This is a genomic window from Ectobacillus sp. (genome assembly GCF_056992975.1).
This window is the reverse complement of sequence record NZ_JBXKMX010000080.1, coordinates 1-46,833: the sequence shown is the minus strand read 5'-3', so window position 1 is coordinate 46,833 and position 46,833 is coordinate 1. Positions and strand designations below refer to the sequence as shown.

General features: G+C 39.4%; 47 protein-coding genes. 1 reads left to right on the top strand and 46 read right to left on the bottom strand.

Going from position 1 to position 46,833, the window contains the following annotated elements; genetic code table 11:
* From AC11ZT_RS04170 to AC11ZT_RS03980, 39 genes are all read right to left on the bottom strand, one after another.
* On the bottom strand, window positions 1-815 hold an 815-nt coding region (locus AC11ZT_RS04170), incomplete at its 3' end, for an AAA family ATPase (RefSeq protein WP_484058394.1).
* Window positions 816-831: 16 nt separating this feature from the next.
* Entirely contained in the window at window positions 832-1,374 is a 543-nt protein-coding gene (gene hslV, locus AC11ZT_RS04165; RefSeq protein ID WP_484058393.1) for an ATP-dependent protease subunit HslV, read from the bottom strand.
* Between the two features lie 150 nt (window positions 1,375-1,524).
* Window positions 1,525-2,421 (bottom strand): tyrosine recombinase XerC, encoded by an 897-nt coding sequence (gene xerC, locus AC11ZT_RS04160; protein ID WP_484058392.1) that lies wholly within the window; start codon window positions 2,419-2,421, stop codon window positions 1,525-1,527.
* Window positions 2,422-2,489: 68 nt separating this feature from the next.
* Window positions 2,490-3,791, bottom strand: a complete 1,302-nt coding sequence (gene trmFO, locus AC11ZT_RS04155; protein WP_484058391.1) for an FADH(2)-oxidizing methylenetetrahydrofolate--tRNA-(uracil(54)-C(5))-methyltransferase TrmFO — start codon at window positions 3,789-3,791, stop codon at window positions 2,490-2,492.
* 55 nt (window positions 3,792-3,846) lie between these two features.
* Window positions 3,847-5,925, bottom strand: coding sequence for a type I DNA topoisomerase (topA, locus tag AC11ZT_RS04150; RefSeq protein ID WP_484058390.1), 2,079 nt, complete (start codon window positions 5,923-5,925; stop codon window positions 3,847-3,849).
* Between the two features lie 152 nt (window positions 5,926-6,077).
* A complete protein-coding gene (gene dprA / locus AC11ZT_RS04145; protein WP_484058389.1) occupies window positions 6,078-6,950 on the bottom strand; it encodes a DNA-processing protein DprA in 873 nt (290 codons plus the stop codon).
* A gap of 60 nt (window positions 6,951-7,010) precedes the next feature.
* The gene (gene sucD, locus AC11ZT_RS04140; protein WP_484058388.1) at window positions 7,011-7,913 is read right to left on the bottom strand and encodes a succinate--CoA ligase subunit alpha; all 903 of its coding nucleotides are present in this window, start codon (window positions 7,911-7,913) and stop codon (window positions 7,011-7,013) included.
* 19 nt (window positions 7,914-7,932) lie between these two features.
* Window positions 7,933-9,093 (bottom strand): ADP-forming succinate--CoA ligase subunit beta, encoded by a 1,161-nt coding sequence (gene sucC / locus AC11ZT_RS04135; RefSeq protein WP_484058387.1) that lies wholly within the window; start codon window positions 9,091-9,093, stop codon window positions 7,933-7,935.
* Between the two features lie 177 nt (window positions 9,094-9,270).
* Window positions 9,271-10,065, bottom strand: a complete 795-nt coding sequence (locus AC11ZT_RS04130; protein ID WP_484058386.1) for an SDR family oxidoreductase — start codon at window positions 10,063-10,065, stop codon at window positions 9,271-9,273.
* A gap of 120 nt (window positions 10,066-10,185) precedes the next feature.
* Window positions 10,186-11,064 (bottom strand): 3-hydroxyacyl-CoA dehydrogenase family protein, encoded by an 879-nt coding sequence (locus tag AC11ZT_RS04125; RefSeq protein ID WP_484058385.1) that lies wholly within the window; start codon window positions 11,062-11,064, stop codon window positions 10,186-10,188.
* A 54-nt stretch (window positions 11,065-11,118) separates the two neighbouring features.
* Complete coding sequence (locus AC11ZT_RS04120) at window positions 11,119-11,319, bottom strand: AMP-binding enzyme (protein ID WP_484058396.1); 201 nt, start codon at window positions 11,317-11,319, stop codon at window positions 11,119-11,121.
* Between the two features lie 55 nt (window positions 11,320-11,374).
* Window positions 11,375-12,385: a phosphotriesterase family protein gene (locus AC11ZT_RS04115; RefSeq protein ID WP_484058384.1), complete on the bottom strand. Its 1,011-nt coding sequence runs from the start codon at window positions 12,383-12,385 to the stop codon at window positions 11,375-11,377.
* Window positions 12,382-14,052, bottom strand: coding sequence for a long-chain-fatty-acid--CoA ligase (locus tag AC11ZT_RS04110; protein ID WP_484058383.1), 1,671 nt, complete (start codon window positions 14,050-14,052; stop codon window positions 12,382-12,384). The genes AC11ZT_RS04115 and AC11ZT_RS04110 overlap by 4 nt, the downstream gene beginning before the upstream one ends.
* Before the next feature lie 282 nt (window positions 14,053-14,334).
* Entirely contained in the window at window positions 14,335-15,072 is a 738-nt protein-coding gene (locus tag AC11ZT_RS04105; protein ID WP_484058382.1) for a 2-phosphosulfolactate phosphatase, read from the bottom strand.
* A 5-nt stretch (window positions 15,073-15,077) separates the two neighbouring features.
* Window positions 15,078-16,142 (bottom strand): phosphotransferase family protein, encoded by a 1,065-nt coding sequence (locus AC11ZT_RS04100; RefSeq protein ID WP_484058381.1) that lies wholly within the window; start codon window positions 16,140-16,142, stop codon window positions 15,078-15,080.
* Window positions 16,143-16,144: 2 nt separating this feature from the next.
* Window positions 16,145-16,717, bottom strand: coding sequence for a TetR-type transcription factor C-terminal domain-containing protein (locus tag AC11ZT_RS04095; RefSeq protein ID WP_484058380.1), 573 nt, complete (start codon window positions 16,715-16,717; stop codon window positions 16,145-16,147).
* A gap of 25 nt (window positions 16,718-16,742) precedes the next feature.
* Entirely contained in the window at window positions 16,743-17,966 is a 1,224-nt protein-coding gene (locus AC11ZT_RS04090; protein WP_484058379.1) for an acyl-CoA dehydrogenase family protein, read from the bottom strand.
* A 120-nt stretch (window positions 17,967-18,086) separates the two neighbouring features.
* A complete protein-coding gene (locus AC11ZT_RS04085; RefSeq protein WP_484058378.1) occupies window positions 18,087-18,848 on the bottom strand; it encodes a ribonuclease HII in 762 nt (253 codons plus the stop codon).
* 54 nt (window positions 18,849-18,902) lie between these two features.
* Window positions 18,903-19,757: a ribosome biogenesis GTPase YlqF gene (gene ylqF / locus AC11ZT_RS04080; RefSeq protein WP_484058377.1), complete on the bottom strand. Its 855-nt coding sequence runs from the start codon at window positions 19,755-19,757 to the stop codon at window positions 18,903-18,905.
* Between the two features lie 13 nt (window positions 19,758-19,770).
* The gene (lepB, locus tag AC11ZT_RS04075; RefSeq protein WP_484058376.1) at window positions 19,771-20,328 is read right to left on the bottom strand and encodes a signal peptidase I; all 558 of its coding nucleotides are present in this window, start codon (window positions 20,326-20,328) and stop codon (window positions 19,771-19,773) included.
* A gap of 68 nt (window positions 20,329-20,396) precedes the next feature.
* Complete coding sequence (gene rplS, locus AC11ZT_RS04070; protein ID WP_379967224.1) at window positions 20,397-20,741, bottom strand: 50S ribosomal protein L19; 345 nt, start codon at window positions 20,739-20,741, stop codon at window positions 20,397-20,399.
* A gap of 161 nt (window positions 20,742-20,902) precedes the next feature.
* Window positions 20,903-21,634, bottom strand: coding sequence for a tRNA (guanosine(37)-N1)-methyltransferase TrmD (gene trmD, locus AC11ZT_RS04065; protein ID WP_484058375.1), 732 nt, complete (start codon window positions 21,632-21,634; stop codon window positions 20,903-20,905).
* The gene (gene rimM / locus AC11ZT_RS04060) at window positions 21,631-22,149 is read right to left on the bottom strand and encodes a ribosome maturation factor RimM (protein WP_484058374.1); all 519 of its coding nucleotides are present in this window, start codon (window positions 22,147-22,149) and stop codon (window positions 21,631-21,633) included. Before rimM ends, trmD begins: the two co-directional genes overlap by 4 nt.
* 263 nt (window positions 22,150-22,412) lie before the next feature.
* Window positions 22,413-22,685, bottom strand: coding sequence for a 30S ribosomal protein S16 (gene rpsP / locus AC11ZT_RS04055; protein ID WP_379967215.1), 273 nt, complete (start codon window positions 22,683-22,685; stop codon window positions 22,413-22,415).
* A 126-nt stretch (window positions 22,686-22,811) separates the two neighbouring features.
* Window positions 22,812-24,155: a signal recognition particle protein gene (gene ffh / locus AC11ZT_RS04050; protein ID WP_484058373.1), complete on the bottom strand. Its 1,344-nt coding sequence runs from the start codon at window positions 24,153-24,155 to the stop codon at window positions 22,812-22,814.
* A gap of 12 nt (window positions 24,156-24,167) precedes the next feature.
* Window positions 24,168-24,500: a putative DNA-binding protein gene (locus AC11ZT_RS04045; RefSeq protein ID WP_484058372.1), complete on the bottom strand. Its 333-nt coding sequence runs from the start codon at window positions 24,498-24,500 to the stop codon at window positions 24,168-24,170.
* A gap of 143 nt (window positions 24,501-24,643) precedes the next feature.
* Window positions 24,644-25,621, bottom strand: coding sequence for a signal recognition particle-docking protein FtsY (gene ftsY / locus AC11ZT_RS04040; RefSeq protein WP_484058371.1), 978 nt, complete (start codon window positions 25,619-25,621; stop codon window positions 24,644-24,646).
* 15 nt (window positions 25,622-25,636) lie between these two features.
* Complete coding sequence (smc, locus tag AC11ZT_RS04035; protein WP_484058370.1) at window positions 25,637-29,200, bottom strand: chromosome segregation protein SMC; 3,564 nt, start codon at window positions 29,198-29,200, stop codon at window positions 25,637-25,639.
* A 52-nt stretch (window positions 29,201-29,252) separates the two neighbouring features.
* Window positions 29,253-29,990 carry a ribonuclease III gene (gene rnc, locus AC11ZT_RS04030; protein WP_484058369.1) on the bottom strand — a complete coding sequence of 246 codons (738 nt, stop codon included), beginning with the start codon at window positions 29,988-29,990 and terminating at the stop codon, window positions 29,253-29,255.
* A 75-nt stretch (window positions 29,991-30,065) separates the two neighbouring features.
* Window positions 30,066-30,299, bottom strand: a complete 234-nt coding sequence (locus AC11ZT_RS04025) for an acyl carrier protein (RefSeq protein WP_379967197.1) — start codon at window positions 30,297-30,299, stop codon at window positions 30,066-30,068.
* A gap of 346 nt (window positions 30,300-30,645) precedes the next feature.
* Window positions 30,646-31,386 carry a 3-oxoacyl-[acyl-carrier-protein] reductase gene (fabG, locus tag AC11ZT_RS04020; RefSeq protein ID WP_484058368.1) on the bottom strand — a complete coding sequence of 247 codons (741 nt, stop codon included), beginning with the start codon at window positions 31,384-31,386 and terminating at the stop codon, window positions 30,646-30,648.
* Window positions 31,387-31,388: 2 nt separating this feature from the next.
* Complete coding sequence (gene fabD / locus AC11ZT_RS04015) at window positions 31,389-32,330, bottom strand: ACP S-malonyltransferase (RefSeq protein WP_484058367.1); 942 nt, start codon at window positions 32,328-32,330, stop codon at window positions 31,389-31,391.
* Window positions 32,327-33,337, bottom strand: a complete 1,011-nt coding sequence (plsX, locus tag AC11ZT_RS04010; RefSeq protein WP_484058366.1) for a phosphate acyltransferase PlsX — start codon at window positions 33,335-33,337, stop codon at window positions 32,327-32,329. The genes fabD and plsX overlap by 4 nt, the downstream gene beginning before the upstream one ends.
* Window positions 33,334-33,918 carry a transcription factor FapR gene (fapR, locus tag AC11ZT_RS04005; protein WP_379967185.1) on the bottom strand — a complete coding sequence of 195 codons (585 nt, stop codon included), beginning with the start codon at window positions 33,916-33,918 and terminating at the stop codon, window positions 33,334-33,336. The genes plsX and fapR overlap by 4 nt, the downstream gene beginning before the upstream one ends.
* Window positions 33,919-34,017: 99 nt before the next feature.
* Window positions 34,018-36,039, bottom strand: coding sequence for an ATP-dependent DNA helicase RecG (gene recG, locus AC11ZT_RS04000; protein ID WP_484058395.1), 2,022 nt, complete (start codon window positions 36,037-36,039; stop codon window positions 34,018-34,020).
* Between the two features lie 2 nt (window positions 36,040-36,041).
* A complete protein-coding gene (gene sdaAA, locus AC11ZT_RS03995; protein ID WP_484058365.1) occupies window positions 36,042-36,923 on the bottom strand; it encodes an L-serine ammonia-lyase, iron-sulfur-dependent, subunit alpha in 882 nt (293 codons plus the stop codon).
* 18 nt (window positions 36,924-36,941) lie between these two features.
* Window positions 36,942-37,604: an L-serine ammonia-lyase, iron-sulfur-dependent subunit beta gene (gene sdaAB, locus AC11ZT_RS03990; protein ID WP_484058364.1), complete on the bottom strand. Its 663-nt coding sequence runs from the start codon at window positions 37,602-37,604 to the stop codon at window positions 36,942-36,944.
* 188 nt (window positions 37,605-37,792) lie between these two features.
* Entirely contained in the window at window positions 37,793-39,454 is a 1,662-nt protein-coding gene (locus AC11ZT_RS03985) for a DAK2 domain-containing protein (protein WP_484058363.1), read from the bottom strand.
* A gap of 23 nt (window positions 39,455-39,477) precedes the next feature.
* Window positions 39,478-39,840: an Asp23/Gls24 family envelope stress response protein gene (locus tag AC11ZT_RS03980; RefSeq protein ID WP_484058362.1), complete on the bottom strand. Its 363-nt coding sequence runs from the start codon at window positions 39,838-39,840 to the stop codon at window positions 39,478-39,480.
* A 295-nt stretch (window positions 39,841-40,135) separates the two neighbouring features.
* Here AC11ZT_RS03980 and rpmB point away from each other — a divergent pair, with 295 nt between their 5' ends.
* Entirely contained in the window at window positions 40,136-40,324 is a 189-nt protein-coding gene (rpmB, locus tag AC11ZT_RS03975) for a 50S ribosomal protein L28 (protein WP_379967176.1), read from the top strand.
* Window positions 40,325-40,392: 68 nt separating this feature from the next.
* Here the strand turns inward: rpmB and spoVM are convergent, their stop codons facing one another.
* The 7 genes from spoVM to rlmN all read right to left on the bottom strand — a co-directional run bounded on the left by spoVM (window position 40,393) and on the right by rlmN (window position 46,722).
* On the bottom strand, window positions 40,393-40,473 hold the full coding sequence (gene spoVM, locus AC11ZT_RS03970) for a stage V sporulation protein SpoVM (protein WP_379970248.1): 81 nt from the start codon (window positions 40,471-40,473) through the stop codon (window positions 40,393-40,395).
* A 50-nt stretch (window positions 40,474-40,523) separates the two neighbouring features.
* Entirely contained in the window at window positions 40,524-41,165 is a 642-nt protein-coding gene (locus tag AC11ZT_RS03965) for a thiamine diphosphokinase (protein WP_484058361.1), read from the bottom strand.
* A gap of 156 nt (window positions 41,166-41,321) precedes the next feature.
* The gene (gene rpe, locus AC11ZT_RS03960) at window positions 41,322-41,966 is read right to left on the bottom strand and encodes a ribulose-phosphate 3-epimerase (protein ID WP_484058360.1); all 645 of its coding nucleotides are present in this window, start codon (window positions 41,964-41,966) and stop codon (window positions 41,322-41,324) included.
* A 3-nt stretch (window positions 41,967-41,969) separates the two neighbouring features.
* Complete coding sequence (gene rsgA, locus AC11ZT_RS03955; protein ID WP_484058359.1) at window positions 41,970-42,851, bottom strand: ribosome small subunit-dependent GTPase A; 882 nt, start codon at window positions 42,849-42,851, stop codon at window positions 41,970-41,972.
* A 19-nt stretch (window positions 42,852-42,870) separates the two neighbouring features.
* Window positions 42,871-44,871: a Stk1 family PASTA domain-containing Ser/Thr kinase gene (pknB, locus tag AC11ZT_RS03950; protein ID WP_484058358.1), complete on the bottom strand. Its 2,001-nt coding sequence runs from the start codon at window positions 44,869-44,871 to the stop codon at window positions 42,871-42,873.
* Window positions 44,872-44,879: 8 nt separating this feature from the next.
* Window positions 44,880-45,632, bottom strand: a complete 753-nt coding sequence (locus AC11ZT_RS03945; protein ID WP_484058357.1) for a Stp1/IreP family PP2C-type Ser/Thr phosphatase — start codon at window positions 45,630-45,632, stop codon at window positions 44,880-44,882.
* 4 nt (window positions 45,633-45,636) lie between these two features.
* A complete protein-coding gene (gene rlmN / locus AC11ZT_RS03940) occupies window positions 45,637-46,722 on the bottom strand; it encodes a dual-specificity RNA methyltransferase RlmN (RefSeq protein ID WP_484058356.1) in 1,086 nt (361 codons plus the stop codon).
* Between the last annotated feature and the right edge of the window lie 111 nt (window positions 46,723-46,833).

Below are 46,833 nucleotides of genomic sequence, written 5' to 3'. Positions count from 1 at the left end.
AGCTGTTCTGTACGGTAAACAGCTTCTTGTGCAACTTCGTCCATATCAATTAAGCGCTGTGCCTCTTCATTTGTCAATACCTTTCTAGCTTCTTTCACAGAAAGTTTTCTTTTCTTCTTACGCTTTGGCATAAAGCTTCCTAGCGCATCTTGAAAATTCATACCCATCTGTTCCATGCCTGTTCCTTGAAGCATATCAAACATAGAGGATTGTTGTTCCTCAACTTCAATCGTAATGATTTCATCCTCCAATAAACCGGCTGCCAGCTTGCGCTCAACTTCTGTACGGCGTTGTTCATTTACCGGTTCTTCTGGTTGACTATCGCTTTTCGATTCTGTATTTTGATACCCTCCAAACAACATTTCAAGCGGATTCTTAAAGTTTTGCTGTTTTTTTGAAGTTGGAACTAAAATGTCAATAATTCTTTGATTTGCTTGTTCCTCTGCTTTTCCTTGGACACTACCTACTTTTTCTTCTTTCACAATTCGAACAGATGTTTCCGTTAAATCACGTACCATGGATTCTACATCCCGACCTACATAGCCCACCTCTGTGAATTTCGTCGCTTCCACTTTAATAAAAGGTGCACCTACAAGTTTTGCTAGACGTCTGGCTACTTCTGTTTTTCCTACACCCGTCGGTCCGATCATCAAAATATTTTTGGGTGAAATTTCATCACGAATGTTCTCATCAAGTAAGCTGCGGCGGTAACGGTTACGAAGAGCGACAGCAACAGCCTTTTTTGCATCCTTTTGTCCAATAATGTATTGATCTAACTTCTCTACAATTTGACGCGGCGTATAATGTAACTGCATCACTGTATACCTCCCTTTACAATTCCTCAACGATAATATTTCCGTTTGTAAACACACAAATTTCACTTGCAATTTCTAGACTAGCCTTTGCTATCTCACTAGCCGTTAGATGATCTCCCGCATGCCTTTTAAGAGCGCGCCCAGCCGATAGAGCATAATTTCCTCCGGAACCAATTGCTAAAATACCATCATCTGGTTCAATAACTTCTCCTGTACCCGATATAAGAAGCATACTATCCACATCCATTACTATAAGAAGGGCTTCAAGTTGACGAAGCATTTTATCACCGCGCCACTTCTTCGCCATTTCAACGGCTGCTCGCTGTAAATTACCATTATATTCTTCAAGCTTTCCCTCAAACATTTCAAAAAGAGTAAAGGCATCTGCTACAGAACCAGCGAAACCAGCTAAAATTTTACCTCGAAACAAACGGCGAACCTTGCGCGCTGTATGCTTCATTACAACCGAATTCCCCATTGTAACTTGCCCATCACCTGCCATTGCACACTTGCCATTATGATGGATTGCAAAGATCGTAGTAGCATGAAAGGTTACCATACATAAAAACTCCTTTATCATTATGATTACACTGATGCATATACACTCTACATGCAAAACTGCTAAAAATTAACAAATATCTATTTGCAGTGATTGGTTTTTCAACCAATCTCTATACATTATATGATTATTTATTTTTTCTAGCATTCATTACGCTCTTGGATGATGTTCCATATATACAGACCGCAATCTTTCCTTCGAAACATGCGTATAAATTTGAGTAGTAGATAAATGCGCATGTCCTAGCAATTCTTGAACAGTTCGTAAATCGGCTCCTTCATTTAGCATATGAGTAGCAAATGTATGACGAAGCATATGAGGACTAATATGTAGATTAATAGAAGTTTTTCCAATCATGTCATTTAAAATATAACGAACGCCTCTATCCGTTAAAGCGTGCCCTTTATTATTCAAAAACAGTACATTTGTTTCCTTTTGATTACGTAATAACTTTTTTCTTCCATCCTGCATGTAAAGGTGTAATATTTCCGCAGCATAGCTCCCGAATGGAACAAATCGTTGTTTGTTTCCTTTTCCTGTAACAAGAATCGTTTCCGTATGAAAATCAATATCCTGTAAAGATAAATGACAACACTCGCTTACCCGAATTCCCGTGGCGTAAAGAAGCTCCAAAATCGCTTGATTTCGCTGTCCTAACGGTGTTTGAATATCTGCTACTTCAAAAAGCGTTGCTAGCTCTTCTTCGTATAAAAAGTGTGGAATAGATAATTCTTTTTTAGGAAGCGCGGCAAGAACAAAAGGATTTTCAGTACAATAATTTTCTCTCATAAAGAAACGATACATACTACGCAAACATGAAATTTTCCTTGAAACAGATTTTCGTGCTAGCTTTGCATCATGTAATTCTGTTAAATACAACCGAACATCACTGTAGGAAACATTTTCAAAGGATGAGATACACTGAACATTCATGAAAGAAACAAATTGTTCAATGTCTTTTCTGTAACTTACAATCGTGTGTATGGAATAATTACGTTCAATTTGCAAATACTCAATGAACTGACTTACCTTTTCTTTATTATCCATAATATCGCCACCTAAAGCAAAAGCCACTAAATGTTAACACAGTTTAGTAGCTCTTGCAAGAAATTTGACTAAATATTTACAAAATTTTGAATTGTTTCTAAAGCACGATTGCTATAAGCTTCATACCGTTCTAATTTCTTCTTCACCTTTATTTCCAACGGAGGGAATAAACCAAAGTTTGCATTCATCGGCTGAAAATGCTTTACATTTGTATTCGTGATATAGTGTGCCATACTTCCAATCGCTGTTACTGGAGGAATAACGACCGGATCCTCTCCTAGCACAAGTCTAGCAGCGTTAATTCCTGCTAGCAAGCCCGATGCAGCAGATTCTACATATCCTTCTACCCCTGTCATTTGACCCGCAAAAAATAAATCGTCCCTCTCTTTAAATTGGTATGTTGGACGAAGTAGCTTTGGAGAATTCAAAAATGTATTACGATGCATCACACCATAGCGTACGATTTCTGCTTGCTCCAATCCAGGAATAAGGCCGAACACTTCTTTTTGTGCTCCCCATTTCATATGCGTTTGGAATCCTACAATATTATAAAGTGTCCCTGCTGCATCATCTTGTCGCAGTTGAACGACTGCAAACGGCGTTTTACCCGTGCTAGGATCTTCTAATCCAACCGGTTTCATAGGACCAAATAAAAGTGTTTGTTTTCCGCGCTTAGCCATGACTTCAACGGGCATACAGCCTTCAAAATAAACTTCCTTTTCAAACTCTTTCAAAACAGCAACTTCAGCTGTTACAAGTGCGTCGTAGAAGCGATCAAACTCTTCTTCCGTCATAGGACAATTTAAGTAAGCTGCTTCCCCTTTATCATATCTTGATTTTAAATATACTTTATTCATATCAATACTTTCTTTCTCCAATATTGGAGCTGCTGCATCGTAGAAATAAAAATAGTCTTCCCCTGTAAGTGCTTTTAATTGTTCAGAAAGTGCCTGAGAAGTTAATGGACCTGTAGCGATCACCGTTGGTCCTTTCGGAATTTCTGTAATTTCTTCATTAATTACCGTTATATTCGGATGATTTTTTACGTATTCCGTTACCTTTCCTGCAAATTCGTGACGATCTACTGCAAGCGCACCACCTGCAGGCACAGCGCATTCATCTGCAGCACGGATAATAACTGAATCTAAACGACGCATTTCTTCCTTGATAACCCCAACTGCATTTGTTAATGAATTCGCACGAAGAGAATTACTACAAACAAGCTCTGCAAATTTGTCTGTATGATGAGCTGGCGTTTGTTTTACTGGTCTCATTTCATATAAATTAACTTGAACACCACGCTTTGCAATTTGATAGGCCGCCTCACTCCCTGCTAGTCCAGCCCCTATTACATTGACTACTTGTTCCATAACTATCGATCACCCTTCTTCTAATATGTCCGAAAAAAATGTGAGCAAGACCTGCTCACATTTGTTGTACTTCTTCGTAATCACATGAAACGCATTGTACTTGAACACCTTTTTTCAGTTTTTTCTCCACGAGCATTCCATCACATTTTGGACAGGTACGCGGAAGCGGCTTATCCCACGATACAAAATCACAGGTTGGATACTCGCTACAACCGTAGAAAATACGTTTTTTCTTGTTGCTGCGACGTTCAATAATTTGCCCTTTCCCACATTTATGACAAGTAACTCCAATTTCTTTCACAATCGGTTTCGTATTACGACAATCAGGAAAATTCGAACATGCCATGAACTTCCCATAACGTCCCATTTTAAATACCATAGGGCTTCCGCAAATATCGCAATCTTCCCCTGCAGGCTCATCTTTTATTTCGACTTCTCGCATCTCTTTTTCTGCTATAACTAAATGCTGTTCAAAGCTTTTATAAAATTCATCAATAACTTGAACCCAGTTAGCTTTCCCATCCTCGATTTCATCTAAGCTATGTTCCATATTAGCCGTAAATTCAATATTAATCACTTCTGGGAAAAACTCTAGAATAAGCTCAATGACAATCCCACCAAGCTCTGTCGGAACAAATCTCTTATTATCTAATCCCACATACCCTCGTCGTTGAATGGTCTCAAGTGTGGGAACGTAAGTTGATGGTCGACCAATACCTAGTTCCTCCAACGTTTTAACCAATCTGGCTTCTGTATAGCGCGGAGGCGGCTGTGTAAAATGCTGTTTCGGTTCAATATCTACAGCATCTACGTTCTCCCCTACTTCAAGAGGAGGAAGTAACCGATCCTTTTCTTCTCTTTCATCATCACTTGATTCCACATATACTTTCATAAAACCTGGAAATTTCACTACCGATCCGTTTGCACGAAACTGTACATTATTATGTGTTAGCGTAACCGTTACCGTATCCATTATAGCAGATGCCATCTGGCTAGCAATAAAACGCTCCCAAATTAATTTATATAATCGTAACTGGTCACGACTTAACACGGCCTTTAATTCTTCTGGTGTGCGAATTGTGGAAGTAGGGCGAATCGCTTCATGAGCATCTTGGGTATTGTTCTTCTTCACTTCTTTCCGCTTTTCAACATTTACATAGCCTTCTCCAAATCTTTCCGTAATGTAAGAACGAGCCTCCGCTTGTGCTGTTTCGGAAATACGAGTTGAATCCGTTCTCATATATGTAATTAACCCAACTGTTCCTTCCTTACCTAAATCAATACCTTCATATAGCTGCTGTGCAAGCATCATTGTCTTCTTCGCACGCATATTTAATTTTCGTGCCGCATCTTGTTGCAAAGAAGAAGTTGTAAATGGCAGCGCTGCGTTACGCTTTCGTTCCTTTCGCGATACGGTTTCTATTGTAAATTGCTTTGTATCCAAGTTATTCAGTACATTTTGTACGTCCTGTTCACTGTGCAATTCTGTCTTTTCACCATTCATACCGTAAAAAGAAGCTTCAAATACTTCATTTTCCTTTTCAAATTTCGTTTTTATCGTCCAAAATTCTTCTGGTACGAAAGCTTGGATTTCTCGTTCACGCTCCATAATAAGACGAACGGCAACGGATTGTACACGTCCTGCACTTAACCCTTTTTTCACTTTCTTCCACAATAAGGGACTCATATTATATCCTACTAAACGATCTAGTACTCTGCGAGCTTGCTGCGCATCAACCAAATCCATATTTATCGCACGTGGATGCTTGAATGATTCCTTAATTGCATCTTTTGTTATTTCATTAAAGACCACCCGACAATCAGATGACGTATCAACATGCAGAGTATTAGCTAAATGCCAGGCAATGGCTTCTCCTTCGCGATCCGGGTCAGCTGCAAGATATACTTTCTTTGCTTTTTTTGCAGCTAGCTTTAAATCTCTTAATACAGGACCTTTTCCGCGTATCGTAATATATTTTGGCGCATAATTATTTTCTATTTCAATGCCCATCTGACTTTTTGGCAGGTCACGAACATGTCCCATGGACGCAATCACTTTATACTTTTTTCCTAAATATTTCTCTATTGTTTTCGCCTTTGATGGCGACTCTACAATTACGAGGTAATCTGACATTCTAGTGCCTCCTTAAGAGGTGAATTCAAGCCTTCATTAATATGATGGATTCGCCTTCTTTTTGTAAATCAAGAATGAATATAAAATAACATAGATGAGGAGGGACTTGTCAACCATTCTTTTTATAAAAGTTAAAAAATGTTCAATATCGACTAATTTCGTGTCAATTCTTCGACAATATCCGCAGAATTCACTACAAGCTTCGCTCCTTGCTGTATAAGTCGGTTACTCCCAACCGTGGATGACAGATGGATTGGTCCGGGCAATGCAAACACTTCGCGATTTTGATCCAGTGCACAGTCTGCCGTAATCAGTGACCCACTTCTCTCCTGTGCCTCAACAATTAAAACACCTTGTGATAATCCACTGATAATCCGGTTTCTCTTCGGAAAATACCATTTTTGAGGTACGTATGAGGGGGGATACTCAGATATGAGTAATAGATTCTGATTCCATTTTTGTAATGCTTTATAGTTTGCTAGTGGATAAATATGCGATAATCCTCCTCCTAACACTGCAATTGTACTTCGCCCTTGCTCCAGCGTTGTTATATGCGCATTTATATCAATTCCATAGGCTAACCCACTTACAATAATCCAATCTTCACGAAGAAGATCGCGAAGAATATAGTGAAGGCTGTTTATCCCATTTGTTGAGGGTCGTCTTGTTCCTACAATAGCTAACATATGCGTATGATGTAACAGAAAAGCATTCCCCTTTCCGTATAATACAAAAGGAGGATCTGTGATTTCTTTCAGCAACACGGGATAATCTTCATCCCAAATTGTTATGTAAAATATTTCTTGTTCGTGAAGTTCTTTTTCAATTGAAATACTTGACGTAGAATGAAGATAATGATACATACGTTGTGCTTTTTGAGGTGAAAGCTTGAGAAGAGACTCCATTTCTGAGGCAGTGATCGTATATATGCACTCCAATTGTGGATCTAGAGAAATCAGTTTTGCAATCAAACCCCAATTATCGGCTAATAACGTATGAATATGAAGAAGTCGTTTACGTTTCATAAAATAATCCCTTCTATTAAAATAAAAGGGTGTCCAAATAGGAACACCCTTCTTTTCACATTACGGAGCTTTACACGTCTCTAGTAACCCTTTTTCCTTTAAAATTGTAATAAGAGTTTCTCCCATTACGGAAGGTGTCTGCGCAACCGCAATGCCGCATTCTGTCAAAACCTTCATCTTTTCAGATGCCGTTCCTTTACCTCCTGAAACAATTGCTCCAGCATGACCCATACGCTTTCCAGGCGGGGCTGTTTGACCCCCAATAAAACCTACTACAGGTTTATTCATATTAGCGCGTATCCACTCAGCTGCTTCTTCTTCTGCTGTTCCGCCTATTTCACCAATCATGATAATAGCATGCGTTTCATCATCTTCATTAAATGCTTGCAGTACATCAATAAAATTCGTTCCATTTACCGGATCTCCCCCAATACCTACTGCGGTAGATTGACCAATTCCAGCTTCTGAAAGTTGATGGACAGCTTCATATGTTAATGTACCAGAACGGGATACAATACCGATATGACCTTTTTTATGAATATAGCCTGGCATTATGCCAATTTTACATTCTTCTGGCGTAATAATACCTGGACAATTTGGACCTAATAATCGTGTTTTTTTGCCTTGCAAGTATTTTTTTACTTTGATCATGTCTTGCACAGGAATGCCTTCTGTTATCGCAATAACTAAATCTAAATTTGCGTCAGCTGCTTCCATAATTGCATCTGCTGCAAAGGCTGGTGGAACATAAATAACCGAGGCACTAGCTCCCGTCTCATTTACCGCCTGGCTGACAGTATTAAAAACAGGAACATCCGCTATTAATGTTCCGCCTTTTCCTGGCGTAGTGCCTCCTACTATTTTCGTTCCATATTCAATCATTTGTGTTGCATGAAACAAACCTTGCGAACCCGTTATGCCTTGGACAATTACGGTTGTATCTTTGTTTACGAAAATACTCATTGTTTCCCCCCTCTTTTTGTTAACTTACTAGTGCAACAATTTTTTGTGCCCCATCTGCCATCGATTCAGCCGCAGCAATATTTAATCCGGATTCATTTAATAATTTTTTTCCAAGTTCAACATTAGTTCCTTCCAGCCGAACAACAAGCGGAAGTTGAAGGCCAACTTGTTTTGTCGCTTCAATAATTCCTTTTGCAATGACATCACATTTCATAATTCCTCCAAAGATGTTAACAAAAATCCCCTTTACCTTTTCATCTGATAAGATAATTTTAAAGGCTTCCGTTACTTTTTCAGCTGTAGCACCGCCGCCTACGTCGAGAAAATTCGCTGGATTACCGCCGTAATGATTGATAATATCTAGTGTTGCCATCGCAAGTCCTGCCCCGTTCACCATACAACCAATGTTTCCATGAAGTGAAATATAGCTTAAATCAAATTTCGAAGCCTCAATTTCCTTTGCATCCTCCTCATCCAAGTCACGATATGCTACAATATCCTTATGGCGATATAACGCATTGGAATCGAAATTCAACTTAGCATCTAACGCTAACACGTTCCCGTCTCCTGTAACAACAAGCGGATTTATCTCTGCAATCATACAATCTTTTTCTACGAAAACTGTATATAAACCTATCATAAATTTTACAGCTTTATTTATAAGAGAATTTGGTATATTAATATTATATGCAATGCGCCGAGCTTGAAATTCTTGAAGGCCGACAGCAGGATCAATCAGTTCTTTGAATATTTTTTCCGGTGTATGTTCTGCCACCTCTTCAATTTCTGTACCCCCTTCTTCAGAAGCCATTAAAACAATTTGAGATGTAGATCGATCCAAAACAAAGCCGACATAATATTCTTTTTGAATATTACATCCTTCTTCAATAAGTAAGCGCTTCACTTTCTTTCCTGATGCATCTGTTTGATGCGTTATTAACGTCATTCCTAACAATTGCTCTGCATATGTACGAACCTCATCTATAGTTTTCGCAATTTTCACACCGCCTGCTTTACCGCGTCCCCCTGCATGAATTTGCGCTTTCACGACAATTACTTCAGATCCTAGTTGTTTCGCTGCTTCCACGGCCTCTTCCACCGTAAAAGCAACCTGGCCATTTGGGACTGCAACGCCGTATTCTCTAAGCAGTTCTTTTCCTTGATATTCATGAATATTCATTTTCCCAGCCTCCTTTGCGGTCATGTTATAAATTTACTCTACTTTATTTTATTGGAAATGAAGTATAATGTCTAGTTTAAAATGGTATAAATTATAATTTGATACAAAATTTTACAATTAATTTAGATCTCGTTTTTACATAATTAAAATGAGGGGGAATTCTCCCCTCATTTTTCGTTACATTGCAGTAGCCCCGCCATCCACAGCTAGTACTTGACCCGTTACGTATTTAGCAGCATCTGATGCGAAAAATAGTGCCGCCCCCTTTAAATCATCCTCCCCCCCTAGTCTTCCCATGGGAATACCTTGTATAATGGTATCCTTTGCCCGATCAATAATCTTCGTTGCCATTTTCGAAGGGAAAAATCCAGGTGCAATCGCGTTTACCGTAATGCCGTGTGGTGCCCATTTAACTGCTAGATCTCTCGTGAGCGACACAACAGCTCCTTTACTTGCACTATATCCAATTGCATCTAATACACGCGGATCCTGTCCAACCAGACCCGCCACAGAAGCAATGTTAATAACGCGTCCGTATTTTCGTTTTTTCATAACACGCCCTACAGCTTGTGAAATCATAAATAACCCTGTAACATTCACCTGAAGCACTTGATTGAATCGATCAATGGGATACTCCTCCACCGGTGCCCCCCATGATATACCCGAATTATTAATTAAAATATCAATTTGACCAAATTGCCTCATCGTTTTCTCCACAACATGATCCACATCTTCTTGTTTAGTAATGTCACATGGAATAGCTAACGTTTGTATGCCATATTCTTGGAGCTGCATCGCAGTTTCTTCACACGCTTCCAACTTCCGTGAACAGATAACAACATTTGCTTTGCTTTCAGCAAGACCGCGTGCAAGTTGTTCTCCTAAACCTCTTCCACCACCTGTTACGATGGCTACTCTCCCTGCTAACTGAAACAAGTTCGTCACATCTTTGCTTTTTTCTGCAGCTCGCATCTCATTTCCCCCTTTATCGTCTAGGCAATTTGTAGTTCATGCATGACTGCGTTGTTCATTACATTTATATGTGTGCAACAATAGCAAAGTTTTCACGCTTTTCTACCGATATATATATGATTATTTCACTTCCTCTACTCGTTTATAGTTGTACCAGCCTTCCCCTGACTTTCGTCCAAGTTTACCTTCTTTCAATTTTTCAGCAATAATCGCACGCGGTTTATCTCTTGGGTCTCTTGTTTCTGCATAGCGCTGGGTTTGTACATAGTACGCCACATCTAGTCCCGATAAGTCCATTAAAGCGAAGGGACCAATGGGATGGTTTAACGCACGTTTGCAAATCAAATCAATATCTTGAAAATCCGCTATGCCTGCTTCATATAAATTCATGGCTTCATCCATTAATACACCCAAAATTCGATTTGCAACAAAACCAGAAATTTCTTTGCGAAGCAATATGCCAGTTCGATTCATTTTTTTACAAATATCCATTGCTACTTGCGCCGTTTCTTCTGAAGTTTCCTCACTCATTACGACCTCTACACAATCCATAACAAGGGGCGGATAAAAAAAGTGCATGTTACATACCTTGTCCAGACGAGATGTAGCGGATGCAAGAAGTGAATTAACAATCGTAGAGCTATTTGTCGCTAAAATCGCATGAGGCGGTGCGAATATATCTAATTTTGCAAATACCTCCCGTTTCACATCTAATTTCTCTACTACCGCCTCAATAATAAAATCTGCCTTGGATGCTGTTTTTTCGAGGTTTGTAGAAAACGATAATCTAGCAAATGCAGCATCCTTTTCTTCTTCTGAAATTTTCTGTTTTCGTACCCATTTATCCATCAATTCATGCAGCGTCTTCTCTGCCTTCTGAAGTGCTCCCTCATGAATATCTTGTAACACCGTTTGAAATCCTCCTATCGCACAAAGCATCGCAATTTGATGTCCCATGCTTCCTGCGCCAATAACTGAAATGTGTTTTACTTGTACCATGCCTATTCCCCCTTATTAATTGATTTCACGCAAGGCTCTTCGTAATATTTTTCCCTACGTCCGTTTCGGTAACGAATCGCAAAATTCTATGATTCTCGAAACCTTATAGACTGCGAGATGAGACCGGCAATATTGTAGGAGTTCTTGCTCACTTACCCGGGCTCTATGTTTTCTCACAATATATACTTTCACCGTTTCTCCCCTATACGAATACTGCTTCCTGTACGGAAGGAATTTGCACTTCTGTCTGGATATGAGTGGTATAATGAACGAACCATTTCTTCATTAGTAGTGTCTCTTCTCTACTATTTCAGCCTGCAAATCCTTCCGAACTAGAACGTTTGCTCATTTCTTTCGTAAATAGACGCGCTGGATTAGCAATAAAGAGCCTATCAATCTGTTTTGCACGGACACCAGCTTCATACAGAACAGGAACCACGTTATCAAACAAATTTGTTATATGATAATTAGCCAGAACAGATTGAACTTCTGCCGAGAAAACAAGTGGGCGTCCTAACCAATAATTCACTGTATCTTGTGACAAAATCAATTTATCTGCGTAACCTAGTCCAAGGAGGGCTAGAAGAATTCCCGTTCTTAATTGGTCAGTAGGCGTTCCTGCTACTCCTTGTAAACCAAAACGGTCTAAGGCAATGGAAACGCCTGTTTCTAATGTTCGGATATGATACGAAAGATCCGTACTTCCGCACATATGCCCAATACTAATTTGATTTTGATTTGCTCCATGTTCTAAAAGAAGTTCTGCCTGCTCGGGTCCCATCGTTCCTTCTTGTGTATGGGTTATAATTGGAACACCCGTTTCACGCTGTGCTCTTGCAGCTGCGACAAAAAACATCTTTTCATAGTCTGTAATTACATCTTTACTTGATGCTACTTTAATAGCACCTGCCTTAATCCCTGTATCACCAATTCCAATCTGGATCTCCCTCATAAACATTTCATAAATTTCTTCCACAGCATCTCCAAAAGCTGACCTAAATTTAAAGTAACCAGGTGCCCCCTCATCCTCATAGTAATACCCTGTCGTACAAATGATTTGTAATCCTGTACGTTCAGAAATTTCCTTTAGTAATACAGGATTTCTGCCACAATCATTAGGAGTTGGATCCACAACCGTAGCTACACCTTGCATCATGGCGCGTTTTGCAACTTCAATGCCCGCTTGTAGCGCATCTTCAATTTGAAAACCCCCTAACGATACATCTCCCTGAAAACCTGCATAGCCAAATACAAAATGTTCATGCATCAACGTCTTCCCTAACTGATTGGTAGTTATGGGTCCCGTGACAGTTTGTATCATGCGAGTTCCTCCTTTTTCTTCTTTTCCTGTTCTTGCAGAAGACGCCATAGTATTTTTCCTGTCCCAGACAACGGCAACTCTTCTACAAATGCAACGGTGCGAGGAATCTTATAATTGGCCATAACCTTGCGCGACCATGCAATGATTTCTTCTTCTGTAATGGTTTCGTTTGGTTTACGAATGACAAATGCCTTTACTGCTTCCACTGATCGTTCATCCTGAACTCCAATGACACAAGCTTGCAGAATGGATGGATGCTTATATAAAATAGCTTCGATTTCCGTAGGCCATACTTTAAAGCCAGAAACATTAATCATTCGTTTCAACCTGTCAACAATGAAGTAATACCCTTCTTCATCCACTTTTGCAATATCTCCCGTTCGAAAGTAGGTCGTTCCATTTAAGGTAATAAAGGCTTCTTCCGTTGCTTCTTGACGCTTCCAATATCCCTTGCACACTTGAGGTCCAGCTACAATCACTTCCCCCTCTTCGCCTACACCTAATAGTTGCTGCGTATTCGGATTCCACACGCGAGCATCTACCCCAAAGGAAGGTACACCCATACATTGTAGCTTCGGTCTGTGCACAGGATTAAAATGTGTTTGTGCCATCGTTTCAGACAAACCATACCCTTCGATATAGGAAACTCCCAGCACCTGTAACAATGTTTCTCCTATTGTCTTAGGAAGTGGTGCCCCTCCGCCTCCTACAATAGATAAAGAAGAGAAATCATAGGATATAAGATTAGGTACCTGTAAAAAATCCACTACCATTGTACTGATGTTAATCCAATGAGTAACTTTATATGTCTCTATGAGTTTTGCTGCAATATCGCGATCCCAGCGCGTTACAATCACGATGGTTGCTCCCGCATACAACGGGGCATTCATCCCATGTTGCATACCTGTCACATGAAAAAACGGCAAAGTAGCTAAAACAACGGCATCATCTGTCAAATGAGTCCAGTAAGCGGCGCCTAATACATTTGCAAGCGTTGTTTCATGTGTATGAATGCACCCTTTTGGATTTCCCGTTGTTCCTGACGTATAAGGCAGCACCGCAACCGTACCCGGCTCGAATGACAAATACGAAGGTTTATAAGTGGTGCAGATGACTTCATTCCAATGAATAATATGTTCTTGTGATATGGTCTGTCTTGGGGATGTAATGATTTCAGAAAGAGTATAAGGAGTGTTCTCAGGAAGATAGTCGGAATAGGTAGCTACAATGATATGTTGTAAAGATGTCGTTTGTAAGAAAGGTACAATGTTTGAAACTAACTCTTGACCAACAACTGCAACAGATGCCTCGCTATCTTCTACAAAAAAAGCAAGTTCTTCAGGCACATTCATTGGATTTAATGGTACCACAATGGCCTGAATTCGTAGAATCGCATAATAGGCGATGACAAACTGCGGTGAGTTTTGCATATAAAGTAAAACTCGATCTCCTTTATGCACGCCTAACACCTGCTCGAAGTAACCAGATACTTTTATAACCTCGGTCTCTAGTTGTTTGTAGGTAATCACAGAATCATAGTATACGATTGCTGCTTTATTCGGATTTTTCTGAGCAGACACCCGTAAATTTTCGAAAAGATTATGCTCAGGAATAGCAATCGTTTTCGGCAACCCTTTTGGCCAATGCGGAAAGTGAAGCTCTTTCATCTATATCTCCCCTTCACATACATATTTTTCGGGTAAAGATTTCTACTTCTATTTACGTATCATTTAAGTAAGCGTTTGCAAAGAGGTGTTAGAGAGTGCCCCCAGCTTTTTGCGCACGAAGTACCGCAGTTCGGCCCCGTAAAGCAAGATTACAATCTGTGCAATCTTTGGTACGATTTCCTGCTTTTTTACTGTCATTTCAATTAATCTATATTCCTCTTGAAAATCCTATGGAATAAAAAGAATGTGATGCTTCTCTTGTAATAAAACTACCACCAGCCATTACAGTTTGTGGCATATGCTTTCCTCCATTCGAATCTCATCTTTGTACAGTTTGGCGACAAGTGGATATAATCCTTGCTTTGCCACATACAAGATCTCTTTCTCATAGCCAGCTTTTCTAAGTGAGCGACCGACCCTAGAAGACAAGAGAAGCTGCTCTGCACAATCTATATTTCCTTTATAAAAGAGGTATGCAATCCTAGCGGAATCGGTAAGATCCCACTGTCCTTGCTGCATGAGATGATGGATGACAAAACCCGCACCGTAAAAGTCTTCAAGAGATACATTGCCGCCAGAACCAGAACAGATGATGACAATTGTTTCGTCTTCATGTTCAGCCTGAACCGTTTTTGCTACCGCGTGACCATTAAAGAGAGAAGCTACATATACTTCCTTTGCTACCGATGCGCCCGAAATTGCAACCGTACCGTTCGTAGTGGAGAGAATCATCGTCTTATCCTGCAATATACCTTTTAATTCACTCGGATACGGAAGCAGAAAATTCTCAATAGAACGGCCTTGATGCTCTCCTACTACAATACAATCACGTTTATCTTGCTGTTTTCTTACCAGTGCCTCTTCCTTCGAGCGAACGGGAATGACTGCCCTTGCACCGTACTGCAAGGCGACTGTAATCATCGATGTCGCAATTAATACGTCAAGTACAACCGCTATATTCCCCTCTAGTTCGTTGCTACGAATTTCTTCCTTTGTCATAACGACATGAAGTTTCCCCACTTCCCTTACCCCCTATATTTCTGAGACTGCTCCCCTGCATGCAATAGGAGTCCTCGTACAAACTGATCCATCTTTGCAAACCGAGGATCTTTCGTTTGTCCCTGTTTATATCGATAAAAAATCTGTTGAATAATCACAGCCAATTTAAAATATGCAAAGGTAATATAAAAATGGATGTTGGATACATCACGCCCGCTTTTTTTTGCATAGGCTTCCACAAATTCATCTCTCGTCATAAAACCATCTTGTACCGTAATAGGAGGTCGACCTAATCCGTATTGCAAAAAGTTCGGATCCTCTGCTTGCACCCAGTAGCTCATGGCTGCCCCAACATCTGCTAAGGGATCTCCAATCGTAGACATTTCCCAGTCGAACAAGCCAACAACCTTCGTCACATCATCATTGGCAAACAACATATTGTTACATTTAAAATCATAATGGATAATAGAAGGCTTTGGTGACTGTGGAATATTTGTCGTAAGCCATTTCGTAATATGCTCGACTTCAGAAAATGTATCTGTTTTCGCTTTCTCATATCTTTGAATCCAGCCTCTTACTTGTCTTTCCATGAATCCATCTGGATACCCAATTTTCGCAAGCGGCGTTTGTTCATACTGCACATCATGAAGAGACACAAGTGTATCAACAATTGATTCCGAAATCTCATGACACAACTGCTTCGTAGGCTTAATTTCATCCGGAAACGCAGTGTCTAGCACAATGCCACGGCGACGTTCCATGATAAAAAAAGGACATCCAAGAATCTCTGTACCCTCATGAAACAAATACGGCTTTGGAGCTAAGGGAAATACATCATGTAATAGACCAAGGAGCATCGATTCACGCTGCATATCATGAGCCTTTGGAGGTACTTTTCCTAATGGAGGGCGACGAAGTACAGCCTCCCACGTACCAATTTTCAGTTCATACGTTAAATTGGAAGCACCGCTAGGAAATTGCTGTACAAGCAAATGCTCATCTGGAATATCCTGCAAATTTCGTTTTAGAAACTGTTCCAATTGTGCGATTGGCAATTCTTCTCCCTTTCGAACCGGAATAGTATCTAGCATCCTCATCCCTCCTTTTTTTCAATTCCATTTAAAACCATATCCATACATATATTTGCAAACGCTTCAGCTTTTATAGGACCACTTGGATTAAACCACATGTAACTCCAATTACACATTCCTAAAATGCCGAGTGCAATCATGCTTGGATTTAATTCCTGTTTAAACTCCCCGATTTCGATTCCTCTCTGTATTACATCTTCCAATCCACGTCGAAACTGATCTCGCTTTTCAAGTAATTCTTCTAAATTGCTATCTTTTAAATTTTGTAATTCCCGAAAAAACACGCGTGCATTTTTTCCATTCTGCTCAATATTTTGTATGAGCATTGTGATAATTTGATGTAGCTTCTCACGAAAAGATGTATCTATCCTCTTCATGATTTGATTCTGCTGACGTAAAATGAAATCGATAAAGCGGTGATGAATGGCAACAAGCAGCTCCTCTTTACTTACAAAATGGTAATAAAAAGCGCCTTTTGTCACCCCAACGGTATCAACAATATGTTGAATAGATGTTTCTGCAAATCCTTGTTTTTCAAATAGTTCAATGCTTGCTTGTATGATTTTCTCTTTCACATTCTCACCTTCTCCTGATACCTTCTTATACCATTTTCATTGCGGAACGTTCCGCTTGATAGGGCTTTAATTCCAGCTTGGCAATGGCCGCTTTGTGTACTTCATCTGGTCCATCGGCTAAGCGAAGTGTTCTTGCATTAGCCCAGTGTGCTGCTAACGGAAAATCATCGCTCACACCTGCTCCGCCCAACGTTTGAATGGCTCGATCAAGTACGCGCAATGCGACATTTGGTGCAACAGCTTTGATCATAGCAATTTCTTTTTTCGCTACTTTATTTCCCGCAGTATCCATCATATAGGCAGCTTTTAACGTAAGAAGGCGTGCTTGTTCAATTTCAATGCGTGCTGTTGCAATCCAGTCCTGCACGACTCCTTGCTCGGAAATTGTCTTTCCAAAGGCAACCCTACTTAAGGAACGCCGACACATAATTTCAAGCGCCCGTTCTGCCGCACCGAGTAACCGCATACAATGGTGGATTCGACCAGGTCCTAACCTTCCTTGCGCAATCGCAAAACCCTTCCCTTCTTCCCAAATCATATTTGAAGCAGGGACAACAACATTTTCAAATAACACCTCTGCATGACCGTGCGGAGCATGATCATATCCGAATACTGGCAATGTCCGAAGTATCTTCACCCCTTTCGTATCCATCGGAACAAGAATCATCGACTGTTGCACATGACGTGGCGCAGATTCATCTGACTTTCCCATGAAAATAGCAATTGTACAACGCGGATCCCCCGCACCAGATGTCCACCACTTTCTTCCGTTAATGACATATGTATCGCCTACCCGCGTAATGGAAGATTGAATGTTTGTTGCATCCGAGGACGCAACTTCAGGCTCCGTCATAGCAAAACAAGAACGAATATCGCCGTTTAACAGAGGTTTCAGCCATCTTTCCTTTTGTTCCTCTGTTCCATAACGAGCCAATACCTCCATATTCCCCGTATCCGGAGCAGCACAGTTAAATACCTCTGGCGCTATAAAGGAACGTCCCATCACCTCACAAAGCGGTGCATATTCTACATTTGCCAAACCAGCCCCGTATTGATCCGGTAAGAATAAATTCCAAAGACCCGCTTCTTTCGCTTTTTGTTTCATCTCTTCCATGATAGGCGGAATACACCAGCGATCTTTCAGAAGCTGCTGTTCATAAACACTTTCATTTGGATACACAACTGCTTCCATAAAATCTTCTAGCTGTGTGAGTAAGTGTCGTACCTTTTCACTGTAAGAAAAATTCATATACGGTCCTCCTTGTTAACTAACCAGTCGGTATGTTTTTTACAATATATACTAATTCTTCTCTATTAATCCAAATTCCTTCTATTTTTCAAAAAAAAAAGAAACTGCATAGGCAGTTCCTTACATGTCTTTAATCGGTGCAAATGATTTACGGTGAAATGGTAACACACCATATATTTGTAGTGCTTCTAGATGCTCTTTTGTTCCATACCCCATATTTCTTTCAAATCCATACCCCGGATATTGTTCTCCTAATTGCTTCATCATACGATCTCGTGTTACTTTCGCGACAACCGAAGCCGCAGCAATCGAAATGCTTTTAGCATCCCCCTTAATAATGGATGTTTGCATCGTATCGATTGGTAATTTCATAGCATCAATTAACAAATGTTCCGCTGTAACGGACAACTGAGAAATCGCTAGCAGCATAGCTTTCTTGGTAGCTTGGTAGATATTGATTTCATCTATAATTTCTGAAGACACAATGCCAATTCCAATTGCAATTGCTTCGTCTTGTATAGATTCGAAAAACTGTTCTCGCCGCGCCTCGCTTAATTGTTTCGAATCATTTAAACCAGGAAGAAAAAAAGACTCTGGCAAAATAACAGCAGCAGCAACAACAGGACCAGCCAAAGGGCCTCTTCCTACTTCATCAATCCCTGCAATCCACTTCACACCTTGCGCACGAAGTGCAGTTTCGAATTGTGTCATCTGGAAAAAATGTTCTCGCTGAACCATTTCATGTTTTCTTTTTTTACGCCACCGCGTAACGAGACTTTGCACACCTTTACGTTCATCTTGCAATACTTCTAAAAAACGTTCATCCATTTCTGAAGTGATTGTATCTAGAAGCAGCCCGATTTCACGAATCGTTTTCCCCATAAAATTCCTCCTACATGTTTCCATACAAAAAGAAAGGCACGCCTCTGCGCACCTTTATGCTATTATTTCTGGTTCTTCTAGTGTAAGACGACCTAGCTTTCCTGCACGAAGTTCTCGCAGAACTAGCTCCGCTGTTTTATCATAATCGATAATCCCGCCGCTCATGATGCAGCCTCTATTCTTCCCAATTGCATCAAAAAGTTCAACAATTTCATCTGGTATATCAGATAATTGATAGCGTCCCATTAAATTATCAGGGTAATGCGCAGACAAAAAACGAAGAGCATACACTGCTATATCTTGTAAATTCAAAATAGAGTCTTTAATAGCACCAGTCGTTGCTAAGCGATAACCAACTTGCTCATCCTCAAATTTCGGCCATAATACACCTGGAGTATCTAGCAGCTCTAACTCCTTGCCCACTTTAATCCATTGCTGTGCAGTCGTAACACCTGGACGATCTCCCGTCTTTGCAATATTCTTTTTGGCAAGTTTATTGATTAAGGTTGATTTCCCTACGTTAGGGATACCAACAATTAAAGCGCGGATGGCCCGAGGCTTTACACCCTTGGCAATTAGTTTATCCGTTTTTTCTTTTACAAGTTCCTTTGATGCCGCTGTTATTTCCTTCATTCCCTGGCCAGCTTGTACATTTAAAGCAATTGCTTTATAGCCACTGCTTTGAAAATGTTTAATCCATTTATTAGTCATTCGTTCATCAGCTAAATCTGCTTTTGTCATAACAATGAGACGCGGCTTATTTGCAACAATTTCATCCATCATCGGATTGCGTGAAGATGAAGGCAAGCGTGCATCAACAAGTTCAATGACAAGATCAATAAGCTTCAGTTTCTCGGTTATTTGTCGTCTTGCTTTCGCCATATGGCCTGGAAACCATTGTATAGTCAAACAATCATCCTCCTTAAGGATGCGGAATCATACGGGCATCTGAAAACGGCCAATATACAATATTTGTTTTCCCGATTACTTGATCAATTGCTACTGTTCCAATCGTACGACTATCTTTACTAAGCCTACGATTATCCCCCATAACAAAAATCTGCCCTTGTGGCACTGTTTTCTGCCCGGTAATGTCCTCTAATTTAAAATCATACGTAAGTGGTCCGTCTTTAACTTGCTTTTTATATGCATCAAGATAAGGTTCTTCATATCGTTTCCCGTTCACATATAGAACATCATCTTTAAATTCGATTGTGTCACCCGGTAAACCAATAATACGTTTGATATAATCTTTGTCCACGGTTGCTTTAAATACAATAATATCAAAGCGCTTTGGCTCACTAATTTTGTAACTGATTTTATTTACAATCATGCGATCATGGTCATGTAATGTCGGCATCATCGATACGCCATCTACTAAAATAGGAGCAAAGAAAAAAAAGCGGATGATAGCCGCTAATGCGATTGCTACAACAAATGCTTTCATCCATTCCCACGTTTGGTTTTTTCCTTTCGCCATGAACGAACCTCCGCTACTTGCTATTATTGGAAAAAGGGAGCTTGCTATCACAAGCTCCCACATGTTCATTATCTAATTTCTTTAATACGAGCTTTTTTACCGCGAAGCTCACGCAAGTAGTACAACTTAGCACGACGTACTTTACCACGACGTAGTACTTCTAACTTTGCAATACGTGGTGTATGAACTGGGAATGTACGTTCAACTCCAACGCCGTAAGATACTTTACGAACGATGAATGTTTCACTAATTCCGCCTCCGCGACGCTTAATAACAACGCCTTCGAAGATTTGAATTCTTTCACGAGTACCTTCTACTACTTTAGCATGTACACGTACTGTGTCACCAGGACGGAAAGATGGTAAATCCGTTCTTAATTGATCCTTTGTAATTTCATTAATTACATTTTGCATATATGTTTTCTCCTTCCAAACGGATGCTCTTACAAGCCTTTTTTGCAATTGCAGCGGAACATCGTGGTTAGACTTATATAAGTCACAAGTGATATCATAGCATACAATAGTATTGGTTGCAATAGCATAAAACTAAGATTTTTTAAAACTGTTAAGGCTTTTTACTTGTCTTGTTTAAACTCTTGAATCCATTCTTTTTCTACCTGTGAAAGTTCACGTTTTTCTATCAAATCTGGTCTGCGATTATAGGTTCTTCGTAGAGATTCTTTGTGGCGCCATTGTTCGATTTTTTGATGATTTCCTGATAAAAGTATATCAGGTACGCTCATACCTCGGAACTCTGCTGGACGTGTGTAATGAGGATGTTCAAGCAATCCTGTACTGAATGAATCTTCTGCACAAGACTGTTCATTACCAAGTACTTCAGGCAATAACCTGACAACGCTATCGGTAACTGTCATCGCTGCTAGCTCACCGCCTGTTAATACATAATCACCAATTGATATTTCATCTGTAACAAGATTCGTTCGAATGCGCTCATCATATCCCTCATAATGACCACATATGAAAATCAAATGTTCTTCTTGCGCTAGCTCTTCCGCCTTGCTCTGTGAGAACCGTTCTCCCTGTGGACACATTAAAATAACGCGGGGCTTCTTAGAAGACAATGATAGATGCTCGACCGCATCAAAAATTGGCTGAGGGGCAAGCACCATTCCCGCTCCTCCGCCATATGGATAATCGTCAACATTATGATGTTTATCCGAAGAATAGTCACGAAAATTAATTACGTTAAGCGAAACAGCTCGCTTCTCTTGGGCTTTTTTTAAAATAGAGGAACCAAATACCCCGGTGAACATTTCAGGAAACAAGGTTAATATATCTATTTTCATTCTAATAACCCTTCCATTAATGCAATTATCACAATTTTTTCCTTTGGATTCACTTGTAATACAACTTGATCAATATAAGGTATATATGATTCTTTTCCATTCTTTCGTTTTACAACCCAAACGTCATTAGCACCGGGTGAAAGAATTTCAGTAATCGTACCGATTTCTTCTTCGTCCTCAGTTACAACGCGGCACCCAATAATTTGATGGTAATAGTATTCTCCTTCTTCGAGTCCTATAAGGTTCTCATCTGATACCTTTAATATGGCACCTTTAAATTGTTCAACATCATTTACATCTTCATAGCCCGCAAATGTAAGTAGATCAAATGATTTATGAACTCTGTGAGAAGATACTGTAACATGTATTGGTTCCTTACTGCCCTCTTTCCAAATAGAAAGCTTATTTCCAACTTTATAACGTTCCTCACGAAAATCCGTACTGGAAATAACACGCAATTCTCCTTTGATACCATGTGTATTAACAATTTTCCCAACATTCAACCACTTTGCCATCGTTATTCACTCCTGTTATGGTTTATGGCTTGACTTTATTTACTATCTTATGAAAAAAGGGAGAGGAATACTCCCTCACCCTTTTTAGATAAAATTTCTATTGTAGCTTTCATATTTTGTTGAAGTCCTGCTGACGTAACATAGTCCGAATCATGTTTGCGATTCGTCCATATTTTCCAATGACTTCTCCAACATCTTCTGAATCACTTCCAAATGATCTTACAATCATTTGGATCAATCCATCATCATTGGGAGAGCCCCAATTATTTATTTAGCTTAGACAAATGAAATTTTTCAAGAATTCCTTGATTTGAGAAAAGGTTACGAACTGTATCAGATGGTTTTGCACCATTTTGTAACCATTGTAATGCGCGTTCTTCGTTGATTTTCACTTCTGCAGGTTGTGCAACTGGATTATAGTATCCGATTTCTTCAATGAAGCGTCCATCACGAGGAGAACGAGAATCTGCTACTACTACACGATAGAAAGGAGACTTTGTTGCTCCCATACGTTTTAAACGAATTTTAACTGCCATTTATAAAGCACCTCCGAAATTGTTTCACACAGATAATTATATTATCAAATATGTTGTTCCTTTGTAAAGTATAAATTCTTAACAGAGCAAAATTTTCTTAGAATTTATAAAAATACTGTAACTATATTACATAAAAGGGAATTTAGGCATACCTTTTTTCTTACCTTTTTGCATGCTTGTCATCGATTTCATCATTTTTTTCATATCTTCAAATTGCTTTAACAAGCGGTTTACTTCTTGGATAGAAGTCCCACTTCCTTTTGAAATTCTTTTTTTGCGACTCGCATTCATTAGTTCAGGCTGCTCCCGTTCTTTCTTCGTCATGGAACGAATAATAGCCTCTACGTGTCCAATTTGCTTATCATCGACTTGAACATTCTTCAAGCCCTTCATCTTGTTGGCACCTGGAATCATATTTAAAATTTCATCAAGTGGTCCAAGCTGACGCACTTGTCCAAGCTGCTCGAGAAAATCATCGAATGTAAACGATTGCGACCGCATTTTTTGTTCAAGTTCTTTCGCTTTATCCTGATCAACAGCGAATTGTGCTTTTTCAATCAAGGTAAGCACATCACCCATCCCTAAAATACGAGAAGCCATACGTTCGGGATGAAAGGCCTCTAATGCATCTAGCTTTTCACCTAGTCCAACGAATTTAATTGGTGTATTTGTAACAGCTTTAATAGACAGAGCCGCCCCGCCGCGTGTATCACCGTCGAGTTTCGTTAGAACAACGCCTGTTAACCCTAACTGTTCATGGAAGCTCTGTGCTACATTGACTGCATCTTGACCAGTCATGGAATCAACTACAAGGAAAATTTCGTCTGGATTCGCTACTTCTTTCACTTGCTGCAATTCGTTCATAAGTTCTTCATCAATGTGCAAGCGACCAGCTGTATCAATGAGAACGTAATCATTATGATCTTGCTTTGCTTTTTCAATCGCTTGCTTTGCAATTTCAACTGGGCTAACTTTATCGCCTAAGGAAAATACAGGCATATCCAGTTGTTTTCCAAGTGTTTCTAACTGCTTGATAGCTGCTGGTCGGTAAATGTCAGCTGCCACTAGAAGCGGGCTACGATTATGCTTTTTACGAAGTAAGTTTGCAAGCTTGCCAGTTGTCGTTGTTTTCCCTGCACCTTGCAGCCCCACCATCATAATGACAGTTGGAGGACGACTGGAAACCGCAATTTTACTCTGCTCCCCGCCCATAAGTTCTGTAAGCTCTTCTTGAACAACCTTAATAACCTGTTGCCCAGGTGTTAAGCTTTTCATTACCTCTTGCCCAACAGCACGCTCGGAAACTTGTTTGATAAAGTTTTTTACCACTTTAAAATTAACGTCTGCTTCTAAAAGGGCTAGACGAACTTCACGCATCATTTCTTTTACGTCGGCTTCAGATACTTTCCCTTTGCCGCGAATTTTGTGCAATGTCTGTTGAAGTCGGTCGGCCAATCCTTCAAATGCCATAATGCCGCCCTCCTATTCTAATTTTTCAATAGCCTCAACAATTTGTAATGCTTCTTCATTTGTCTGGTTGCCCTCGCTAATGAATGATTTCAGCTGTTCGATAAGATGTTGCCGCGCTTGAAACTTTTGAAACAATACGAGTTTTTCTTCGTATTCTTCTAGCATTGCCTCCGTACGCTTAATATTATCATATACAGCTTGACGGCTTACATCAAACTCTTCTGCAATCTCGCCAAGTGAGTAATCATCTAAATAGTAAAGAGACATGTAGCTTCTTTGCTTCGGGGTTAACAACGATTGATAAAAATCAAATAAATAGTTAATTCTCGTTGTTTTTTCGAGCATGCTTCATCATCCTTTGTTAAGTAAATTACCTTTACAAAAACAAGTGTACAAAATCTCATTTACACTGTCAAGTATTTTCCCTTTTCTAGCTACTAAATAACGCGCTTAGCAAAGGGTAATCTTCGATCAAATAGGATTGTTTTTTATTCAGCTTCAATTAAATCGGCAAACAATCCATACACATATTGCTGCGGATCAAATTCTTGTAAATCATCCATCTTCTCACCTAAGCCAACAAGCTTAACCGGTACATCTATTTCGTTACGAATCGCCAATACGATGCCACCTTTAGCTGTTCCATCAAGCTTTGTTAGAACGATTCCCGTTACATCCGTCGCCTCGCGGAACGTTTTGGCCTGACTTAACCCATTCTGACCTGTCGTTGCATCCATAACGAGCAGTACTTCATGAGGTGCAGATGGTACTTCACGTTCAATGACGCGCTTCACTTTTTCTAATTCCTTCATTAAATTTACTTTATTTTGTAAGCGACCTGCGGTATCACAGAGCAATACATCCACTTTACGGGCTTTTGCAGCTTGAATCGCATCAAACATGACAGCTGCCGGATCTGAGCCAGCTGTATGTTTAACGACCTCCGCGCCAACACGTTCTCCCCATACTTCTAACTGTTCAATTGCTCCTGCACGGAACGTATCGCCAGCTGCTAATAAAACAGACTTACCTTCCTGCTTTAACTTATGGGCAAGCTTTCCAATCGTCGTTGTTTTTCCTACACCATTTACACCTACAAATAAAATAACCGTCAACCCTTGTTGTATATTTAATTTATTCTGGAATGATCCACCTTCATATATTTCAACTAGCTTTTCGGAGATAACACTTTGCATATCACGCGGGTCTTGAATATTGCGACGTTTCACTTCTTCTTTTAACTCATCAATTAGCTCCATTACAGTCGAAACCCCAACGTCAGCACCAATTAAAATTTCCTCTAACTCTTCAAAGAAGTCTTCGTCGATTTTACGGTAGCGATAAACCAGATCATTCACTTTTCCTGCAAAAGAATCTCTCGTTTTTTCCATGCCTTGCTTAAATTTTTCTGTTACGGAGCTGGCCTGTTGTGAAAGTTTCTCTTTCAGTTTGTTAAAAAAGCTCATATTCATCGATCCTTTCTATTCCGTAAGAACATTTTCTTTTTCATCGAGTCTAACCGAAACGAGTTTCGATACGCCCGATTCTTGCATAGTAACACCGTAGAGAACATCGCATTCTTCCATCGTTCCTTTGCGGTGAGTAATTACAATAAACTGAGTATTTGCGGTAAAATTCTTTAAATACTGTGCAAATCGTAACACATTTGCTTCGTCAAGTGCAGCCTCTGCTTCATCCAAAATGCAAAATGGCACCGGACGAACTCGTAAAATGGCAAACAGTAAGGCAATGGCTGTTAGCGCACGTTCCCCGCCAGAAAGTAACCCTAAATTTTGAAGCTTCTTTCCTGGAGGCTGTGCCACAATATCAATACCTGTAGCAAGTAAATCGGCACCATCTGTCATCACAAGATCTGCACGTCCCCCACCAAAAAGTTCTCGGAAGGTTTCTTGAAACTCAGATTTAATGGCAGTAAAAGTATGAGAAAATCGTTTCTTCATTTCTTCATCCATTTCACCGATTATTTGATACAACGTTTCCTTCGCCTCGACTAAATCGCCTTGCTGCTCTAATAGAAATGTGTAACGCTGTGAGATTCGATCGTATTCATCGATTGCACCTAAGTTTACCGTTCCAAGCTCATCGATGCTAGCTTTTGTTAATTTCACTTGCCTTTTGGCATCTTCTACTGGCATTTCCATCGGATATTTATCCTTCGCTGCTTCAAAAGAAATAGAATAAGCCTCCCGTAGCTGCTGCAAACGATTGTCGAGCTCTACATCTAATCGGTTCACTTGTATCTCTTGCTCTTTTACGAGTTGTATTAAGTATTTTTGCTGGCGCTTTGCTTCCTTAACCTCTTGCTCAAGCTTCTCATAGGTTTCTTGCAGTGTAAATCGTTGTTCGCGCCGTAAACGTATTAATTCAGTCGACCGATTACGCTCAGTATCCTTCATCTGAATCATAGCAGAAAGCTGCTCTTCGCCGCTAGAATTTGAAGTCATTTCTTGCTTTAAAAACGTTAAATCTTCTTTCGTTTGTATAATTTGTTGTTGCGCACTATGATAATCGTTTTCTAAACGCGTTACCTTTTCTTGTTGATTACTTTGCCGTTGTTGATGCTTTGCTACTGCTACTTTCAATTCTGTAATTTCATCTTGTAATTTTTCCTTTGAAGAAGTCTGCTCATTCTTTTTCTTTGATAGAGCGCCAATTTCTTCATCATACTTAATAAGCGTTTGCGAAAGAAGCTGTAGCTTTTCTTCTAATTCCTCTATACGCTCTTCTCTTTTCGATTGGTCTTGCACAATTCCTTCTATTTCAAGATCATACATAGCTAACCGGTCATTCACACGGTTTTCTTCGGCCTCTACTTGTGTGAGCTTCTTTGTGCGTTCTTGATCTTGCATGAGCATTGCATCCCAATCATTTCGATACCGAATTACTTGGTTTTCTTCATCATGAATGCGTTGCTTTAAGTTCCGAACACGTTCTTCTAGACTGTTCGTCTTCTCCTCCATCTCCGCCAATTTAGCAGTCACCGTCTCTATTTCACGTTGACGACTTAAGAGAGATGTTTTTGCCTGTTTTACTGCTCCACCGGTCATAGCCCCACCAGGATTTACGATATCGCCTTCTAATGTCACAATTCGATACCTATACTTTAGCAATCGTGCTAACTCATTCGCACCCTTTAAATCTCTCGTAACGAACACTGTACCGAGCAGGCTTTGGATAATGGTTTCATAACGTTTGTCATATTGAATAAGATTAGCAGCAATACCAAGAAATGCTGGATGCTGTTTCGCTCCGTATAGTGCTTCCGGCGTAACATTTTTCCCTTTAATAACAGAAAGCGGTAAAAAAGTTGCACGTCCATATTGATTACGCTTTAAATATGAAATCGCTTCTCGTCCATTTTCTTCGGTTTTTACTACAATATGCTGCATTGCGGCTCCAAGAGTCGTCTCAATTGCTACTTCATATTCTGCTGGTGCTGAAATCAGTTCAGCCACCGCACCTTCTATTCCTTGTAACTGATTGCGAGCCTTCAATACTTCCCGAACGCCTTGATAGAACCCAGCATAATCTTCTTGCATTTCTTCCAGCATTTCTTTTCGCGAACGCGTTTTTTGTAAAAATTGATAGGCTTGATAGAGTTTACCTTCACTATCGTTTCGTTCCTGCTTGATATGAGAAATATTCGCTTCTGTTTCACGTAGCAGAGCTTTATGATTTTCTAGCATTGATTTAAATTCAGCATACTCTTGTATTAAAATTTGCTTACGTTCTTTAATTTCAACACGCATTTTTACATATTTTTCATTTTCTTCATCAAGTTGCTTATTTTTAGACTGACGTTGTTTTGTTTGTTCTTTAATAAGAGAAATTTCATTTCGAATACTTGCTTGTTTATTAAGCAGTTCAATGTAATCTCCCTTTAACGTTTCAATGCGCTCATCTAAATTTTGTTCAAACGATTGCAATGCAGTGAGCTTTGTATGTAATTGTGTTTGTAAGTTTGCTACATATGTAGAGATTTCTTGTAGAAGGGAATGATCACTGGCAATATTCTGTTCATATTGAGAAAGCTTTTCTGTTAGCTGCACAACCATTTGTTCAAGCTTTAAGCAGTTTTCATCCGCATTTTTCTTACGTTCTTTCAGCAATTCTCGCTGTCCCTCTAGCTTTTCTAATTCTTTACTAGAAAGCAGCAGCACTTCCTGCAAGGATTGGATAGATTCATCAATGGTTTGTGTATCTGCTCGCATTTTTTCGATATTTGCTTCATCACTTTGTAAAGAAGAAGTTACGGTTAGTTCTTTATCTTTATTTTCCTCTAGTTGTTTTAATAATGCTTCCCATTTTTCATGAAGTTCTTCAATTTCATATACAATGAGTGCTGCTTCGACCCGTTCTAATTCTTCCTTTTTTTCCAAGTAGTCTTTTGCAGCCGATGCTTGCATACCTAACGGTTCAATTTGCTTACTAAGTTCATGAATAATATCTTCTACACGATTTAAATTTTCCTGTGTTTCTTCTAACTTTGCTTCTGCTTTCTTTTTCCGTGTTTTATATTTCAGTACCCCTGCTGCTTCTTCAAAAATGCTACGGCGGTCTTCTGGCTTACTACTTAATATTTCTTCAACTTTTCCTTGGCTTATAATCGTGAAGGCTTCACGTCCCATACCTGAATCCATAAATAAGTCAACAATATCCTTTAAACGGCACGCTTGTTTGTTAATAAAAAAATCGCTATCCCCTGACCGATATACACGTCTCGTCACACTGATTTCATTAAACTCAATTGGAAGACGCTGATCTTCATTATCCAGTGTAAGGGTGACTTCTGCCACATTTAAAGGTTTTCGCGTATCGCTTCCAGCAAAAATAATATCTTCCAACTTTGCTCCTCGAAGCGATTTTACTGACTGTTCACCGAGCACCCAACGAATACCGTCCGTAATATTACTTTTCCCGCTGCCATTAGGTCCGACAACAGCCGTCACGCCTTGGACAAAATCAATGGATATTCGGTCTGCAAATGATTTGAATCCCATGATTTCTAATCTTTTGAGGAACATCACTACTCCCCCTTTATGCATAATGAATCCCCCTACCTCTAGGGGGATTCTGTTATTGATGTTCTTTTAATTTTTTTAATGCTTCTGATGCTGCATGTTGCTCTGCTTCTTTTTTCGATCGACCCATTCCCACACCTAATATTTCACCATTTAACATGACATGTGAAACAAATTCACGACTGTGAGCAGGACCTTTTTCATGCAGTATTTCGTATTCAATATTTCCACTACCATCTCGTTGAATTAATTCTTGTAGCTGACTTTTAAAATCCATCACATGAGAAAAAGCACCTTCATTGATTTTTGGATAGACAACTGTTTTTAGAAAATCCCATACAACTTCTAACCCTTGATCTAAGTATAGGGCTCCAATAAACGCTTCAAACACATCCGCTAACAAAGCAGGTCGTTCTCTTCCGCCTGTCATTTCTTCGCCTTTTCCTAATAGAACAAATTCGCCAAATGAAAGTTCATTTGCAAATTGAACAAGTGAAGGTTCACAAACAATTGATGCACGTAGCTTTGTTAATTCTCCCTCGCTCATTGTCGGATATTTTTGAAACAAATATTGTGAAACAGTAAGTTCTAGAACTGCATCTCCTAAAAACTCCAAACGTTCATTATCTTCATGAGGTTTTTTGCGATGCTCATTCACATAAGATGAATGTGTAAAAGCTTGAATTAACAGTTTTTCATTCGTAAATTCAATTCCAATTTGACTTTGAAATTTTTGAAATGCTTCGCGATGTTTCATATTATACCTATTATCTCTATGTCTTCTGTATGGCATAGGCCCCTCCTGGATATCTATCCGCATATATATGCTGAGAAAGCCCCGCTAGAGTGCGGGACTTACCTCAAAATATTATAGGTGGCTCTCTATGTAAGAAACAGCATCGCCAACAGTAGCGATTTTTTCTGCATCCTCATCAGAAATTTCCAATTCGAATTCATCTTCAAATTGCATTACAAGTTCTACTACATCTAAGGAATCAGCACCTAAATCTTCCTTAAAACTTGCAGAAGGGATTACCTTTGATTCATCTGCATCCAGACGATCAACGATGATTTTTGTTACACGTTCTAAAACAGTTGCCATTGTCATTCACCTCCCCTCAAATCATTATATTAAATAATCTACAAAAAAACTAGGACAAATACACGAGATTTACAACTACTTAAAATAGAGGAACTTCCGTCCTGAGACTGAACGAGCCGGGTTCCACTTTTCTTTGTTGTCCAGCTCTACTTGGCTAGCTCCTCCGGTCAGAGAACCCTCTCCCCTATGGGGCTGAACAGCCAGGTTCCGCTTTTCTTTGTTGTCCAGTTCTACCCGGCTTGCTCCTTCCGTCCGGAAAACCTCACCTCATAAAGGCAAAAAGCGCCTTTTTGAGGTGAGAACTTCCGTCCTACGGAGCAGGACGAGCCGCTGAAGCTTTTCTTTCTTACATTACCATTCCGCCGTCTATTTGAATAGTTTGGCCGGTGATGTAGCTACTTTGTTCTGATGCAAGGAAGGATACAGCGTTTGCTATGTCTTTTGCTTGACCGAATCTTGCTAGCGGGATAAGTTTTAACATTTCTTGTTTCGTTTCTTCTGCTAACACATTTGTCATATCTGTTTCGATAAACCCTGGTGCGAGAGCATTTACAGTAATGTTACGAGCAGCGAGTTCTTTCGCCGCTGTTTTTGTTAAGCCAATGACACCTGCTTTTGCAGCTACATAATTTGCTTGACCTGGATTACCTATCACGCCGACAACCGAAGCTATATTAATAATACGTCCGTAGCGTTGTCTCACCATTTGGCGTGTTACCGCTTTGGTACAGACAAAAACGCCTTTTAAATTTGTTCGAATGACAGCATCCCATTCATCCTCTTTCATACGCATAAGGAGATTGTCTTTTGTTATACCTGCATTATTCACAAGAATATCAATTTTTCCAAATGTATCTACCGCAATTTTCATCATATTCGTTACTTCTTCTGTATTTGATACATCAGCACGTACAGAAATAGCTTCGCTTCCAAGTGCTTGAATTTCTTCCACTACTTCATTCGCTCTTTCTTCATTGCCAGCGAAATTCACGATGATTTTTGCGCCTTGCTTTGCTAAATCGAGAGCAATTGCACGACCTATTCCGCGCGATGCGCCTGTAACTACCGCAACTTGATCCGTTAACATGTTTATTCTCCCTTCAACTTAGAAATCGTATCATTCAAGCTCTCTTCATCATACACAGCATACGTCTTAGCCGAAGGAGCAATGGACTTCATTAAACCTGCAAGTACTTTCCCTGGTCCAACTTCAATAAATGTATCCACACCAAGTTCTACCAAACGTTCGATAGTAGGATACCACTGCACAGGTGAATAAAGTTGCTCAATTAATTTATCATGGATATCACTACTATTTGTAATAATATCTCCTGTTACATTAGCGACAACTGGTATACGAGCATCTTGTATTTGTATGTTATCTAAAACAGTTCGGAATTTTTCTGCTGCTGGCTTCATGAGAGAAGAGTGAAACGGTCCACTAACGCGAAGTGGAATCGCGCGCTTTGCACCATTTTCCTTTGCTTTTTTACAAGCAATTTCTACACCATGCTTCGTTCCTGAAATAACAATTTGCTGTCTGCTATTCATATTCGCAACTTGTACAGCATGTCCTTCATTTGTTACTTCCTCTGTCACCGCTTGCAATGCATTTGGATCCATACCAAGAATAGCAGCCATTGCACCTTCTCCGTTAGGAACCGCTTCTTCCATAAATTCGCCGCGTTTACGCACCGCATAGACAGCATCTTGAAATGAAATGGCATTCGCTGCAACGAGAGCACTATATTCACCTAGACTATGACCTGCTACATAATCAGGTGTTATATCAAATTTTTTCATCACCGTTAGAATGGCATAACTTGTTGTTAATAATGCAGGCTGAGCGTTTGTTGTTTTTGTAAGCTCTGCTTGCGGTCCTTCAAACATAATTTGTGAAAGTGGTGCTTGCAGAACTTCATCTGCTTGTTTAAATATTTGTGCAGCCTCTTCGAAACGTTCTCCTATTTGCATTCCCATACCAACCGTTTGTGATCCTTGACCTGGGAACAAAAATGCTACTTTACTCATTTTTCTTCCTCCTTTATTTGAAGTGGCGTTGCTTCTATCATGGATGTAATAGTAGGGATTACTTGCTTTGACACCATATCTCTCGTTTGACGAATGGCATTAAATATTGCAGTTTCATCCGATGATCCATGTGCTTTCACAACAGGAGCCTTAAGTCCTATTAGTGCAGCGCCCCCATATTCAGAGTAATCCATTTTTTCCTTTAGCTTCATAAGCTTTGGTTTTAACATTAAAGTAGCCAACTTACTTGTAAAAGAGCTTGTTAGTTGCTCCTTTAACATGGAAAATACGGATAATGCTGTGCCTTCAAGTGTTTTTAAAGCCACATTACCCGTAAAACCGTCACACACGATGACGTCAGCAACTCCCTGTAGTAAATCACGTGCTTCTACATTTCCAACAAAATTCAAGTTAGAATCCTTTAATAGATAAAATACATGTTTGGATAGGTCGTTTCCTTTGCCGTCCTCTGTTCCAACATTTAGTAATCCAACTCTCGGATTAGCTATCCCTCTTACCTTCTCAGCGTAAAGAGAGCCCATTACCGCATACTGATAAAGATGGATAGGCTTTGCATCCACATTTGCGCCTACATCGAGCATAACAAAACCTCTTCCATCTACAGTAGGAAGAGTCGGAGATAATGCAGGACGTTCAATTCCTTCTATTCGACCAACAACGAATAGGCCAGCCGCCATCAGCGCTCCTGTATTTCCCGCTGAAATACAAGCATCGGCTCTTCCTTCATTCACTTCTTTTGCCATTAACACCAAAGAAGATCTTTTCTTACGTCTAACTGCACGAACAGGTTCGTCGTCTCCTTCAATTACTTCTTCACTATGTATGATGGAAATACGATCTTGCTTTGTTACATACTTACGGATTTCATCTTCTTTTCCTACTAATGTAATGTGTACATCTGGGAATGTTTCGACTGCCTTCATCGCGCCGAGAACTACTGTTCTTGGTGCATGGTCACCACCCATTGCGTCGATTGCAATCTTCATATGTTTGTACCATCCTCACTATTTTTACTATATCTATACATTTCAAACGTACCAATAAAAACAATTTCGTTTCCAACAAAGCTGCTCACTTCAACAACAGATCTTCTTTTACTATTTCCAGAATCCAATACTTTCGCCTTTGCTATGACCCGTTCGTTCAATTTTACAGAACGGCGATATTGAATATTAGCCTTTGTCGTTAAAGCAACTTCATCATTTATAACAGCTACCGCTAACGAATTTGCTTGCGCAAACAAATGATGGCCTCGTGCGATGCCATTTCTCTTAAATACATGCTCTTGCTTGACATCAAAAATAGAAATTGCATGATGATCAAGCTCCATATCAATAATTTCTCCGACTACTTCGTCCAAAGGTAATGCTTTTACATTTTCATATTGTTTGGCAGCAACGCTCTTAATACGCTCTCTGAGCTCTGGAATCGCCAATTCCAAACGGTCCAATCGAATCGTTTGAATACTCACTTGAAATGTTCGAGAAAGCTCTTCATCTGTAACAAACGGGTTTTCTCGAATTGTTTCTAATAATAATTTTTGCCGTTCTTTTTTGTTTCTCCGCATCCTATCTTAAACCTTTCGTTTTATGACTAGGTACTAATAGTAGTATATGAGGTATAGTAGCAGAATGCAACAAAAAATTATAAGTAGCACACTGTCATACTAATCTAGCTTTTCATCTTGCAGAACACCAACTTCATCTAAATAAGAACGTAAATCAGCGTATACGGGACTGTTCCAAAACGCGTGCGTTTTCACTAATAGAGCAGCATCCTCTCTAGCAATCTCTAACACTTTATAGTCATGTACCATATCGGCAACTTTAAAATCGGGAAGTCCACTTTGCTTTCTTCCAAAAAAGTCACCAGGTCCTCGAAGTTCTAAATCTTTTTCTGACAAAGCAAATCCATCGTTCGTCTCCGTCATAATTCGCATACGTTCCTTACCCACCTCTGACTTTGGATCTGCAATTAATATGCAATATGATTGTTCATTGCCTCGTCCGACTCGTCCCCTAAGCTGATGCAATTGTGATAATCCGAACCGATCAGCATCATAGATTACCATTACAGTAGCATTAGGCACGTTCACACCTACTTCTACTACGGTTGTCGAGACAAGAAGCTGCACTTCGTTTGTACTGAACTTTCGCATAGCCTCTTCTTTTTCTGCAGCAGATAAGCGTCCATGCATAAGTCCTACTTGAAATTGTTGCAAGTGATGTGTGAGCATGCTATGTAAGTCAATAGCATTTTGTACATCCAACTTTTCAGATTCTTCAATGAGCGGAGTAATCACATAAGCTTGCCGCCCTTTTTGCATTTCTTTTTCTACAAACGATATCACTCGCTCAAACATATCGTGCTTTGCCCAATACGTTTCAATTTCTTTTCTCCCTGCTGGCATTTCATCGATTATACTTACATCCATTTCCCCAAAAACAGTGATGGCCAGTGTGCGAGGAATAGGAGTGGCAGTCATAAACAAAACATCTGGCTGTTCCCCTTTTTCTCTTAACACACGTCGTTGTGCTACTCCAAAACGGTGCTGTTCATCGGTTATAACAAGCCCCAGACATTTAAAATTTACTTCATCTTGAATGAGTGCATGTGTCCCAATTAAGATATCTACCTCTCCTTTGGCAAGACGTTCTAACATTTCACGGCGACGAACTCCCTTAACAGAACTTGTCAGTAGTTCAATGGAAACATTAGTATGTACAAATAGTTGTTTCAGTGATTGTACATGCTGTTCTGCTAGAATTTCTGTTGGAACCATTAACGCCCCTTGAAATCCAGCAAGCACGGTCGCATAGAGGATGATGGCTGCTACAACCGTTTTTCCCGAACCAACATCACCTTGTAATAAACGATTCATGCGATAAGAGGATGTGAGATCATTCAATATTTCAGAAACGACACGTGTTTGCGCATTAGTAAGCGGGAAAGGTAAGCTGTTTTGAAATTGCCCAAGAGCAGCATTTGAGAAATGCTTAGTTTGTCCTGCTGCATTTTCGCGCTGGACTTTTCGAAGTGCCTGCATTTTGAGTTGAAACAAGAAAAACTCTTCATACACAAAACGTCGGCGAGCTTGCTTCAAATCTTCATGATTTAAAGGCATATGGAGTATACGCATTGCTTCCAAACGCGGAAGCAATTTATACCGCGCTCGCAATCCTTCTGGAAGCGGATCCTTCACCTCAAATTGTTTGAAAGCTTGTATAACAAACCGTCGAAGTTGCTTTACAGTTACCTTTCCTTTTACCGCATACACCGGTTCTATGGTCCGCTCTATTTTCGTAAAATGTACATTCGATGCAATAATGGTTTGACGGTGCTGATCCCATTTACCGGAAACCGTAATTTTCTCATCCATTTTTATCTTATCTTTATAATAAGGCCGGTTGAAACATACAACTTGAATTAAATAACGGCCAACAAGGAGACGAAAGGTAAGCCTAGATTTCTTTTTCCCGTAGTATTGCAAAAGTGGTAAGCTATGAATCATTCCTTCAACTGTAACTTGTTCATCGTGCTTTACCTCTTCTAAATCCTTCATCGAATAATCTTCATACCGATAGGGAAAATGTTCTAGCAAATCCTCTACTGTATACAACCCCATTTCCCCAAGCTGTTGCGACATTTCTTCTCCTATACCTTTAATTTGTGTAATAGCTATTTGCATACTCACTTGTTAGAAGCTGCACCGTAAATTTTTGCTTCTAGTGCTTTCCCGGTCGGTGTAGCTGCCAATCCTCCTTTTGCCGTTTCGCGAAGGGCTACTGGCATTGCCTGCCCAATTTTAAACATAGCACCAATTACTTCATCACAAGGAATTCTACTTGTAATCCCTGCAAGTGCCATGTCTGCAGCAACCATCGCATTCGCTGCACCCATGGCATTACGTTTGACACATGGTACTTCTACAAGCCCGGCTACTGGATCACATACAAGGCCAAGCATATTTTTAAGTGTAATTGCCATTGCATTGGCTGCTTGTTGCGGCGTTCCGCCTGCCAATTCTACAATTGCTGCAGCAGCCATTCCGCTTGCAGAGCCTACCTCAGCTTGGCATCCGCCTGACGCTCCTGAGATAGAGGCATTATTAGCTACTACATACCCAAAGGCACCTGCTGTAAATAAGAATTCTACCATTTCCTCTCGCGTGGGATGCAATTTTTCCTTTATTGCAAATAGCGTACCCGGAACTACGCCAGCCGAACCTGCTGTCGGCGTTGCACAAATCGTTCCCATTGCTGCATTTACCTCATTTGTTGCTACCGCCTTACTTACAGCATCTAACAGAACATGTCCACTTAGCGCTTTTCCGCTATTTATATACGTTTGAAGTAACACGGCATCCCCACCCGTTAATCCTGAAAAAGAACGAACTCCTTGAAGGCCTTGTTCTACCGCTTTCTCCATGACACGTAAGTTTCGTTCCATTTTATTGTAAACTTCCTCACGCGAACACCCTGTTGTATTTATTTCCTGCTGGATCATTATTTCAGCTGTTTTTACTCCATTACTTTGTGCTTTATTTACTAGTTCTTCTACATTCCGAAACATCCATACGCCTCCTTTCCTTTATTCCACCATTCTTGTTACTTGAACAATATTCGGGAGTAACTGTATTTCTTCAATAACAGAATCGTCGATATTATGATCAACCTCAATCACCATCAAGGCACTTTTTCCAATTTCTTTGCGGGATACTTCCATATGTCCAATGTTAATACGATATTTCATTAATATAGCGGTAACCAATGCAATGCTCCCATACTTATCGTTATGAACAACTAGAAGAGCAGGATGCATGCCGCTTAGTTTCAACATAAAGCCATTCAGTTCTATTATTTCAATTTTTCCACCGCCAATCGAAACTCCAACAACCTCAAGTGTATCTGTTTCATCCGATAAAGTTATGCGAGCAGTATTCGGATGGTCAGAAACCGCCTCTTCTTCTATAAACGTTACGTCAATTCCTTTTTGCTGTGCAATCATTAAGGAGTCAGGAATCCGTTGGTCAAATGTATCAAAATCTAAGATCCCACCAATGATAGCTACATCAGTGCCATGACCTTTGTATGTTTTTGCAAAAGAGCCATACAAAGAAACTTCCACCTTTGTAGGCTGTTTTCGAAACAAGTTACGTGCTACTCGTCCAATTTTTGCAGCACCTGCTGTATGAGAGCTTGAAGGGCCAATCATAATGGGGCCAATTATATCAAAAACAGATTTGTACTTCATATTAATAGCCTCCTTCGTGCCAAGAATACATCACAGTTGTAAAGATTCATGCCTAACAATCAAATCCCACTATAATCCGCAATTATTACTATTAGTATAACGATAAAAAAGAAGCAACACAAAGGGAGAAATACACTCTCCTTTTGCGTCACCTCTTTAAATAGTCATTCTTTCTATATGATCTTTACTTATTCAACAGAAAAAATAAAAGGATAAAGCGGTTGATTCCCTTTATGGATTTCAACTTCAACCTCAGGGAATTGTTCCTCTACGAATGCTTTAAGCTTAACAAGCTCCATTTCATCTACATTTTCACCTTGTAAAATCGTAACGATCTCTGAATCTTCGTCAATCATCGTTTGAAGGAGTTTCTTTCCTGCTTCTACTTCATTTTCATCTGTTACAACAATTTTTCCATCGGCTATACCCATGAAATCATTTTTCTTTATATTTATACCATCCATTTCAGTGTCACGAACGGCGTACGTAACTTGTCCAGTTTTAACATGCTGCAGTGCTTCTTTCATGTTAGCAGCGTTTTCTTCCAGACTTGCATTTGGATCAAAAACTAGCATTGCTGCCATCCCTTGTGGAACGGTTTTAGATGGAACAACAACAATATTTCCTTCCGAAACTGATGCTGCTTGCTCTGCAGTCATGACGATATTACTATTATTTGGAAGTAATATAATATTGTCCGCATTTGCTTCTTGAATGGCAGACACAATATCTTCCGTACTTGGATTCATTGTCTGTCCGCCTTCAATGACTTGATTTGCGCCAATACTCATAAACAAATCCTTAATACCCGACCCCATAGCAACCGTTACAATTCCATATGCCTGTTTTTCACTTGGAGCTTCTGTTGTAACATGATTATCTTGTAATAAATGTGTATGTTGTTCACGCATATTTTCGACTTTTAAATTAATTAGACTTCCATAGCGTTGACCATAATTCATAGCATTACCTGGATATTCGACATGAATATGTACTTTAACAATATCATCGTCAGCTACAACCAACAATGAATCTCCCATTTCACTAATTTCATTACGGAACTTTTCAACGGTAAATGACTGTTGCTTTGCTTTCTCAGCGTCTAGCTTTACCATAAATTCAGTACAATAACCATATTTAATATCTGCAGTATTTAATTGACTTTGTACGTTATGATGTTCTTGATTTATCATTTGCTCCATCGTTGGTTGAATTTCTTGCGATTGTATAGTTTCCCCTTTTAAATCAGCTAAAAACCCTTCATAGACAACGCAAAGTCCTTTACCGCCGCTATCTACTACTCCAACTTGCTTTAAAACAGGAAGCAAATCTGGTGTACGATTTAAAGAAGCATTTGCCTCCTTGACTACTTCCTCCATAAAAGAAACAAAATCATCTTCCGTTTGCGCAACGATCGTTGCCTTTTTTGCAGTATCCTTTGCAACCGTCAAAATTGTTCCTTCTACTGGCTTCATAACCGCTTTATATGCTGTTTCAACACCTGCTTCAAATCCTTGTGCGAAATCAATAGTTGATAAAACTTCTTTACTTTCAATAGCTTTTGAAAAACCTCGAAACAGCTGTGATAAGATAACACCAGAATTCCCACGTGCGCCCATTAACAGTCCTTTTGCTAACCTAACTCCAACCTCGCCTGCATGATCCATTTTAGATTTACGAACCTCACGAGATCCCGAAGTCATAGATAAATTCATGTTAGTACCGGTATCGCCATCCGGAACTGGAAAAACGTTTAGAGCGTCTACAACTTTCACATTATTGGTAAGATTGTTAGCCCCTTGCATAATCATTTGTGCGAAACGTTTTCCATCAATTAGCTTAATTGACACTGATATTTCCTCCTTAATACAATTCACGAGTTTGTTACTTTAACTCCTTGGACAAAAATATTAACTGAGTCCACTGCAAGTCCAATTGTTTGATCTAATGTATACTTTACTTTTGTTTGAACATTGTGAGCAACTTCTGAGATTTTCGTGCCATAACCCACAATAATATACATGTCAATATGTACTTCGTCATTTTCATTACGAACAATCACACCACGAGTAAAGTTTTCTTTTCTTAATATTTCTGTAAATCCGTCTTTCAACTGATTTTTAGATGCCATCCCTACAATACCGTAGCAATCTACTGCAGCGCCCCCTGCAGTCATAGCAATAACATCTGTACTAATACTAATCTGACCATATTGTGTATTTATTTCAATTGACATATGTGGTTCCCCCTTCGATAATAGTCAAAGTGAGCTAGACTACTTATATCATTATAATATACTGTAAGTAAGAAAAATACTACTTCACTAATAAGCGCTGTTGGTTATTCACAAAGATAAACAAAATAGTCCTTTGTTATTATACAACATGTACCCTAGTCATATGTCAAGTAAATTTTCTTGATTTATTATTGCATTCTCTAATCAGGTATGTTAAATTGAAATAGTGTTTTTAGGTCAAAAGTAGCCTAACATTGAAATTTCGTAGGATAAGGTAGTTAGGAGGGAATTATATATGGCTCGTGTTTGTGCAATTACTGGTAGAAAAGCACGTTCTGGCAACTCACGTTCACACGCATTGAACATAACGAAACGTACTTGGGGAGCAAACCTTCAAAAAGTTCGTATCGTTGTTAACGGTAAAGTGAAACGTGTTTATGTTTCTGCTAGAGCATTAAAATCTGGAAAAATCGAACGCGTTTAATAATAAAAAAAGAGTCTGAGACTCTTTTTTTATTTTGCATTGAAAAAAGCACCGTAATCGGTGCTTTTTTAATTCTTTTTAAACGTATTAAGAACAGCTCGCACGAGACCTCCCAGAAACTTCGGTAGCTTGATTGTATAAAATCTCATGACTTCCCTCCTACACACCATTGCTTCTGCAATATAGCAAAGAGTATGAATTAATCAGTGCTTCTTACCACCAATAATATGCCAGAAGTGAAGGAAAAAGTACCTTTTTCCGCGACAAGTTCATTGCTAATGCATAATGTAGATCCTAGAGAAAGTGTTCGATTCGAAAGCGGATATTTAAATCCTTGCAAGGAAATGCCAGAAACAAATTCAGAAACAGACAAGAAGGAAACATAAGGAAACCTACTATTTGATGCGAGCACATATGTACCTGGCTTCTTCATTTGTATTTCATTTTTACAATCAATGATCGTTAGTTCTGTTTTTTGATTGATTGCTTTCATGAGCATTTGCACATTTGCTAGTTCATGATCCAATCTCCCTCCCGTTGCCCCAAAGACACGTATACGATCCGGTTCTTGTTGCAAAGACCAGTTAATAGCCATCTCTAAATCTGTTTCGTCCTTTTCCTTTGGTACGATATGAAGTTCATCCGTTCGCTGTTTCATCCATTCTAACTCTGTCGTTGAAACCGAATCATAATCACCAAATGCTACATCGGGAACAATTCCTTGTTGAAGCAAATGATATACACCGCGGTCAACAGCCACCCAGGTTACCTCCTCTTTGTAATACTGTTCAAAGTCTGGATGAAGATGAGTTGGTCCACCTGCCAATATATGAATAATCATAGTCCCTTACCTCCGATAGAAATAGCTGAAAAAGGAGATAACATAACAGGAATAAGCCATTCCTTGCTATTTCATCTCCCGAATTTAAACATTCTTTCCAGTATATCTTTACAAAAACCATAGTGCTACTTTGAACGATGTTTACTACTATAACACTTAGCCACGAATTGCTTGAATTGCTGCCCCACGATCTTTTTGGTTATATACGGCAGATCCCGCAACTAAAACATTTGCACCGGCTTCTCTACAAAGAGCTGCTGTTACTGGATTAACACCACCATCAACTTCAATTTCAACGGTAAGATTCTTTTCTTCTACCATATTTGCCACTTCTTTAATTTTCGGCAAAACCGAATGAATAAATGATTGACCACCAAATCCCGGGTTGACAGTCATAAGCAATACCATGTCAACATCTTCAATAATATGCTTAATCATCGATACTGGTGTATGCGGATTTAGAACAACGCCCGCCTTAATCCCAAATGATTTAATGAGCCCAATCGTTCGGTGTAAATGCGGACATGCTTCTACATGCACGGTAATGATATCCGCTCCAGCTTTTGCAAAGGCAGGAATATAGTTGTCTGGATTTTCAATCATTAGATGAACATCGAGGGTTAGAGATGTAATGGGACGAATTGCTTCTACAATCAGTGATCCGATTGTAATGTTTGGAACAAAATGTCCATCCATTACATCAACATGAATATAATCCGCACCCCCTTTTTCTACATCTTTAATTTCTTCCCCTAATCTAGAAAAATCTGCTGATAATATCGATGGTGCAATTTTAATCATAACTTAATACCTCGGCTTTCTATCTCGAATCTCTTGAATAAATTGAACGTAATGATCATATCGATAACGAGGTATGATACCCGATTCAACTGCCTCTTTCACCGTACACTTTGGCTCAGACAGATGGGTACATCCTCTAAATTTACAATGTTGCTTTTGCCTCTTTAGTTCAACAAAACTTTCTGCTAAATCTTCTATATTCATATCAGTAAACTCAAGGGAGCTAAAGCCAGGCGTATCGGCAACCAGACCACTACCAACCTTTATCAGTTCAACATGACGTGTCGTATGCTTACCTCTTCCTAAATGCGTTGAAATAATATTTGTTTTTATAGCAAGTCCTGGTCGCAATCGATTAAGAAGAGAAGACTTACCAACACCAGATTGTCCTGCAACGACAGAAATGCTATTTTGCAATAATGAGTACAATTTTTCAATACTCGCTTCTTCCTGTTTAGATGTTAGCAACACTTCGTAACCAATTTTTCTATAATCTGCAACGTATTCTTCTATTTCATGTAATGCTTGCTCGTCCACTAAATCCATCTTACTAATACATATAATAGGCTTAATCCCGTTAAATTCTATAAGCACAAGAAATCGATCAAGCAGAAGTGTACTAAAATCTGGTTTCACAGCAGAAAAAACGAGAATTGCATTGTCTACATTAGCTATTGGAGGACGAACAAGCTCATTTTTCCGATGAAGAACTTCGAGAATATAACCTTCTGTTTCATTATCTGCTTGGAATTCAACTAAGTCGCCAACAAGAGGGGTTATTTTATTCTTTCGAAAAATACCACGACCTCGGCATTGCGTCACTCCTTCGTCATTTGCAACATAATAAAACCCGCTTAATGCTTTTATTATCATGCCTTGTGGCATACGCTCACTCCTTGATTCATCACTGGTACGGTACTACTTTTTCAGTAATCGTTACACCATCACGAACAATTTTATAGCGCCCTGTTTTCCCGTATGCAATTGTAAAATCTAGAGAAATCGTAGTTGACGCCGTAATCGTTTTCGTTTGAACTGGCTTATCATACGTTGTATTCATATCTTCCATATATATATCCACTGTTTGTGGCTTATTATCTGCTGTTGCCTGATACGGAATTTGTATATCACTAACTGTAACCTTTTTTGGCGGATTTGTTGAACTTACAGGATTTGAAGGATTAGTTGTAGCATCCTTCGGTCCAGATGAAATCACAACAGAAATAAGATCTCCTTCACGTACAGCTGTATCTGCTTTTGGAGTTTGTGAAATAACATTTCCTTTTGCAACTGTATCGGAGTTTTGTTGAGTCACCTCAACATTTAGCTTACTGTCCGAAATATAGCTTCTTACATGACTTTCAGTCCATCCTGTAAAATCTGCAAGCGCAATTCGTTTTGGACCATTACTAATCCAAACTCGGAACTCCTGATCTTCCTCAATTACTTCCTGACCAGCAGCAGGAGCTTGCTCAATAATTTGACCTTTTGGTTTGTCACTATCGACGTAATAAGGCGTAACACTTGCAAAGTTTTGTGTTACTTCATCTTGAATACTATCAAATGATTGACCAACATAATTCTTTACTTTTTGCTTTTTCTTTCCGCCGGATTGATAAATGGTAATCTTCGAATTTTCTTTTACTGTTGTTCCCGCTTTAGGATTTGTCTTTATAACTTTTCCCTCATCTATTTGATCGGTATATATAATTTCAGGCGTCGAAGCAACTTGAAGTCCGCTCTGACTTAATATATTAACAGCATCAGCATATGTTTTGCCTGATACATCGGGTATCTTTACATCTTTTGGAATGAAAAAGTTTGGAACAACAGCAACTGCTGCAACAATCCCCAAAGTAAGCAAAACAAATACAACAAGCAAACTAATCATCAGCTTACGCTTTGGTTTTTTCTTTTTACCTACTTCCTTATCTTTCACTGGCTCTTCTTTTGAATCCACTTTTCCTGTATTGATAATTGTCTCATCAGATTCACTTTCAGGAAAAGATTCTTGACGTATTATCGGAAGGGCTTTCGTAGCCTCTTCATCTTCTAGAATATGAAAGCGTTCCTCATTGGCCCTCTCGGGAAAAAGAGCCGTGACAATATCCTGCTTCATCTCATCAACAGATTCATAGCGATAAAAAGGATCCTTTGCCGTTGCCTTTAATATAATATTTTCTACACTTTGAGGAATATCAGGATTCCACCGCTTTACTGAAGGCGTTTCATTTTGTAAATGTTTGAGAGCAATCGACACCGCAGACTCTCCTGAAAAAGGAGGACGTCCTGTTAAAAGTTCAAACATTACAATTCCAAGTGAGTAAATATCAGATTTTTTATTTGCCACACCGCCCCGCGCTTGTTCTGGTGATAAATAATGAACAGAGCCTAAGACAGAATTTGTATGCGTAATCGTTGTTGCTGAAGTAGCCGTGGCTATTCCGAAGTCTGTAACCTTAACTACACCATCATCACGAATTAGAATGTTTTGTGGCTTAATGTCTCGGTGTACAATTTCAAAATGATGAGCATGAGACATGGCAGATGCAAGTTGCTCCATTACATCTAACGTTTCTGTTACCGATAACATTCCTTGTTGCACAATATACTGTTTCAGCGTTCTGCCTGGAACAAATTCCATTACTAGATAATAGATACCTTCTTCTTCTCCAACATCATATATATTAACTATATTAGGATGCGACAGCGTTGTTACAGATTGTGCCTCACGATGAAAGCGTTTAATAAACTCTTCGTTATTTGCATAATCTAGTCGGAGTATTTTTACAGCAACATCGCGGTCCAAAATATCGTCGTGTGCCAAATAAACATTAGCCATTCCGCCTCCGCCAATCATCTTAAGCAACTTATAACGATCATTTAGGCGTCTTCCAATCATCACGGTGTTGATCACCCACTTTCACTCACTGAATCGATGTATTGAACAATTACAAGAGTAATGTTATCTTCCCCGCCCATGTCATTTGCCTTTTGCACGAGTTCTTCTCCCTTACCTTGTAAATCTTGATTAGATAGTAAGACTTGTTGCATCTCTTGCTTTGATACCTTATTTGATAAGCCATCAGAACAAAGTAACAATTGGTCTCCATGTTCTAAAATAAGTGTTTTGCTGTCTAAATTTGCTTGTTTTTCCGTTCCTAACGCACGAAGGAGCACGTGTCTACGCGGATGAAATTCCGCATCTTCTTTTGAAATCTCCCCATATCGCACAAGTTCATTAACAAGAGAATGATCTTCAGTAACAAGCGATAATTCACCATCTGATACGATATAGCACCGACTATCTCCAATATGGCCGATGGTTACGAATGCATTCGTACAAATGGCGACGACAATGGTTGTCCCCATCCCTTTACACTCTTCATTTTCAAATGAATAATTAAATATTTGCTCGTTGATGATTTCAACATGATCATACAGCCATTCTTCTGCAAGCTTAGGGGTATCTATGCCTTGTGCTTGCTTCCAAAAGTCATGAAACAGTTGGATAGCCATCTGACTTGCTACATCTCCTGCCCGGTGACCACCCATACCATCTGCTACTATCGCTAGAATATCACCATCAACATTGTAAAAAACTCCAGCACTGTCTTCATTATGTTGACGAACCTTTCCTCTGTCGGACAGAAAAATGGTATTCATCTTTTCACCTCGTCTCCTCTTTGCGCTCCTTTGCACGCAATTGACCGCAGGCAGCATCAATATCTGAGCCTTGTTCACGGCGTATGGTAACATTGATGCCATGGCTTTTTAACGTTTTCTCGAAGCGGAAAATTTGCTCACGCGGCGTTCTAACGTAATTGCGTTCAGGAACATAATTCACTGGAATTAGATTCACATGACAAAATAAACCTTTTAGAAGCTTTGCTAATTCTTCTGCATGCTCCACTTGATCGTTTTCTCCGCCAAATAAACCGTATTCAAATGTTACGCGACGACCTGTTTTTTTTGTATAATATTTTACAGCTTCAATCAAGTCAGGAAGCTTGTATGCTCGGTTAATCGGCATTAGTTTAGAGCGTAATTCTGTATTAGGAGCATGCAAGGAAATAGCAAAGTTTATTTGCATATTTTCATCAGCAAAATCATAAATTCTTGGAATAATACCACTTGTAGAAACAGTAATATGACGAGCACCTATATGAATTCCTTGTTCATGATTTACAATGCGTAAAAACTTGACTAGATTTTCATAATTATCAAACGGTTCCCCAATTCCCATGACAACGATTGAACTTACCCGTTCTTCCATTTCATCTATAGCACGCTGTACATTTACAATTTGTGCGACGATTTCTCCCGACGCTAAATTTCGTTTCAGCCCTCCGAGTGTCGATGCACAAAATGTACATCCGATTCGGCATCCTACTTGCGTTGTAACACAAACTGAGTTTCCATATTCATGTTTCATCAATACCGTTTCAATTGAATACCCATCATGTAGTTCAAATAAAAATTTAATCGTCCCATCAGCCGAAACTTGTTTTACTAGCGTTTTCAAAGTAGTAATTTCAAAGAAATTCGTCAATTTTACTCGTAATTCCTTAGAGAGATTCGTCATCTTTTCAAAAGAATCTACTCGTTTTTTATACAGCCAATCAAATATCTGACCAGCACGAAAAACCGGTTCTCCCTGCTCCTTTAACCATGCTTGTAAATCTTGCAGCTCTAATGAATAAATAGAAGGCTTCTTAACTTCTACATTTTCATTTTTTTCAATCATCATTTCCATGCTGCTACACCCTCTTTCGTAAACATGCTATATAAAATCCATCTGTAAGGAAATAATGAGGCAAAATTTGCAATTGTCCATCTTTCACATACGGTCTTGCTACAAGCGGCA

Bases quoted from the DNA above. Each gene is read 5' to 3' on its own strand.
- plsX (WP_484058366.1), bottom strand. From the start codon at position 33,337: ATGAAGATTGCAATCGACGCAATGGGTGGTGACCATGCACCAAGAACA.
- AC11ZT_RS03965 (WP_484058361.1), bottom strand. From the start codon at position 41,165: ATGATTATTCATATATTGGCAGGTGGACCAACTCATCTTCATCCAGAC.
- dprA (WP_484058389.1), bottom strand. From the start codon at position 6,950: ATGAAACGTAAACGACTTCTTCATATTCATACGTTATTAGCCGATAAT.
- rimM (WP_484058374.1), bottom strand. From the start codon at position 22,149: ATGGCAAAGTGGTTGAATGTTGGGAAAATTGTTAATACACATGGTATC.
- sucD (WP_484058388.1), bottom strand. From the start codon at position 7,913: ATGAGTATTTTCGTAAACAAAGATACAACCGTAATTGTCCAAGGCATA.
- ftsY (WP_484058371.1), bottom strand. From the start codon at position 25,621: ATGAGCTTTTTTAACAAACTGAAAGAGAAACTTTCACAACAGGCCAGC.
- rpsP (WP_379967215.1), bottom strand. From the start codon at position 22,685: ATGGCAGTTAAAATTCGTTTAAAACGTATGGGAGCAACAAAGTCTCCT.
- AC11ZT_RS04100 (WP_484058381.1), bottom strand. From the start codon at position 16,142: ATGCTAGATACTATTCCGGTTCGAAAGGGAGAAGAATTGCCAATCGCA.
- AC11ZT_RS04130 (WP_484058386.1), bottom strand. From the start codon at position 10,065: ATGCGAGCTGCAGAAAAAAGCAAAGATGTGACGAACTTGTTTCAGTTA.
- trmD (WP_484058375.1), bottom strand. From the start codon at position 21,634: ATGAAAATAGATATATTAACCTTGTTTCCTGAAATGTTCACCGGGGTA.
- AC11ZT_RS03945 (WP_484058357.1), bottom strand. From the start codon at position 45,632: ATGAATACCATTTTTCTGTCCGACAGAGGAAAGGTTCGTCAACATAAT.
- rpe (WP_484058360.1), bottom strand. From the start codon at position 41,966: ATGATTAAAATTGCACCATCGATATTATCAGCAGATTTTTCTAGATTA.
- hslV (WP_484058393.1), bottom strand. From the start codon at position 1,374: ATGGTAACCTTTCATGCTACTACGATCTTTGCAATCCATCATAATGGC.
- rplS (WP_379967224.1), bottom strand. From the start codon at position 20,741: ATGCAAAATGTAATTAATGAAATTACAAAGGATCAATTAAGAACGGAT.
- AC11ZT_RS04110 (WP_484058383.1), bottom strand. From the start codon at position 14,052: ATGAAAGAGCTTCACTTTCCGCATTGGCCAAAAGGGTTGCCGAAAACG.
- sdaAA (WP_484058365.1), bottom strand. From the start codon at position 36,923: ATGTTTCGGAATGTAGAAGAACTAGTAAATAAAGCACAAAGTAATGGA.
- rlmN (WP_484058356.1), bottom strand. From the start codon at position 46,722: ATGGAAATGATGATTGAAAAAAATGAAAATGTAGAAGTTAAGAAGCCT.
- rsgA (WP_484058359.1), bottom strand. From the start codon at position 42,851: ATGCCACAAGGCATGATAATAAAAGCATTAAGCGGGTTTTATTATGTT.
- AC11ZT_RS04085 (WP_484058378.1), bottom strand. From the start codon at position 18,848: ATGGGGAAAACGATTCGTGAAATCGGGCTGCTTCTAGATACAATCACT.
- trmFO (WP_484058391.1), bottom strand. From the start codon at position 3,791: ATGGAACAAGTAGTCAATGTAATAGGGGCTGGACTAGCAGGGAGTGAG.
- fabG (WP_484058368.1), bottom strand. From the start codon at position 31,386: ATGTTAACGGATCAAGTTGCGGTAGTTACAGGCGCATCGCGCGGAATA.
- topA (WP_484058390.1), bottom strand. From the start codon at position 5,925: ATGTCAGATTACCTCGTAATTGTAGAGTCGCCATCAAAGGCGAAAACA.
- AC11ZT_RS04125 (WP_484058385.1), bottom strand. From the start codon at position 11,064: ATGGTACAAGTAAAACACATTTCAGTTATTGGCGCAGGAAGCATGGGA.
- ffh (WP_484058373.1), bottom strand. From the start codon at position 24,155: ATGGCATTTGAAGGATTGGCCGACCGACTTCAACAGACATTGCACAAA.
- rnc (WP_484058369.1), bottom strand. From the start codon at position 29,990: ATGCCATACAGAAGACATAGAGATAATAGGTATAATATGAAACATCGC.
- sdaAB (WP_484058364.1), bottom strand. From the start codon at position 37,604: ATGAAGTACAAATCTGTTTTTGATATAATTGGCCCCATTATGATTGGC.
- AC11ZT_RS04025 (WP_379967197.1), bottom strand. From the start codon at position 30,299: ATGGCAACTGTTTTAGAACGTGTAACAAAAATCATCGTTGATCGTCTG.
- lepB (WP_484058376.1), bottom strand. From the start codon at position 20,328: ATGGCGAAAGGAAAAAACCAAACGTGGGAATGGATGAAAGCATTTGTT.
- recG (WP_484058395.1), bottom strand. From the start codon at position 36,039: ATGCAAATAGCTATTACACAAATTAAAGGTATAGGAGAAGAAATGTCG.
- xerC (WP_484058392.1), bottom strand. From the start codon at position 2,421: ATGGATAATAAAGAAAAGGTAAGTCAGTTCATTGAGTATTTGCAAATT.
- fabD (WP_484058367.1), bottom strand. From the start codon at position 32,330: ATGAGTAAAGTAGCATTTTTGTTCCCAGGTCAAGGATCACAAACGGTT.
- smc (WP_484058370.1), bottom strand. From the start codon at position 29,200: ATGTTCCTCAAAAGATTAGAAATCATGGGATTCAAATCATTTGCAGAC.
- AC11ZT_RS04090 (WP_484058379.1), bottom strand. From the start codon at position 17,966: ATGAATTTTTCTTACAGTGAAAAGGTACGACACTTACTCACACAGCTA.
- rpmB (WP_379967176.1), top strand. From the start codon at position 40,136: ATGGCTCGTGTTTGTGCAATTACTGGTAGAAAAGCACGTTCTGGCAAC.
- spoVM (WP_379970248.1), bottom strand. From the start codon at position 40,473: ATGAGATTTTATACAATCAAGCTACCGAAGTTTCTGGGAGGTCTCGTG.
- AC11ZT_RS03980 (WP_484058362.1), bottom strand. From the start codon at position 39,840: ATGTCAATTGAAATAAATACACAATATGGTCAGATTAGTATTAGTACA.
- AC11ZT_RS04045 (WP_484058372.1), bottom strand. From the start codon at position 24,500: ATGCTCGAAAAAACAACGAGAATTAACTATTTATTTGATTTTTATCAA.
- sucC (WP_484058387.1), bottom strand. From the start codon at position 9,093: ATGAATATTCATGAATATCAAGGAAAAGAACTGCTTAGAGAATACGGC.
- fapR (WP_379967185.1), bottom strand. From the start codon at position 33,918: ATGCGGAGAAACAAAAAAGAACGGCAAAAATTATTATTAGAAACAATT.
- AC11ZT_RS04115 (WP_484058384.1), bottom strand. From the start codon at position 12,385: ATGATACAAACTGTCACGGGACCCATAACTACCAATCAGTTAGGGAAG.